The organism is Hymenobacter lucidus, from assembly GCF_020447265.1.
GTDB lineage: Bacteria > Bacteroidota > Bacteroidia > Cytophagales > Hymenobacteraceae > Hymenobacter > Hymenobacter lucidus.
On the sequence record NZ_JAJADR010000002.1, the window covers coordinates 1 to 57,671 of the forward strand.

Here is a 57,671-nt window from a genome sequence, read left to right on the forward strand (position 1 = left end):
TGCACCTGGGCCTCGAACAGACCCACCAGCGTCTGGGTCGTATCGTAGGCGGCGGCCGTGGCGTTGAAGGCCTCCAGCTGCTGCACCTGCTCCAACGCACTCAGATAGGCTACCTCGCCAATAGGCTGGTCGGGTGACTGTAGCACGGCATCGAGGAGCTGCACCAGGTGGTCTCCTAGTTGGGTCACCAGCGGAGCTTCCAGAATATCCGGGTTGTATTCGATACCTACCTCCAGGGCTTCCCCAACCTCGGTGAAGTTGAAGATCAGGTCGAACTTGCTGAACTGGTGCTCACCGCCGGCATAGGCACTGATTTTCACGTCGTCGGGTCGGGCCGCGGCGGTATGCAGCTCGGTGTTCTGCAGAATCAGCATCACGTCGAACAAGGCACTTCGGCTCATGTTACGGGGCAGCTGCAGGGCTTCAATCAGCTCGTCAAACGGGTAAGCCTGGTGCTCGTAGGCGTCCAGTGTAATCTGCCGGGTTTGCGCCAGAAGGTTCCGGAAGGAATCATTGCCGCTGAAGCGGCTGCGCAGGGCCAGCGTGTTGAGGTAAAAACCAATCTGGTTTTCCAGGTCGGCGTGCTCGCGGCCAGCAATAGGCGTACCGATGATGATGTCTTCCTGGCTGGTGTAGCGGTACAGCAAGGCATTCACGGCGGCCAACAGGCCCATAAACAGGGTGCTTCCCTCCTGCTGCGCCAGCGCCCGTATTTTTTGGGTAGTCGCGGCGCTGATCGGCTTGGTGAGCATAGCGCCGTTGTAGGTTTTCACGGCGGGCCGGGGCTTGCTGGCGGGCAGCTCCAGAGTAGGCAGCTCGCCTTGCATCTGCCCGAGCCAGTAGGCTTTGTGCGGCTCAAAAGCGCCCTGACTCAGCAGTTCGCGCTGCCACACTGCGTAGTCTTTGTACTGAATAGGCAACGGCGCCAGCTGCACCGACTCGCCCCGCAGATTGGCCTGAAACACCTGCTTGAGCTCAGTGGTCAGAATTTCCATCGACCAGCCGTCGCTAATAATGTGGTGCATCACGAAAACCAGCACCCACTGCGCATCGGCAATCTGATACACGGCGGCCCGAATCAACGGGCCTGTTACGAGGTCGAAAGGGCGGGTGGCCACTTCCTGCACCAGGCTTTTCAGGTACTCGCCGGACTCATTTTCCTGGCGCAAATCCTGGTACGTTACCTGGAATCCGGCTTCGGCGGCGGGCAGAACATACTGCCGGATTTCGGCCTGCTCATTCTCGCGAAATACAGTTCGCAGAATCTCGTGGCGCTCCAGCAGCGTGCGGAAAGACTGTTCCAGCGCCGGCAGGTCGAATTCTTCGAACAGGTACACGCCCGGCATGTTGTGCGCCGCATTGCCCTGCTCAAACTGGCTGAGCACCCACACGCGCTGCTGCGAGGAAGAAAGCGGGTAGCTGGGCTGCACAGGGGCGGGCAATAAACTTTTGTAGGCACTTTGCACCGTGTCACTGATCATGCGGGCCTGATCTTCCAGTACCGGAAAAGTGAAGAGCTTTTTGAGTTCCACCTTCACCTCAAAGGCTTTGCGGATCTGACTGATCAGGCGCATGGCCTTGAGGCTGTGCCCGCCCAGGTCGAAGAAGTTATCCTTCACACCTATTCTTTCGCGGCCCAGCAATTGTTGCCACAGTTCGATAAGGGTAGCCTCCGTCTCGTTGCGCGGCCCTACGTATTCCTGGGCTCCGGGCGTCCAGCCGCTGTCGGAGGTCGAGAGCTTCTTTTTATCGACTTTGCCATTCGCCGTCAGCGGCAGCTTGCCCAGCACATGATATCGGGCCGGAATCATGTAAGAAGGCAGCTTGCCCAGCAGGTAGCTGTGAATGGCGGCCACAAACTCCCCGGCACTGCTGCCGGCTTCCTGGCTGGCAGAATTGGCCACCAAGAAAGCGTGAATCTGCTTCTCGTCCCCCGATTCGCTGATTTTCAGCACTGCATCGGCTACGTGCGCATGCTCGTGCAGCACAAATTCAATTTCGCTAAGCTCAACGCGCTGGCCTCTTATTTTCAATTGGTTATCCTGTCGGCCCATCAGCTCAATACTGCCATCGGGCAGACGGCGGGCCCGGTCGCCGGTGCGGTAGATGCGCTGCCCGGGTTTCAACGGGTGCGCCACAAACTTATCGGCCGTCAGAGCAGGCTGGTTGAGGTAGCCACGGGCCAGCCCGATACCGCCCGTGCAGATTTCACCCGTCAGAAAATCGGGGCACAGCATGCCATACTCGTCCACAATCAGCAGATCGTAGTTGGGCACAAATTCATCGAAGCGGGTAGCCGTACCGGCCTGGCACACCGCGCCGACCGTATCGATGGCTGTTTCGGTTTGCCCATACACGTTGAACAACGTGTAGCCCTTGGCCACAATGGCGTCCTTCAGCGGCTCGGTCAGCCGGTCGCCGCCGCAGAGCAGGTACTCCAGGAAATCAAGCTTGGGAGTGTCCAGAAAATACTCGGCGAGGACGTCCGGTATTACCTGAATAAAATTGATCTGGTATTTGCGCAGGTAGGCCAGGAAAGTGTCTTTATCCTGGCTTTCTTCCTTGAGCGGGATATACAGCGTGAGGCCATTTATGAGGGCCGAGTAAATTTCCTGGAAAGCAATGTCGATTACGCTCTTTGTGAGCTGCACAATGCGGGTATCGGCGGTAATAGTATACCGCTCATTGTACCAGAACAGCAGGTTCATGATGGCCGCGTGCTCAATCATAATACCCTTGGGCTTGCCGGTAGTACCAGACGAGTAGATGACGTAGGCCAGGTCTGAGGGCCGCGGCCGGGCAAGCTCAAGCTGGCTCGTGGGCAACTCGGCCGTGGCCGGGTTTACCAGCCGGCAGCCGGGCAGGTCAATAGCCGAATCATTTCCATCGGTCAAGATGAGGGTCAGATTTGCATCGGCCACAATATCCCGCACGCGCTCCGCCGGATACTCCTTGTCGATGGGCACATAGGCAGCCCCGGCCCGCAGAATACCTGTAATGGTAGCTACCAGCAGCGCCGAGCGGTCCATCAGCACGCCCACCAAGGCCCCGGTGCCACCGGTTTCAGCGGTTACCAGCGCCGCTATTTTTTCGGATTGCGCCGCCAGCTCCGCATACGTCAGCACGGTTTCGCCATACACCAGCGCGGCTTTTTGCGGCTCATGCGCTACCGCCTGCCCAAACAGGTCTATTACCGTTACATCCTGCGGGTAGCTGCGCGTATTATTCTCAAACCGCGCACTCCACGTTGTTACTTTATGCGGCGGAATACTATCACAGGCCGCCAGGGTTTTGTTCTTATTCTGCGCAATACCCGCTACCACCTGAAGCAAGCTTTCTGCCATATCCTGGAGCATGGCCGTCGGATAGGCAGTAGCCCGGCAGCTTATTCTCACGAAGGTTTCCGCTTCCTCTACTACCTCAAAAAGCAGCTCTTGCTCCGCCAACCAAGGGCCTGGCTCGTGTAGTCGCGAATAGGTAAAGCCAACGCCTTGCAATGGAGCTAAGCTGCCATTGCGGCGCGCGTACTCCCGTTGTAGAGCCGCTTCGTCATACTGCCGGTTTTTGTGGGCCGCATTCAGCGCTTCGTGCACTTGGCCGAGCAGCTCGTGGGTTAGAGTTTCTCCGTTCAGGTGCAGCCGGCAATAGAGCGTGCCGCTCTGCGCAACGTCAGTGCCGGGCAAGGCCAGCGGCGGCAATGCCACCAGCAGCTCATCCTGATAGGAGTATTTCCAGAGTACCGTGGCCAGCCCGCTCAGAAAAAGCTTGAGCACGTTCAGATCTTTGTCGCCGGCTATTTTCCGGATGGCCGCCATATCGGCGGGCCCCACGGGCAGGCTCACCGTGCGTAGCTCGGCAGCAGCCGGCTCGGCCACGCTTGGCAGACGGAGCGCTTTGGCATCCTGGAGATAGTCTACCCAATAATTCACGGCACCGAATTCAATCCTGGACATACTGGCTTAGTTTATTACAATCACTCGGGAACCGTGGTGCTGGCGCAGCACGCGTGATTTGCGGAGGTCGGACGTGATATTCACCCGTTTCAGCCACCGGTCGGTGCCATCGAAGCGCGGCGGAAAGGCTTTGCGGCCGTGCACTACCCGGTAATTATCCAAAAAGACCACGTCGCCCTGCTGCAGCACCAGTTCATAGAGGGATTTTTTGAACTCCAGCGTGATTTGGCGCAACGCTTCCCCGGCCTGCTCATCGCCCGGCACGGCCTGCATAAACGAAGGGTCTATCTTGACGTACGGTGCGGTGGCATCCCCGAATAGCACCGATTGCGGCAGCGTGCTTTTCAGATGCTCGTTCTCGAAATTCTTATCCATCTGAAACAGGTAACGCGGCTCAAACAGGAGCTTCTTCGTTTCCTCATCCAGGTTGATATCCTGTATCGAGCCGATGACGGTGGGAATCTGTTCGATATTGCGCAGGCACATTAAGGCCAGATAATCGGCCCGGAACGGGTGAAAGGCCTCTTCCGTGTGCCAGTCGAGGTCAATCATGCTGCCCGTGCTGAGCTGTTCCTTCTCGTGCGATTTAAGCGGGAGAATATTGTTGATCAGGGCCCCGTCGCGCTGGCAGCTCCAGCCGAAGGCATCCCCGATCTGCGAAATCAGCAGCATCAGCATGAAACCTTCGCGCCGAGCCGAGCCCTCGTCGATTTCCTTGCTGGTCGCGGCTGGCGTTTCCCCGATGCCGGAATCGTCGATATGAAAACCGCGGAGCACCAAGGTTCCATTATGATTTTCCCGATATTTGAATTCACTCAGACTATGCAGAATGCGCTGGGGCAACTGGGCGGCGTAGGCACGCACCCGTAGCAGGAAGGCTTCTTCACAGGGCAAGCTGTACTTCTCCATCAGCATGCGCAGCAGAGCATCTAGCTGCTCGTTCTCCTCCAGGCTCAATTCAAGTATATACATATATTTATATTTTTAAAAATGACTCCTATAGTGAAGCCAGGGACATGGCCCGGAATAAAATACTCCACGGTGCCTTTTCCAGGCTTAGTGCAAAAAGCACCGTGGTTTTGTTACAGAATAGCGCAGCCGGGCGGCAGCAAGCCGACCAACGGTAGCAAAATGGTTGTGACGACCAATAAGAAACAGGGAGTGCCGACCGAACCTACAGGTCCAGGTCGTTAATCAATTCTTCCTCGGAAGGGGCAGAATAGACGAGCGTGCTGGGGGGTGGCGACAGTAAATTAGCTTGCGTGTAGGCTAAGTGCCCAAGTTGTGTAATAGTCATAGCAGGATTAGTAACGATAGCTGCCAGCAGATATTCCAGATGGTCAGCTAAGCGAAGGATAGTGGTATGCTTAAATAATGCGGTATTATAGATAATTTTTGCCTTGATCGTATCATCGGCCTCTTCGAAGTCGAAAGATATATCAAATTCACTTGTCAGGCTCTGACTTTTTTCGTAGCCCGTAATTTTTAATCCAACTAAGTTGTCCGGCGCTTCCACCGGGCCATCGGCCGTATTCTGTAGTACGACCGTCACGTCCATCAATACGTTTCGACTCAGGTCCCGGCGCAGGTTTAGCTCCCCTACCAGTTCGTTGAAAGGATACGCCTGATGCTCATAGGCCCCCAATGTTACGACTTTTATGTTTTCCAACAGCTCCCGGAAGCTATTTTCTCCGCTGAATCTGGTTCGCAGGGGCAGCATATTTAGATAAAAGCCAATCTGGTTTTCCAGCTCGGGGTGCTGCCGGCCGGCAATGGGGCTGCCGATGATGCTATCTTCCTGACGATTGTAATGAAAGAGCAACGTATTGACAGCAGCCAGCAGGCCCATAAACAAGGTAGCACCCTGCTCGCGGCTCACGGCTTTAAATCCTTTGCTCAGCTCGGCGGGTAGCACCTTTTCTATTGTGGCACCTTCGTAAGACTTGTACTCGGGGCGGGGCTTATCGGTGGGGAGCTGTGCTACGGGCAACGGCCCTTCGAACTGCTCCAGCCAGTAGGCGCGGTGCGTTTGAACATCGGCTGCCTGCAACTGCTGCTGCTGCCAGGCGGCAAAATCCTTGTACTGAATGCGCAGCGTGGGCAGCTGGGCCGGTTGATTTTGGGCGTAGGCGCCGTAGAGCTGCAGCAGCTCCCGAATCAGGACCTCCATCGACCAGCCGTCGCTGATGATATGGTGCATCACGTACACGAAGACCCACATCTGCTCTTCTATCTGCACCAGGCTACCGCGCAGCAGCGGGCCAGCTTCCAGATCAAAGGGCTGCTGAAATTCAGCCTGCACCAGCTCCGTTATTTCCGTTTCGTCGGCCCCACGCAGGTCGGGGTAGGTCAGGCAGAAGCCGTGGGCATCAATCGGGTTGATAAACTGCCGGACGTCGCCATCCTCGTCTTCCCGGAATACCGTGCGCAGGATTTCGTGACGCTCCAACAAAGTCTGGAGCGAGCGTTCCAGGGCATCCTGATTGAGAGAACCTTCAAACACGTAGGCGGCCGGCATATTGTAGGTACCGCTGCCTTCTTCGAGCTGCGACGTAATCCAGAGGCGGTACTGCGACGAGGACAGCTGGTAGCTGGGCTGCGGCCCGGCTTGCGGAATAACGCTGAAAGCCGCCGTAGCCGCCCGGCGAATCAGCTGCGCCTGATCTTCCAGAATAGGATTGGCAAACAAGTCTTTTAGCTCCACCTTGGCTTCAAACACCTTATGCACCTGGCTGCTGAGGCGGGTGGCCTTGAGGCTGTGCCCGCCCAGGTCGAAGAAATTATCCTTCATCCCAATGCTTTCCTTGCCCAGTAGCTCTTGCCAAATCAGCTGTAGCTTCTCCTCGGTTTCGTTGCGGGGCGCCACGTACGTTACGCCGCTTTCCAGCCCCAGCCCTTCCGGATCGGGCAGCTTTTTGCGGTCTACCTTCCCGTTTACGGTTAGGGGCAGATGGTCGAGCGACACAAACTGGCTGGGCACCATGTAGGTCGGCAGGGTTTTGCCCAGGTGAGTGCGAATGTCGGAGGTGGTAATGGGCGCGCTGCTTACCAGGTACGCCACCAGCTCATTGTCGCCGCTGCGGTTGATTTTGGCCAGCACGGCGGCCGCCTGCACGGCCGGGTAGCGGCGGATGGCATTTTCGATTTCCCCGAGCTCAATGCGGTAGCCCCGGATTTTGACCTGGTCATCTTTGCGCCCCATAAACTCCACGGTGCCATTAGCCAGCCAGCGGCCCAGGTCGCCGGTGCGGTAGAGCCGCTCGCCTGCCCGGAACGGATCGGCCACAAACTTTTCGGCTGTCAGGGCCGGCTGGTTGAGGTAGCCACGGGCCACGCCAGCCCCGCCAATGCAGATTTCGCCGATAACGCCCACCGGCAACAGGTGCTGCTGCTCGTTGGTGATATAGATGGCCGCATTCTGGTTGGGCGTGCCAATGACCGTACCCCGGAACGAGTGCTCATCCTTCGAATACTGCATGATGGAGACGAAAACCGAAGTTTCGGTGGGGCCATACATCACGTTGATACGGGCGTTGGGAAACAACTCGCGCATGCCTTCCAGCACATGGGTGGGCACCGCGTCGCCGCCGATAAACAGGTCCGTCAGGGCCAGGTAGTCGCCGGCGGAGCTGGTCGTGCGGATGTGGTTTACGACCTGCGAAGCCAGGGCCGGCACTGAGTCGAAGGAATTGACACCCTTGAGCTGCTCAGCCAGCGCCGGAATATCTTTCACCGACGCATCGGGCAGCAGCAGCACGGTGCCGCCGGAGAGACACGGGAAAAACAGCTGAAACAGGGAAATATCGAAGGCGTAGGAGGCCACCGCGGGCAAACTGATGGTTTGCCCGTGCAGGAACCGCGCCCGGCAGCTGCCCAGGAACGAAACGATGTTGCGATGCTCAATCATGACGCCTTTGGGCTTACCTGTGGAGCCCGAAGTGTAGATAATGTAGGCCAGGCTAGTGGACTCGACAAGAGTTGGGGCCAGCGTGCCGGCGTAGCGCCGGATATGGCCCAGGTCAAACTGCTGCTTGTGCTTGACGAGGTTGCCCGAGGTCTGATTCCGGTCGATGCGCATGAGGGCATCGTAGCGGAAATCGGTTAGCTCGTTGGCAATCGTGTAAATCTTATCGGTGTAGCTGATGGCGGCAATGCCGATCTGGTCGGCAATCAGGTCATCGAGGTAAGCCCGGGAAACGAACAGCTCGGCCGACAGGTCGGTTTTGGTGCGGTAGCCCTCGGCGGCGTGCTCCCGGGCAAACTCGGTGAGGCTGCTGATGAGGTCCAGGCGCCGGTCTTCGTCCATGATGTCGCCCAGGAAAAGCAATCCGGTGGGGTTCATCTTGTCGATGACCTTGGTCAGCACCCGACGCAGGTAGTTGTGTCCGTCGAAGCTCTGAATTACGCTGTTGATGATGACCAGATCGAAGCCGCTGTCGTCGAGCTGATCTATTTCGTGGGCCGGCAGGCACGACAGGGTAATGTGGCGGTAGCCTTTCGCATCGACCTCCTGCTGGGTATTGGCCAAAATGGACGACGACAGATCGGTGCCGTGGTAGGCGCCCACGTGGGGCGCAATTTGGAACATAGTGAGGCCCGAGGCGCACCCAATTTCCAGCACTTTCATGCCGGCGTGCAGGTGGGGCTTGAGCTTGAGGAATGCATTTTCGCTGTATTCCTGCATTTCCTCCTCACTCAGGTAGGCGCCGGTGTAGGAGCTCATCCAGCCGCCGCCCGAAATAGCATCGGTGGCGGTGGTGCCCACATGGTCCCACAGGTCTTTGCGCATCAGGTCGTTGCGCAGCAGCCCCCGTTCGTTGTAGAGGTCGGCCGAGTCGATGCAGATCAACGATTTGAGTGGGGTTAGCCGCCACTGCAGCCGGTTGGCAAACTCAATCTGGTCTTTCTCGGTGAGCAGCACCTCAATGCCGGCATCTTCGAGCATAAATAGCAGCCGCTCTTCGGGGTAGTTGCTGTCGAGGGGCACGTAGGCACCGCCGGCTTTGAGAATACCCAGAATGGACACGAGCAAATCGGCGTTGCGGGACTGTAGCACACCTACGCGACTTTCCGGGGCCAGATGGAGACTCTCGGTGAGGAAATTGGCCAGTTGGTCGGACCGCTCGTTGAGCTGCCGATACGTGAAGGAGCCACTTTCATCGACGGCCGCCACCTGATCCGGATACAGCCGGCTTTGCTCGGCGAAAACGTCGTGGAGCGTAGCAGCGGAGCCTTGGAACGAGGCCGGTGCCGTAACGTAGCGCTGCAAAAGCTGCTGCTCCTCGTCGGCGCTTACCATTTTAATAGCCGACAGCAGCGTAGCGGGCTGGCTGAGGGCCTGCTGCAATACGGTCTTGAAATGCTCAACCAGCCGCTGGATAGTGGCCAGATCGTAAATGGCCGAGTAGTATTCCAGGTTGATGGCAATATCATCCTGCTGCTCGGTCACAAACCAGGTCATGTCGAACTTGGCCGTTTCGGGGCCCTTCCAGCGCGAGAGGATGTCGGCCTGCACGCTCTCGAACTCGTTGCCGGCCAGCAGGATGGATTTGTCGGCGGTGGAGGTGGCAAAGTTCTGCACCACCATCGATACGTCGAAAACCGGGTTGCGGGCCGGGTCGCGCTCCACCTTGAGCCAGTCGACCAGGTTTTCGAACTGGATATCCTGATTATCGTAGGCCACCAAACACTGGGAAGCCACTTCCCGGTAGAAATCAACAAACGTTTTGCTGCCCATCGGCTGGTTGCGGATGGCCAGGGTATTGACGAACATACCCACGATACGGTCCAGGTCGGGGTGGCGGCGGCCGGCAATACCGCAGCCCACCACGAGGTCTTCCTGGCCGGTATAGAGGTGTAGCACCACGTTCAGGGCCGCCAGCAAGCTCATTTGGAGCGTACCCTGGTGCTGCTGGCCAAAGCGCCGCACCTGCTGCGTCAGCTCGGGGCCCAGCAAAAACTGGTAGCTGGAGCCTTCGAAGCTGAAGTGCGCGGGCCGGGCCCGGTCCGACGGGAAGTTGAGCTTGGGCAGGCTACCGGCGAATTCGGAAAGCCAATACTCCTTCTGAGCCTCAAACTGGCCGCTTTCCAGCTGCTCGTTCTGCCATTCGGAAAAGTCACGGTATTGCAGCGGCAGCGGCGGCAGCTGCTGGCCCTGATAGAGCTGAAAGAAGTCACTGATCAAGACTTCCTGCGAAGTACCGTCGGAAATGATGTGGTGAATATCGACCACCCAGGCGTAGCCCAGGCCCTGTATGTTAATCAGCGAGGAGCGCAGCAGTGGCGCCTGCGTCAGGTCGAAAGCCCGCAGGTAGGCTTGCAGATAGGCCTCCAGCTCCTCGGGGGCGCACTCGTGCTCATCCAGCACAAAAGGCACCTGGGCATGCACCCGCTGGCTGGCTACGCCCTGCACCTTGATGAAGGAAGTACGTAGGCTGTCGTGCCGCTCGATGAGCTGCGTGAGGGCCGAGACCAGCTTTTTCTTGTCGACGGTGCGGCCCAGGTAGGTTACCAGCGGCATGTTGTAGCTGGTGCTTTCGGGGGCCAGCTCCTGCAGGAAATACACCCGCTTCTGGGCCGACGACAGCGCGTAGTACTCCTTGGCCGGGGCCGGCTGAATGCTGGTGTACGTAGCCTGGTCGGCGGCGCTAATGAGTAAGGCCTGCTGCTCCAGCACGGCGTGGGTGAAGATTTTCTTCAGGTCGAGCTTGACGGCGAAATGCTGACGCACCTGGTTGATGAGGCGCATGGCCTTGAGGCTGTGCCCGCCCAGGTCGAAGAAGTTGTCCTTTACGCCGATTTGCTCCTTGCCCAGTATTTCGGCCCAGATTTCGGCCAGCGCGGCTTCTACTGCGTTGCGCGGCGCCTGGTAGACTACCCCGGCGGCCAGCACTTCGCCCGGCAGCTGGAGCAACTGTTGGCGGTCTACTTTCCCGTTCGACGTCAGAGGTAGGGCCGGCAGCTGCACGTAGGCCTGGGGCAGCATGTAGGCCGGCAGCTGTTCGCTTAGGTAGGCTCGCAGCGGCTCCAGAGCAAGCTCCTGGTGACTGACCACATAGGCCCACAGGCTCTGCTCGCCTGCCACCGTTTTCACCAGCACTACCGCCGAATCTATCTGCGGGTGGCTTTGCAGCACGTTTTCTATTTCACCCAGCTCGATACGGTAGCCGCGCAGCTTTACTTGCTCGTCTTTACGGCCCAGAAATTCCATATTACCCGTAGGCAGCCAGCGGCCCAGGTCGCCGGTGCGGTAGAGCCGGGCGCCGGCTTCGTCGCTGAAGGCGTCGGCCACGAAGCGCTCCGCCGTAAGCGCGGCCTGGTTCAGGTAGCCACGCGCCACGCCGGCACCGCCCACGTACACTTCGCCCGGCACGCCGATACCAACGAGCTGCCGGCGACTATCGAGTACGTAGGCCGTGCTGTTGGCAATAGGCTTGCCGATGGGAATAGCCTGCTCCCAGGTTTCGTCGATGGGGTAGCAGAGCGAGAAGGTGGTATTTTCAGTGGGGCCGTAGCCGTTGATGATGCGCAGACCTGGGTAAGCAGCCCGCACGGCATTGATGTGCTTGGGGGAAAGTTTGTCGCCGCCTACCAACGCATAGTTGAGCTGGCTGAAGATGGCAGGGTCAATATCGACGAGCTGGTTGAACCAGGAAGCGGTAAACCACGCCATAGTGATGCGCTGCTCCACAAGGTACTGCTTCAGCTGAGCGGGGTCCAGGAGCTGCTCCTGGGGCAGCAGATGCAGGGTGCCACCGTTGAGCAGCATACCCCACAGCTCGAACGTGGTGGCATCGAACGACAACGAGCCGGTTTGCAGCAGCTGGTCGTTGGGGCCGAAGGTAATGTAGTTGGTATCTTTTACCAGCCGCACCACATTCCGGTGCTCGACGAGCACGCCTTTGGGCCGGCCCGTGGAGCCGGAAGTGTACATCACATACGCTAGGTCGGTAGCCTGGTGCTGCGGTGCCGGCGGCTGCACCGGATACGCAGTCTGCCGCTGCAGGAAGCGGGTTAGCTCGGCCTCATCCAGCACGAGGGCGCAGCCGCTGTCGGCCAGCATATACTCAACGCGCTCCGCCGGATAGTCAGCATCGATGGGCACGTAGGCGGCACCGGCTTTGAGAATACCCAGCGTGGCAATTGCCCACCACGCGCTTCGCTCCAGCCGCAGGCCCACCAGGGCATTGGGTTTCAGCGCGTATTCGGTACGCAGGTAGTGCGCCAGCTGATTGGCCTGCTCCTCCACCTGCTGGTAAGTCAGCTGCTGATCCTGATACACCAGCGCCACTTGTGTTGGGTGGTGGGCGGCCTGCTCCTCGAAGAGCTCGGTAATGGTTTGGTGCTTCGGATAGGCCGTGGCAGTAGCGTTGAAATCGACCAGCAGCGTCTGCTTTTCCTGCTCACTTAGGTAGTCCAGCTCCAGCACCGGCTGCTCCGGCGCGGCTATGGCAGTCTGGAGCAGTTGCTTGAAATGCTCACCGATACGGATGGCCGTGGCGTGGTCATACAGATCGGTGTTGTACTCTACGCGCAGGTGCAGCTCTCCCTCTTGCTCCACGAAGTTGAAGGTGAGGTCAAACTTGCTGGTGTGGTCTTCCAGCTTGTCGTAGCCCCGGATAGTCAACTCGTCCACCGTCCGTTCAGCTCCCTGCCCTTCGTTGTCCTGCAGCACCACCATCACGTCGAACAAGGCATTGCGACTCCCGTTGCGGGGTAGCTGCAGGCCTTCTACGAGCTCATCGAAGGGAAAATCCTGGTGCTCGTAGGCACCCAGGGTTATGTGCTTCACCTGCCGTACCAACTGCCGGAAACCATCCTCGGCTTCGAACCGGGTACGCAGCGCCAAGGTATTGACGTACAAGCCAATCTGTTGTTCCAGATCGGCATGCTGGCGGCCAGCAATGGGAATTCCGACGATAATATCCCGCTGGTTGGTATAGCGGTAGAGCAGGGCCTTGACGCCGGCCAGCAGCCCCATAAATAGGGTGCTTCCCTCCTGCTCACATACTTTTTTCAGCGGCTCGATAATGGCGGCCCCGAGCGGGGTCGTTACCGCACCGCCCTGGTACGTTTTCAGCACCGGACGAGGCCGGTCGGTGGGCAGCTCCAGCAGCGGCAGGCTGCCTTCGAACTGCTGCAGCCAGTAGGCGCGGTGCTCCTGCATGCCTGGCGCGCCAAGTTGCTGCTGTTGCCAGGCCGCGTATTCTTTGTAGTGAATGCCCAGCGCAGGCAGCGGGTTTTGCTCACCCCGGGTATGGGCGTAGTAGAGGGTCAACAACTCCTGCAGGATGACGTTCATCGACCACCCGTCGCAGATAATGTGGTGCAGTACATAGGTCAGCAGCCACTTATGATCTTCGAGCTGATAGAGCGTAACGCGCAGCAGCGGACCGGCCGCCAAATCAAAGGGCGTGAGGCAATCCTGCTGCACGGCCTGGTTCAACGCCACGGTTTGGGACGGGGCCGCGCGCAGGTCGCGGCGCGTAATGCTGAAGCCGGTTTCTTCGGCCGACAGCACGCTCTGCCGGATATCCCCGTTTTCGTCTTCCCGGAAAACTGTCCGCAGAATTTCGTGGCGCGCCACCAGCGTCTGGAAAGCCGCCTGCAGGCTGGCCTCGTCTACATTGCCTTCGAATACATAGGCGCCCGGAATGTTGTAGGCCACGTTGCCTTCCTGAAACTGGCTGATAACCCACAGGCGCAGCTGGGCCGCCGACAGCGGGTAGAATTCCTGAGTCGGTACGGCCGGAATACCGGCGTAAGCGGCCTCCAGCGACTTTTTCAACAGGCTGATAATATCTTCCTTATGCTGCCGCAGCTGGTCGCGCTCCGCCAGGCCGAGGGTTTTCACGTTGCCGCTCAGCTTGATATTTTCCCCAGAATCGTCGAGGGCAATGCTAATGCCTTTCTGGCGGCAATTCGATAGAATATCTAATACGTCTTTCATGCTTTATATCTGGTACAGCTTGCTAACTATAGGATTATTTCGTCTTCACCCTCGACCACCACTTCACTCCCGGCTTCCATCCACTTCACCATTTCAACATAGTTGGAGAGGTGCTCGATAGTTGGATCAATGAACAGGTTTTTCAGGTCGATTTTCACGCCGTACACCTCGTGGATGCGGGAAATGACGCGGGTTGCTTTCAGGCTATGGCCGCCTAAGTCAAAGAAATTATCCTGAATACCGATGTTGTTGCGCTCCAGCACCTCTTCCCAAATCGTGATGATCTGCTGGTCGATGTCATTGCGGTACGGCACGGGCTCGGCCAGGCTTTGGGCGGCTTCTTCGGGCTTTGGCAGCGCCGTTTTGTCCAGCTTGCCATTTGAGTTGAGCGGGAAAGCCGGCACAGCAATCAAGAAAGCGGGCACCATATAGGCCGGCAGCAACTCCTTCAACTGCTGCCGCAGCCGGGTCGGATTTGTGTCGTCGTCGTGAATGAAATAGGCGGCCAGCTCCACTTCCCCGCCCGAGTTTTTGGTGGGCAGCACCACCGCGTCGGTTACGCCCGGCTGGCTGGCAATGGTTTTTTCGACTTCGGCCAACTCAATACGGTGCCCCCGAATCTTGACCTGGTCATCCTTGCGGCCGATGTACTCGATGTCGCCGGAGGGCAGAATGCGGGCGTAATCGCCCGAGCGGTAGAGTTTGCCGGGACCCGAGGGGTTGTTGATAAAGCGCTGCTCGGTTAGCTCGGGCTTGTTGAGGTAGCCCCGGGCCACGCCGGCTCCACCCACGCACAGCTCCCCGATAACGCCCACCGGCACCTGCTGCAGGTCCTGATCCAGAATGTAGCAGCTCAAGGTCGGAATCGGCAGCCCCACGTTGCTGCGGTTGGCATCTATTTCCTCCAGCGTAATTTCCTTGTAGGTCACGTGCACAGTCGTTTCGGTGATGCCGTACATGTTGACAATGCGGCAGGCCGGGAAAGCCTGGTGCCATTCGCGCAGAATGGCCGGCATCAGTGCCTCGCCCCCGAAGATGAGGTAACGCACCGGCAGTGGCAGCTGGGTTAGCCGGGCCTGGTTCGTTTGTACCAGGCTGCGGAAGGCCGTGGGCGTCTGATTCAGTACCGTGATGCGCTGCTGATGCAGAAAGTCGTAGAAAGCCGTGCTGTCCTGGGCTATTTCCTTGGGCACCATCACTACCGTACCCGCCTTGAGCAGAGCCCCGTACATTTCCCAGACGGAAAAGTCGAAACAGTAGGAATGAAACAGTGACCACCGGTCGTCGGGCGTGAAATCGAACAGATCCTGCTCGTTGAAAAGCAGCCGCGTCACGTTTTCGTGCTCGATCAGCACGCCCTTGGGCAGGCCGGTGGTGCCCGACGTGTAAATCACGTAGGCCAGGTCGTGGGGCTGCACAGCGGCGCAATACGCTGCGCCGGAATAGTCGAGCGAGGTAACGTCGATGAACACTCTATCGGCCCATTGCTCCCGCACGTCGGCCCGGGGCTCGGTGTCATGCAATACAAGGCGGCTGGCACTGTCTTCGAGGATGTAGTTGATGCGGGCCGCCGGATAGTCGGGGTCGACGGGCACGTAGGCGGCGCCGGCCTTCAGCACCGCCAGAATAGCCACTATCATCCATTCGCTGCGGCTGAAATGCAGTACCACGAGGTCCTGGGGCTGTACGCCGTGCTCCTGCACCAGTTGGCGAGCCAATTGTCCGCTACGCATATCCAGGTCGCGGAAGCTGAGCTGCTGCTCGCCGACCACCAGGGCCGTGCGGTCGGGGTAGGCCTGCACGGCCCGGGCGAAGAGGCTCACGATGGTAGCAGTCTGGTCGTAGCGCACCTGGGTCTGGTCGGCCTTGGAGGCCAGCAGCGCCACCTCGCCGGCATCGAGCAGGCTGATGTCCTTCACGGCAATGGCCGGCTGGGCGGCCACCTGCGCAAACAGTCGGCTGAGGTGGGCCGTCAGGCGCTCTACCGTGTCTTTCCGGAACAGGCTGGTGTTGTATTCTACTCCGAGCGCCAAGCCTGCCGGGGTTTCTTCGAACGTAAAGGTCAGATCGTATTTAGCCGTGCCGCTGGGCAGCGGCAGCGGCTCGAACTGCAGACCGGGCAGCACCTGCCACTTGCTGCTGTGGGGCCGCTCGTCGATATTCTGCAGCACCACCATCACGTCGAACAGCGGTGAGCGGGACAGATTCCGCTTCAGGCCCAGGCTTTCGACCAGCAACTCGAAAGGATACGCTTGGAACTCAAATGCCTGCAGAATAGCCTCCCTTTCCTGCCGCAGCAGGACCTCGAAGCTGGCTTCGCCGGCCAGCTGGGTCCGGATGGGCAGCGTGTTGACGTAAAAGCCAATCTGGTCCTGCAGCTGGTGCTGCTCGCGGCCCGCCACAGGCGTACCTACCACGATGTCGTTTTGGTTGGCGTATTTTTTCAGCAGCACTTTCACCCCCGTCATCAGGGTCGTGAACAGCGTGACGCCGGCCTGGGCCGCCACCTGCCGGATGCTGCGGGAAGCAGCGGGCGAAAATTGGAACGAATGCACCGAGCCCTGGTAGGTTTTGAGCTCCGGCCGGTGAAAATCGGTGGGCAGCTCCAAGGTGGGTACCGCATCAGCAAAGGCATTTTGCCAGAAGGCACTGTATTCACCGAGCCGCTCACCGGTGAGCTGGCCGCGCTGCCACACCGCATAATCCTTGTATTGCAGCTCTAGGGGCGGCAGTGCGCCATTTCCACCCGTCACTAGGTTCTGATAAGCTGCCACCACATGCTTGTACAGCACCACCACCGACCATCCGTCGCTGATCAGGTGGTGCATGTGGAACGAGAGCAGCTGCCCGCTGCGGGTAGTGAGCAGGAAGCAGCTGAGCAGCGGGCCTTTGGCAAGGTCGAAGCTCTGCTGCCATTTGCCGTGCAGAAACGCTTCTTCCTCCTTTGGTGTCATGGCCCGGTCAAGCCGGATTTCCTCAATCGAAAACGCAGACGCCGCCGCGGGCAGAATTACCTGCACCGGCTGGCCCTCGCGCTCGTCGAAAACGGTGCGCAGACTTTCGTGGCGCGCTATTACCTGCCGGAATGCTTGTTCGAGCTTGAGCAAATCCAGTTGGCCCCGCACCCGGAAAGCGGCGGGCATATGGTAGGCCGTAGAAGCTTCCTCAAACCCGGTCAGCACCCACAGCCTCTCCTGGGAGAAGGAAATCGGGTAATAGGGCCGAGCTTCCGCCAGCTGAATTACGGCAGTGGCGGCCGGCGCTTTGGCGGCAATGATGCCCGCCTGCGCCTCGATAGTCAGGGACGTAAACACTTCGTTGAGGGTCAGCTTTTTGCCGAATTCCCTCAAAATCAAAGACCGAAGCCGGGTAGCTTTCAGACTGTCGCCGCCCATTTCGAAGAAGTTCTGGGTGATACCCAACGTGGGCGCGTGCAGCACTTCCTGCCAGATGGCCAGCAGGCGGCGTTGCTCCTCGTTGGCGGGCGGCACGATGCTGCTGGCCTCCACTAGGCCGGCTATGGGGTCGGGCAGCTGGGCTTTGTCTACTTTGCCATTGCTGTTCAGCGGAATTTCGTCCAGGGCTACCCAGTAGGCCGGCACCATGTAGGCCGGCAGCCGACTACCCAGATACTCTTTCAGGGCCGCGCTGCTCAGGCTGTCGTCGCCCATCCAGTAGGCCACAATCTGATGCTCACCGGCCATTTCGCGCACCATTACCACGGCCGTAGCCACCTGCGGGTGCAGCTCCAACTGATACTGAATTTCGCCCAGTTCGATGCGGTAGCCGCGCACTTTCACCTGGTCGTCTTTGCGCCCAATAAACTCCACCATGCCATCGGGCAGCCACTTGCCCACGTCGCCGGTGCGGTACATCGTCAGACCGGGCACCCACGGGTTGGCCAGAAACCGCTCGGCGGTCAGCTCAGGCTTGTTGAAGTAGCCTTTGGCCACGGAAAGTCCGCTCAGGTATATTTCGCCCTCCACGCCTTCCGGCACCAGGTTGCGGTATTCATCCAGAATGTAAAGCTGCGTGTAGCCCACGGCCCGGCCTATCGGGATGAACGGATAATCGTCGGCTTCGAAGCGGTAAATGGTGCTGTAGGTCGTATCCTCGGTGGGGCCGTACAGGTTGCGGGTTTCGATGCGGGCAAAGTCCAGCTCGGTTTTGATTCGTTTCGGAATCGGCTCCCCCGCCATGTTGAGGGCCACTACGTTGCGCCAGCTGATTTTCTGGTCGAGCAGGTTGCGCACAACCGACGGTACCGTATTGAGCAGGATTTTCTCGTCCTGGTCCACAAACTCAGGGATTTCCAGAGCCGAGTCCAGCAGGCGGATGGTCTTGCCCTGCAGCAGCGGAAAGAAGAACTCGAACACCGACAGATCGAAGCAGTAGGACGTGGCGGCATACAGCACGTCGAACGGTGTGTGCGCAAATTCCTCGGCCGCCCATTTCAGAAAGGCAATGGTGTTGCGGTGGCATATTTCTACGCCTTTGGGTTTACCCGTCGAGCCGGACGTGTAAATCAAATAGGCCGTTTGCTCCCGCAGATCCTCGCCGGAAGGGGCAGCAGTAGCGGTGGTTTTGGGCAGCTGCCGCAGTTCTTCGAGGTGGATGATACGACCGGTATAGCCTTCGGGCACCATGTCCAGCCCGGTTTCATCTACAATCAACAGGGGCAGTTGGGCATCGGTAATAATATATTCCACCCGTGAAGCCGGGTATTTGGTATCAATTGGGACATAAGCCGCGCCGGCCTTCATGATGCCCAGGATGCTGCTGATAATCCACTCCGAGCGACCCATCAACAGCCCCACAAAGCGCGTGCTGCTGCCCGTTAAAATAGACGACAGGTAAGCCGCAATCTGGTCGGAGCGGCGGGCCAGCTGCGCGTATGATATCGTAGTGTCCTTGGTCAGAATAGCCGGGTGCTGCGCATAGTGCACAAACGACTCGGCCAATAATTCCTGAATGCTGGCTTCCGTTATTTCCCCAATCGGTTGGTTAAAGGCCGTTAAAATCCGGTGCTTTTCGGCCGTTGTGGCCAGCTCAATGGCGCTTAGCGGCTGCTCGGGCGCAGCGAGAACCTGCGAAATAATATGGGTGTAGGCCTCGAAAAACCGGGCTATTCGCGCCTTGCTGAACAGCTTGGCCGAGTACTCAATTTCCAGGTAAAACTTGCCGCCCGGCTCGAAGTCGAAATTAAACGTCAAGTCAAATTTGGATGGCCGGCGCTCCTCACTGCTCTGGCCGGCCGAATACAGATACGTATCGAGCAAACCTATTTCGAACCCTATCTGCTTGTTGGAATCGATGCTGCCGTAGCCGGTGGAGGCGCTCTGCAGCACCATCATCACATCGAACAGCGGACTGCGCCCCGTATCCCGCCGGATGTCCTGATCCTCGATGATTTTATCGAAGGGATAATCCTGAAATTCGAAGGACCGCACGGAATGCTCCGACACTTTTTGCAGAAACTCCAGGAAAGAATATTCGCCACTCAGCTCGGCCCGTAACGGCAGGGTATTGACGTAGAGGCCAACCTGATTTTCAAGGTCGAAATGGTTGCGCCCCGACACCGGCGTACCAATAACGGTGTCTTTCTGACCCGATAATTTGAACAGCAGAATGTGCAGCGCCGAGCGAAAGAACGCGAAGGGCGTAACCTGGTTTTGCTTGCAAAAAGCCAGGATCTGGTCGTACTGCGCCGGCGCCGGATAAAACTTGGACAGGCCGCCATCGAAGGTTTTTATGGCGGGCCGGGCGTAGTCGGCCGGCAAATTCAGGGGCGCCGGGCTGGTCTGAAACTGGCTTTTCCAGAAGCTATGGGCCTCGGTGCCGCGCGCACCATTAATACGCTGCAACAGCCACTGCGTGTAGTCTTTGTACTGAATGCGCAACGGGGCAGCAACCGGCACCGGCCCGTTATTTTTGCCGAGCTCCGCATAATAACGCAGCACCTCTGCTACCATCAGCCCAATCGACCAACCGTCGCTAATAATGTGATGCACCGCGAAGATCAGGGCGTAGCCGGCCTGCGCTGGCAGCCGCAGCAGCTTTACCCGAATGAGCGGGCCCTTTTCCAGGTCGAAAACCCAATTGGCGGCCAGCTCCGCCTCCGATTCGAGGTAGGCTTTTACGTCGGAGGACTCCGACAAATCCTCGTATTCAAGTGCAAAGGGCAGCTCGTCGAGAATTACCTGCCGCAGCTCCCCATCTACCTCCCGAAATACCGTGCGCAAACTCTCGTGCCGCTGCACGCAGGCCTGAAAAGCGCGGTTCAGATTTTCCCGAATAACGGTGCCTTTCAGATGCAGGCTGGTGACGATATTATAGGCCGCCGTGCCACCCTCAAACTGACTGAGTACCCACAGCCGCCGCTGGGCGTTGGAGGCTGGGTAATGCGGCTGCTTCTCAACGCCCAGAATAGGCGCAAACGCCACGGAATCCATCGAGTTTTTCAGAAAAGCAATCAGCTCATTTTTGCCGGCTTTTATGCGCTCAATGAATTCCTGGGTCAGGTTTTTTGTCTCGCCCACCAGCCGCAGTTGGTCGCCTTCCAAGCGCGGCACAACCTGGTTTTTCTTTAGCTCGGTTATAATTTCTAGGCTACTCATATAATAAGGCTCTTTCCGGAATTTTGTCCACTTTTCAGCCACAGCATGCTTTCTATGGCTGTTACCAATCCTAATAATGTATTATCCTGAAATACTTTCGACGCATCCATATTAATGCTCAGGTCGCGGCTGATGGTATTTAGCAGCTCCATTGCGCGTACCGAGTCAATGCCCATTTCGGTCAGCTCCAAATCGTCGCCCGAGCTAGTGACCTGGGGCGTGCCAGTTTTGGCAGCAATTAAATCCAGCAGGTAGCTTTTAATTGTGGCGTAATTACCATTCTCCAGCACGGCCTGGCGCAGCACCATATCGGGCTCCTGCTCCACCCGGCTTTTGGCCAGCCCCCGCTTCGACTCAAGTACCTGAAAGCCCTGCTGGCGGTAGATATCCTGGCACCGCACCCGCTGCAGCTTGCCGCTGGTAGTACGGGGAATACCCAGCACCGTGGTCAGCACGATATCGTAGGCCTGAATGCCAAAGGTGCCGCTCACGGCCTTTTCGATGGCGGCAATAACGGCAGCGCCATCCAGCCCCGGCATGGATGTGCGCCTGACTTCGGCCACAATTACCACTTCATCCTCGGCGCCGGCCGCCGGGGAATAGGCGAAAACGGATACTCCGTTATTTTCGAGTGCCGGATGACTTTGCGCCACGCTTTGCTCGATATCATACGGATATAAATTCTCGCCGCGGAAGATGAGCATTTCCTTTAGCCGGCCGTGCACATACAGCTGCCCTTGGTACAGAAAGCCTAAGTCGCCGGTGCGCAAAAACCGCTGACCCTGCACGTCCACAAAGTATTCTGCGTTATTTTTGGCCCAGTAGCCGCTGCTAACACTGTCGCCGGCAATACAGATTTCGCCCTCTTCCAGCTCCCCACATTCCCGCCCGGTATTCAGGGCTAGAACTCGCAGGGCCATTCCCTCGGCTACCTGCCCGGAGCTGACCACGGCTTTGGCCGACAAGTCGTTTTTATCAGCGAGCAGGATACCGTTTTTTTCCTTCTTTATAAATAACGGCTCCGGTTCCTGAGTGGCTTTACTACCGGCTACGAGCAGAGTAGCTTCGGCCAGCCCGTAGCACGGATAAAAAGCCGCGCTGCTAAACCCGGCCGCAGCAAAAGTGGAGCAGAAGCGTTGAATAGTGTCTACTCGTACCGGTTCGGCCCCGTTGTAAGCTACTTTCCAGGATGAGAGGTCGAGGCGGGCTATTTCTTCCGGAGGAATTTTGCTGACGCAATGGTCGTAGGCAAAATTAGGCCCGCCACTGTGCGTAGCCTTGTATTTGGCAATGCCTTTGAGCCAGCGCAACGGCATTTGGATAAAATGGTAGGGCGACATCAACACGCAAGTGCACCCCACATAAATGGTGTGCAGAATATTGCCGATTAGGCCCATATCGTGGTGAAACGGCAGCCAGGAAAAAATCACCGACTGCTCATCACACCCAAACGTGTTTTTAATTAGCAGTTGGTTGTGCATCAGATTTGCACTGGTCACCACCACGCCTTTGGGCTTACCAGTCGAGCCCGAAGTATATTGCAGAAAGGCTACAGCACCGGCCTCGCCCGCGGGCACCGGCGGCTGAATCGTTGACGCAACCACGGAATCGGTAGTAATGAGCACGATGGCCTGGGCGTTGATAAATTCCGGCAGGCCCTGTCTGATCTGGGCTTCCAGTTGCGCGCCCGTCAGAATTGCACTGGCTTGCGCGTCCTGCATCAGGTTTGTAAAGCGGGCCAGCTGCTTGCTGCCTTTTGCCAGAAATACAGGCACAGCAGTAACGCCCGCATACTGGCAGGCCAGGAAAGAAACCGTGAATTCAACCGCATCCTGGTAAACCAGCAGGGCTCTTTTTCCTTGCGGGTGCCGGTTGAGTAAGTCGGAACCGAGCTGCTGAACCCGGGTAAATAGCTGGGAGAAGCTAACAACCCTTTCCTGCCCCTCTCCATCTTCTAGAAAGACGAAAGCTGGCTTGTCCGGAAAATCAATTGAATGTGTTGCTAAGCAGTTAATTATATTCCACTCTAGTTTCATAATGGTTACTTAATATAGATATCCGGCCTGCCAAGAGCTACTGCTGCATACCAGCAGGTAATAGAATTATTCATTGCAAATTCTCGGCTTAATAAAGCGGCCCATTCAGCCGCTATTATTACACTTTATTATCTGGCTAATTTGCTCTTCATTAAAGCCCTAATGCCCAGCAACTGACTCTGCAGCGCGCTGTTTAACGTATAATTTCAGCCGCAGCAAGCATGGTATCTACGTGAGTATATATCAGCTATTAGCCAACTGTACAGGGCGCCTTATTATTTGTGGCTGGAAGACGACAGAATACTACGCATTGTATAACTATTTCAACTACTGCCTGTAGTACTAGTAATTATCCTACTCCAAAGGATACGAGTCGTTGCCGAGCGCTTTGCTTAGCTCTTACGGGGTATGGCGTAGTACGGTGTTCTTGGGGGGTATATTTCTAAGATATTAGTCTATAAGTAACATAAAACCAGGATATCAGGTTATAAACACTGTATTTCAACGGGCATTCTTTATCTTATATAGCTCTCCAAAAGTACTTGGATTTTCTTACCAAACAAATAATTCGCACTTAACCCCATATTGCTTTTGCCCAGATTGGGCCAAGTTGCTGAATCATTGGCAATCGTTGCTCTACCGCTAGTAACCACCGTGTGACTACCCCGCCCGGTTTACTTCTTCCAGGTTGGTATTGCGCCGCTTGGTTTCCACCTTGCCACCTTTGCTGAAGTTATAGCGCAGTGTCAGGCCCACGCTGCGGAAGCGGAAGTACTGGTTGAACTCATTCACGTTGCCATTGATGTTGGTGCTGAACCGGTACCGGTAGCCTTTAAAGAGGTCATTCACGTTCATGCTCACGTCGAGCTTTTCCTGTAGAAAGCTCCGTTTCAGGGCCAGGCCCACCCAGTGCATGGGTTTAATCTGGTAGAGCCCCGATGCCGTGGGGCCCAGATACCGCGCCTCAATTTCCAGCCGTACTTTCGAGGGCAATAGCAACGTGTGGTTGGATTGCAGCATGTAGTAGAGCTGCTCGTTGGTCAAAAAGCCGTTGGTGGCGTTGGTGCTGAACTTGCGGTATGATACCACCGCGGTATTCTGGGTATCCCACCATTTAGCCAGCTTGTAGGGTGCTACGGCCGTTAGGCCCAGGATGTGGCCGGTATCGAGGTTATCGGTGGTATACTTAGTGGTGGCCGCTTCCACATCCAGAATAGGCACTTCCGAAATAACGGCGGTCTGGTAGTCGTAGTTGAAAGCCAGGCTGTAAACCTTGCGCAGGGTATGCGTCAGGCGGAAGGCCTGCGTGTACTGCGGCCGCAGATACGGGTTACCCTCCTCGTAGGTGTATGGGTCGCGGTAGAAGCGGAACGGGTTTAGGCTACCGTAGTTCGGGCGGTTCAGGCGCCGGCTGTAGCTAAAGCCAAGCTCGTAGTCCTTCGTGATTTGCTGCTGGGCAAACACGCTCGGAAACAGGTTCAGGTACCGGCGCCGGGTGGCCTGCCCCGTGGTGTAGGATTCGCCCAGCGAATGGGTGTTTTCCAGGCGCAGGCCGGCTTGCAGCTTGAGTTGCTCGGTAGCCTTGCCACTCCAGTTCAGATACGCGGCCTGAATATTTTCGCGGTAGATAAAGTAGTTCGTGCGCAGTGGGTCGAGCACCAGGACCCCGTTGTTGAAATAAAATCGGGAGTCATTATCGGCCGTTACCTGGCTCACTTTCACGCCGGCTTCTAGCTTGTGGCCGGCGGCCAGCGGCCGGGTAAAATCAACTTTGCCCGCGTAGATGCTCAGCTCCGAGCCGGTGTTGGTATACTCCACGTTCCGGGTGAGCTGGTCAGTACTGAGGTCGGTGAAGAGGTTGTAGAAGTCAGCCTGTCCTTGGTTGTCAATCCGGACCAGGTCCAGGTCGGCGGTGAGCGTGGTGCCGGCCGTGTCGAGCTGGCCGTTGTAGTGGAGGTTGCCGGTGAAATTCCGGTATGTGGTGCGACTGAAATTATCCGCGTCGATGTAGCGGCTCGGCTCCTGCGGCGACGAGCCCAGGTAGGTATCGGTTAGGAAGTCCGATTCGCCTTTGCGGAAGGTATAGCCGGCCATAAACCCCACACTGTGACGCTTGCTCAGGTTGTAGTCGGCGCCCAGGCGTACTACCGGAGGGCTCTTGGAAACGAAATTGCCGGTAGCCTGCTGCTCGAAATACGTGGTGCGCTGCTCGGCATAAAACACCCGCGTAAAGGTGGCGTCGCGGCCACCCACTCGGCGGGAAGCGTCGAGGGTGAGGAAGCCGCTCCACTTTTCCTGTTTGGCATTCAGGCTGGCGCCGTAGGTGTGCCCCAACTGCTGAAAGTTGTAATTGCTGCTGGCGTATACGCTCCCGTTGAGTCCCCGCTGGGTGTTCTGCTTTAAGTTGAGGTTGAGAATGCCCGAGGTGCCTTCCGCATCATATTTGGCCGGGGGATTGGTAATAATTTCGATGTTTTTCAGATTGGCCGCCGGCATGCCTTCCAGCATACTGCGCAGCTCCCGGGCCGACAGGTACGTCAGCCGGCCATCGAGCATCACCGTCACCCCACTTTTGCCGTTGAGCTGAATGTTGCCGTCCTGGTCCACAAACACGCCCGGCGACTTCACCAGCACGTCGAAGGCCGTGTTGCCGGCCGCCATGGCCGTGCCTTCTACCGTCACCACCATCCGGTCGGCCTCCTGCACAATAGTTGGCCGCAGCCCTACCACGTTTACTTCCGCCAATTGCTTGGCATCGACCTGCAGCGTGAGTACGCCAAAATCATGGCCGGGCGTCGTGGGGCTGAGCTCAAACGCGGTTTCCTTCGGCAGGTAGCCCACCGCGCTCAGGCGCAACCGGTACGTGCCCGCCGTGGGAGCCTGAAGCTGAAACCGACCATTTGCGTCGGCCACCGTGCCCGTCACGCTGGTCGTGGCCGGCGCTTTCAGCACGGCCACGGTGGTAAACCCCACTACCGCGCCTTTTTCGTCTTTAATCGTGCCGGTAAGCAACGACCCCTGTTGCGCCCGGCCTGGGTAGGCCAGCAACAAAACCCAACCAAAGAGCAGAAGAAAGGAAAAGTGTTTCATGGGAGAGGCAGCTAAAAGAGCGGAAATAGGGCAGATCTGGTGGCTGGACTTACCAGCAGCGGCACCAGTCAAACGCGGACACCGACGTTAGTAAAAAAGGTTACCGGGCGGTGCTAAAAAAGTCGCCTCCCCGCCACCCGCATCGACGGACCAGGGCCAATGGCCTGGAACACGATTTACCTTTGCACTGGGTAGTGTATAGCGCAATAGAAACCAAAACCCGGGGAAGGATGCAGGCGGTTAAGCGCATCATTTCCACCGGTATTGAGAGACGCGCCGGCTGCGCAACATGGGCACCGGCATTACCTCTACTTTGGCCACTTTCTCCTCAGCAAGACCCAGCGCTGCCCAAGTAGGCTACGGCCCGGTCAGGAGCTCATTAGCCCTTTCATTTCGTATCCGGCCGGGCCGCGGGGAAGCCATGCGCCTAATAAAACCGGCCAAACGCTTCTACCGACCGGATTTTGATGGCACCTTTGAGGTCCATTTTTCAAGGGCAGCACGGGATGAACGCAACGGAATCAGAAGAAAGAGAATATCTGGAGGAGATTAAGGAGAAACTCACGCTCGCCGTCAAGCGCGTGGATGACGCCGTCAGGCAGTTTTCCGACGAGCTCCGGCAGAAAAAGGAGTATATCCACGAGCACCAGTCCGGCATGGATGACGCCGATATGGTGGCCGCCGGCCAGTCCATCAACCGCATGGCATTTACGGGCGAAGCTGCCGTATCCCGGAAACGCAAGCTGCTCAAGCTGGCGCAGTCCCCCTATTTTGGCCGTATCGATTTCGTCACGCCCAATAAAGTAGTATCACCGATTTACATCGGCGTGCATTCGTTCTTGGACGAGCGGCAGCGCCAAAACCTCATCTACGACTGGCGGGCTCCCATTTCCTCCATGTTTTACGACTTTGAGCTGGGGGAAGCCTCCTACTCCACTCCTTCCGGTACCATTCGGGGCAGCATCGGGCTAAAGCGGCAGTACAAAATCCGGGACGGTCACCTGGAGTTCATGATTGAAAACGGCGTCAACATTCACGACGACGTGCTGCAGCGAGAGCTGGCCAAATCGTCCGACGACAAGATGAAGAACATCGTCGCGACCATTCAGCGCGACCAGAACGCGGTGATTCGCAATGAAACCGCGCCGGTGATGGTCATTCAGGGCGTGGCCGGCTCCGGCAAAACGTCGATTGCCCTGCATCGGATTGCGTTCCTGCTGTATCGCTACCGGGAAACTATCGCTGCCAAGGATATTCTCATTATTTCGCCCAACAAGGTCTTCGCCGATTACATCTCGAACGTTTTGCCCGAGCTGGGGGAAGAGCACCTGCCCGAGATGGGCATGGAAGAGCTGGCCGCCGACCTGCTCGAAAACCGCTACCCGTTTCAGACCTTTTTCGAGCAGGTATCGGCCTTGCTGGAGCACCACAACCCGGCCTTTATCGAGCGTATTCAGTTCAAATCCTCGTTTGAATTCCTGAGCAAGCTAAACCAATACTTGCTCCATATCGAGAATAACTACCTCACTATTACCGATCTGCGGGTTGGCAAAACCGTTGTTGCCGCCGCGGTTATTCAGCAGAAGTTCAGGACCTACCACCGGGTTCCGCTGCTGAAACGCTTTGCCCTGGTTGCCAATGACGTCAGGGCCTACGTGCGGGATGCTGCCGGCCGCAAGCTGACCGGGCAGGAAAAAGCGACCATCGGGGAAGCCATTCCGCGCATGCTCAAGCTCCACAATGTGCTGGACCTCTACCGGGATTTTTACGGCTGGATCGGCCGGCCCGAGCTGCTGAAGCTCGACCACCGCCTAACCCTGGAATACGCGGATGTATTTGCCCTAATTTACCTGCGGCTCCGCCTAGAGGGTATCACGGCCTATGAGCAGGTCAAGCACCTACTCATAGACGAAATGCAGGATTACACCCCGGTGCAGTACGCCGTGCTGTCGCGCCTGTTTTTGTGCCGCAAAACCATCCTGGGCGATGTGAGCCAGACAGTGAACCCCTACAGTGCTTCCTCGGCCGAAACCATTGAGCGGGTATTTCCGCAGGCCGATATAGTCCGGCTCTACCGCAGCTACCGCTCCACGGTTGAGATTACCGCCTTTGCGCAGCGGATTACGCCCAATCCCGACATTATTCCGCTGGAGCGGCACGGCCCGGAGCCCGTTGTAGCGCGCTTTGGCAGTAAAAGCGAGGAGCTGGCAGCTGTCCGGGAACTGATGACGGCCTTTAAAAGCTCGGCAAATCATTCCCTGGGAATCATCTGCAAAACCCAGCGGCAGGCTACTGAGGCCTATGAGGCGCTGCAGGCGCCCGGCGTGCATTTGCTCACGGCCGAGTCCACGACCTTCAAGGAAGGCATCATCATCACCACTGCCCATCTGGCGAAGGGCCTGGAATTTGATGAGGTCATTGTGCCCTTTGCTTCCGCCCGCACCTACAAAACGGAGGTCGATAAGAGCATGCTTTATGTTGCCTGTACCCGGGCCATGCACCAGCTCACGCTCACGTATGCCGGGGAGCTTACCGCCTTCTTATCAGCCTGAGGCATACGGGGCCGGCTCAGTGTAAAAAGTCATTTTTCCAGCGTCACATTTCGTTCATTGTCCTCGGGCTGCAAATCAATCAGCAGCCGGTTTGGGTCGAGGCCAGCCTGACTAGGCTGCCGGGGTACCGTAACGGTAATAGTTTGCTTGCCGGAGCGGATGCGGTGCCGGCGCAGGTACAGCGGCGTGCCGGCCGGCTGCCCCGGCACGCGGGGCGCCATAACACCGACGTCGACCCAGTCGTGCATGGGTATTTCGTGCTTGATGCCGGCGCTGTCCAGCACCACCTTGTGGGCCTTTATCCGGAGCGTTACCTGCCATTGGCCAGCCTTGGTTGGGGTGGCCGTAGCTTGCTCGGTTTTGAGTTCCCAGTAGGTATTGACCTCAACCAAATCGTGGAGCAGATACTGCAGGGAATCCGGGGTTTCGGCTTGCAGCTCGCGGTACAGGTCCAGGGTGGTGGCCAGGGGCGCGGCCGGCAGCCGGTGCCGCTCCAGCAGGCGGCGCAGCGCCCGGTTGACCCGCGCCTCGCCGATGTACTCGCTCAGGGCATACAACGCAAAAGGCCCGCGCCGGTAAGCCAGGTACGGGTCGAGGCCCCGCAGCAGCGGCTCTCCCCGGCGAATGGCCGGGTACGGATGCGGCTGGTGCATGAAGCTCAGTAACCGTCGGCGCTGCTCCGGCCCCCGGCTGTGCTCCACCGCCTTTATTCCATAGTACCAGGCCAAACTCTCAGACATTACCGGGGCTCCTTCTACCCGGGCATAAGGCACCGTCCACTGGTGGGCCATTTCGTGGGCCACTACCGCGTAGGGCAGGTCCAGGCTACCTTCTTCTTCCTTGGGTTGCCACAACGTGAAGCCCTCCGGGTGCGTGATGCTGCTGGCTTCGGCGTGCAGACCCGTGCCATTGCCGGCCACCTCGATGATGTTGAGGTAGCTATGCCGGTAAGGACCAAATTGCCGGGTGTAGTAAGCCAGCGAGGCTTTGATACTGCGAACCATGCGGCTCAGGTGCGCCGTGTGGGCCGGGTGATGAAAGATATGAATAGCGACGCGGCACCCCGCTCCGGCCGACGAATCCTGCCACTGGGCTTCGTGTACGGCGTAGGCAGCCGAGAAAAAAGCCCACTCGCCTCCAATGAAGCCATCGGACACGTAGTGAAAATAGCGGCGGCCACCGGCGGCCCAGGTCCGGCGCAGCGCCCCGGGGGCTATTGCCACCTGATTTTGGGCCGTGCCCACCACCGCATCAAACGATACTCCAGCACCACGGGGCTGCCGTACGGCCACGTCGTAGACAGAGGGCATAAGTGGGCGCGGGGCCAGGCCGTGCGTGCGCCGGTCGCCGGTGCTGCTCAGCTCCCGGCTTGGTTGGTAGCCGATTGTGGGCAGCCAGCTGTTGGAAAAGGAAGTTCCATTGGCTACTACTGAAGTACCGGCTCCACTCTCACGGAAGCCACGGGACTCGACGTGGGCCCGGAAGATGAGCTGCAGCGAGTCGCCGGGCTGCAGCGGCTGTGGCAGAGTGTAGATGTGGTGGCCCAGCGCGGCGTCGGTGAGCACGCGGGTAGCCGGCCGGTCAAACCGCAGGTCAACTCTGGCTTCGCTGTCGGGGTCGGTGGCCAGGTGAATGGAGTCGATGGCCACGGCCGTGCGGTTCACGAGGCAGTAGGTGCCCCGCACCGCCACGGCGCGCCGCTCGGGGTAGATTTCGACGCGCAGCTTCACGTCCGTCAGTTGGGGTTGCGGGGTGGCCGCGTAGCGGGCGTAGCGCTGCTCGTAGGTTGCCTGCCGCTGCTTTAGCTGGGCGGCGGTGCGGTAAGGGTGCAGCACATTGGTATTGTAAAAGATAAACCCGCCCAGGATAAGAATACCGCTCAGCGCCACTGCGGCTACCACGGCCGTGGTACGCTTGAAGCGCCTCCGCGCCACCTGCAGCCGGGCGCCGGGGCCCTGCTCCCGGCCGCGCACCCAGAACAGGCGGGCTACCACAGCCAGCAGCAGGGCCCAGGCAACCCAGTAGAGCTTAAACCACAGCCACGGCCCAAGAGCAGGACCGAAGCCGCGCATATCGGAGTAAGACCAGCCCGGGCCGGCACCGTAAATGAGCAGGTTGTGCTCGATGCCAAATAAGCTGGCCAGGGCAATGAAAACGAAGGCCAGAATAGCCACCAGATGGCCAACGTACTTTTGGTCTACCACTACGTGCACAGCCAGGGCAAGCAGGGCAAAGAGCAGGTAGTCGGTCAGCTGTAACCCGAATAGCACTTTCAAATAGAGTCCGGGCTCCACGTGGTAATAGCCCTGGATAGCCTGCGCGGCCATTCCGGCCGTGGCCAGCAACCCCAGAAACAAAACCAGCAGCAGAGCCAGGGCCAGGAACTTGCCCAGCAAGGGCGCCCATTCCGAGCCGGGTAGGGCACTGGAAATCTCACCCAGCCGCGCATCCCGCTCCCGCCACACCAGCTCCCCGGCAAAATACACGATGAGGAAGGGAATAATGACCCAGCGGCTGAGCTCATCGGCCAGCGAGCCAGTGAGCTCAGCCAGCACGAGCGCCGTAGTGGGCACCAGCGCCACGCCGTTGACCTGCATTTGATCGAGCACCACGGGCACACTCAGCAAGGGAATGCCAACCAGCAGCACCAGTCCGGCCCAGCTCGTGGCCAGGGCCCGGAACGAGTCCCAGGCCACAGCCAGTATCTGCTGGGCGTGAGTAGCCATACCAAACGGACGGGAGCCCCAGGCACCAGCAAGGGTCAGGTTCGGCGCCACACTGTGGTTATTGTTTTTGCGCGGTGCAGCCATTGCCCCACCGTCAGTAGCGCTCTGCTGAGCTTCTCGCCGCCGAGCGAAAAACTGCCTGACGCGCTTCCACCCACCCCGATCGGGGCGGTGGGCGAAACGAAAGCCCCGGTACGTGAGGGCAAGCGCCAGCAACGCCAGACCGAGCCACAGCAGGCGGTTGGAAAGGATGGCACCTTCCAGGGCCAGCAGGCGTCGGTTCTGCTCGATTGGGGTCCACGAATGGGCCATATCTTCGACGACAAAGCGGATGCCGATAGGGTCCAGAAGCGTACCCAGACTGCTCTTGAACAGCAGCAGCGAGGCGACGAAGAACCCCATAAAAACCAGCAGAAAGCTGCCGAAATAGCCGGCCATGGGCCGCCCGCTGCGCAAGGCCAATCCGAACTGAATGGCGGTGGCGACCAAGGCATTGGGCAGGGAAATAAAGGCGTAGGCGGTCAGAAAGGCCGCCGGCCGGAACGGACCCAGCAAGGCGGCATCCACGCCGGGCAAATAAATACTCAGCAGGATACCCGCCTGCACGGCCAGCAGCAGCAGCGCGTTAAGGGCAAAGGCCGCCAGGAAGCGTCCGGCCAGGTAGCTGCCCTTGCTCACCGGGGTGGTATAGGTTAGCGGGTGCATACCCGTGGCCACATCCCGCGCGGCAGCCTCGCCGGCAATGGCGGCGGCCATCACCAGCCAGATTAGGGAGCCAAAAACGGTGGTTTTGGCAACGGCAAACGGCGAGTTGACAAAAAAGTCGGCGTACAGCATCTCGGACAATGAGCCGTCCCGGCCCATCAGGAAATCGAGGGCGAGCAGGATAACGACAAACAGCCAGGGCCAGGGCCGACGTATCTGGTAGGCAAACTCAAAGCGGAAAATCGTCCAGAGCTTCATATCCGTGCCGCTTGCTCCGGTTGCGCAACTGCGGGCCCGTAATGGCCGGCCATGGTGCTGAAATACACATCCTCCAGATCGGCCTCCACCGCTTCAAATCCGGGGTCGGGCGCCTGCTCACTGTAGACGTGTACGAGCGTGCGCCCACTCAGCAGCCTAGTGGAAATGACGCGGTGTTCCTGCTCCAGCCGGGGTAAAGCAGTCTTATCTATCAGGCGGCGCCAGATGCGGCCCTGCAGGTCGGCCACGGCCCGGAGTGGCTCGGCTTCAAGCAGTATTTGTCCCTGGTTGATAATGGCCATGCGGGTACACAGCTCGGCTACGTCCTGCACAATGTGGGTGGAGAGCAGCACCACGCTATTCTCGCCCAACTCGCTGAGCAGATTCAAGAAACGCACCCGCTCGGCTGGATCCAGCCCCGCCGTGGGTTCGTCTACAATCAGCAGCCGGGGCTGGCCCAGCAGCGCCACGGCTACCCCAAAGCGCTGGCGCATGCCCCCGGAAAAGCCGCCCAATTGCTGCCGGCGCACGTCCCACAGGTTGGTTTGCCGAAGCAGCCCTTCCACGACCTGCTGGCGGGCACGCCGGCCGGTGATGCCCTTCAGGATGGCAAAGTAATTCAGCATATCCTCGGCCCTGGCCTTAGGATACACCCCGAACTCCTGCGGCAGGTAGCCCAGAGTCTGGCGCACGGCATCCGGCTGCTGGAGCACGTCGAGTTCCCCGAGCTGAATGCTGCCGCTGTCTGGCTCCTGTAGGGTGGCCAGGGTGCGCATGAGCGTAGACTTGCCGGCACCGTTGGGCCCGAGCAGGCCGTACATGCCCGCCGGAACGGTAAGGGTAATGTCCTTCAGGGCCTGCACGCCGTTGGCATAGCGCTTGGAGACGTGGCGAATCCGTAATTCCATTCCGGTTCAGGTAGTGAGTAAGAGAGAAATAGAAGGTTGCGCCAGCGTAGCGCCCCAAAACTGCGGCAGGATTGCTGAGCCACCGCCGGCACGGGCCAGCACCCAGCACTTGGGTTCAGAATGCGGCTTTGCCTGGTATTTGCAGGCTGCTACTGACCGGAGCAGTTGTTACTTAAAGCTGAATAGCAGCGGAAACAGAAAGGTTACGATACTGGTCCAGAAGCAATACACGGGCAGGAAAGTGGCAATAGCCTTGCCGACGTAGGCGGTGTCGGCCTGGCGGAATAGCACGCGGAAGAGCTGCGCCGTTACCAGCAACAGGTGCAGCAGCATCAGCACATTGCCGCCCAAAACAGCCGCCCGGTTGGACGTAATTCCCCATTCGGCAATTCGGAACACGATGGCCGACAGAGCAATGCTGTTTACCACAATGGTCACGGCCGACAGCAGCAAAAGCACCCACAGCTCCGCCCGGCTTTTGGTAGCCTGGGACGTTTCGGCAATGGAAAAGAAAATGATGGCCATTACGCCAATCAGCAACCCATTGAAGAGCAGCAGAAACTCCCGGTCGTTGTAGGGGTCTTTGCCGGAATATACCATGGCTGCCAGGTAAATAATCAGCATGACTAATACCAGGGGGCTGAAGATTTTGGCAATGACCGGCGACACTCTGCCTACCAGCTGCGGATTAGTTTGAGTGAGGAAGGTAGCCGCAATGGGGGCGGCGGGCAGCCCAAACGTCACCACATAGTCGACGTAGAATTTTTCAATCCGGAACCCAATCAGGGAAAACAGCCCGATGGTAAGCCCGGTCATGATGCCGCCCGCCAGCAGAATCAGCGCGGTCATGACGACCAAGTCGCCGTTGTAGCGCAAAAAGTCCAGCCGCTTGTCCACGTTGTTGCGCGCCTCGCCCACGAAAGCAAAGCCTAGTATCGACCACAGAAATAAGAGCAGATGCAGGCACGCTAAAATCAAGGTGTCGCTGTTCTCGGCCAGCGGCAGCGAATTGATGTACACCGCTCCCAGCAGAATTGCCCCAACGACAAGCGCTGTTTTGCCTTTGTCCAGGTTATTCTTCCAGGCAAAAAAGGCGGTCAGCATCGGGAACAGGATGAAGCCTATGTTGCGCGGATAGAAGACGTTTTCGTCCAGTGCCAGCAACATTGGCAGCTTAGCAATGCCGCCCGCCAGCAGCGAAGCCAGCAGCACAAACAGCAAGTCTTTGCCGCTGCCCCAGGAAATATCCTGGCCGGCAAAGCTGAGCCGCTCCTTCCAATACCCGGCCAGTACCTGGTTTCCCAGCTCGGGGTACAACGCATTGAACGCGCGCTTAAACGTGCGCTTGTCGGCCTGGTACAACCGCTCCAGTTGCCGGGGGTCGTTGAGATGGGCTAAGATTTCGTCTTTCATCGCGCAGAGAAGTAAAGAAGAAGGATGAATGGGCTTGCCAAAGGCCAGTATGGTGCAGTTGGTGTACCTCAGCGGGCGGGCTCGGCAGCAGCCGAAGCCCGCCCGGCGAAGCATTGGCAAGGTAAATAAAAGAACTTTGAGTTTCAAAGTTAAGACACCCGATTATTCTCCTGCCTTGCCCTTTTGGGCAAACAAGCTGCTTTCTGCTCTCAATTCTCAAGGGGTGAAAGGCCGTAATATTGCCCGATTGACACCTTTAATAGTGAATGGCCAAGCATAGGTAACAGCGGAAAATATAGTATCCAGAGATGCTACCACCGGCCCTTACTGGGGTACCGCTTCCCAGATTTGGGGGCGGCAGCTACAGCGTAGCGGTCCGCCAAGACCGTCCACTGAAGCGGACGGTCTTGGCGGACCGCTACGAGTTTTGCGCCTGACTTGCAGCAACAGACCCGCACCAACGGCGGGATGCGGCTTTATTTTCACAGCAGGGTAATGCGTTTTACCACCCTGCCGGCAGGTGTATCGATAACTGCTACGTAAACGCCGGCCCGGCAGTGCGTTAATGGTATGGTTAGCTCGTCTGAGGTTGCCGAGGATACCACTTCCGTGGCCACCAGACCACCGATGGTGTTGTAAATGCGCACCTGCTGAACGACAAAGTCGGCCTGCCGCCAGCTGATGGTCACTTTGTCGTGCGTGGGGTTTGGATACACCGCAACCGCCTCGTTTAGCGGCAGGGCACTTACGCTGAACACTTCTCCCGACTGCCCTCGGCCGCCGGCACCCGCCGCCGTCAGGGTGCCCGTGCTGGCCCCCCGGGGCACGACTACTTCCGCGCTGGTAGCAGTAGCTCGTACAACGCGGGCAGTAAGCCCTCCAAACAGAATGGTGTCATTCAGGCCTTCTTCCCGGAAGTTGCGCCCAATGATGGTAACGGCTGTACCAACGGGGCCGTGCGCCGGGCTAAAGCTGGTAATAACCGGCGCCGGAATAACTACCAGGCTCGTCGCCGTAGTGGTCTGGCCGCCGGGCGTTTGCACCTGAACGGGCCCGGTTTGCGCGGCCGTGGGCACCTTCACCACCAGGCGGGTGGCCGACGCCTGAAGCACTTGCCCAACTTGCCCGCCCCCAAACGTAACTACATTCCGCGCAAGTGCGTCGGCAAAGTGCGTCCCGGTCAAGGCTACGGTAGCGCCGGTATGGGCCCGCCCCGGCAGGGTGCTGCTGATGGTAGGCGGATACCAGACCATAAAGGACTGCGCGCTTTCCACCTGTCCGCCCAAGGTTCGTATTCTGATTTTGCCGAGAGTGGCGCCCGTAGGCACTTCTACCTGCAGGCCGCTGGTGGTAGCCTGAAGTACCCGGGCCGGAATTCCGTTGAAGGTGACGGTGTCCTGCGCCGTTAAAGCTGAGAAGTGGGTACCGGTCAAGGTCACGGCGGCACCCGGCTGCCCCTCTCCCGGCGTCACGCTGGTGAGCGTAGGCGGTTGAAACACGGTGAAGCTACTGCTGCGCGTCCCGCCGTCGGTTGTCGTCAGCGTAAGCGTGCCGGTGGTGGCGCCGGCCGGTACCCGCACCGTGAGGGTGGTAGCGGTAGCACTTTGCACGGACGCCGCTACGCCGTTGAACATGACACGGTTGCTCGTGGGAGTTGGGGAAAATTTGCTGCCCGTGAGCGTAACCAGAGTTCCGAAACGGCCTTGAGCTGGTGCGAGGGCAGTAATGGTGGGCGAGGCCAACACCTCCGGGTAACTGAGGGCTACGGCCGGCACCACGTTCAGCGGCATGTCATAGATGCGGTTGGTGGTAGTGTCGGTCCGGACGGGCTCGTTGTAATCAAAGTAAATGTCGGCGAAGTTGTCGATGCGGGTACGGGCGGGCAAGGCCGCTTTGGGCTTGATGCTAAACTGCACAAAGCCATTGCTGCCCGCCGGGTTGCTGGCACTGTCGGGCAGCATGATGTTGGGGAACGTGAAGGTGACAATCGGGCGCTGCCGACCGGAAATGGTCATCCGATAGGGATGCGACACCGCGCCAACCTGCAGCGTACGGAGGTCGAGGTCGGCAGAAAGCGTATCGACCACAGCCACCTGGTAGGCCACGTCGTTGCCCGTATTCTGGAAGCGAATCTGATACCGCAGCGCCTCTGTGGTGGGCGTATAGTGCTGGGCAGTGCGCCCCTGCGGCACCACCCGCTTGTCGTTGGGGTCGTACGAGTCGAGAATTGGCTGGCAGTCTTCCGCTACCTCTGGTTCCGGGTCGCCGGGCGACATGGATTCCATAGCCGTGCTGGGCAGGCTGTTGGTACGCAAGGCGGCCAGTTCTACGGTAGCACTCGCCATCGGACCGTACGGATGATTGGCCGGCTGGTCGGCTTCTACCCGCACTACCGGCCCGGCAGCAGTCCAGCGCAACACTACACTGTCGCCCGCGGCCAGGGAAATATTGCGCATCATCGCCAATTCGGCATCCTGAAAAATACGCAGCCCCAGGCTATCCGTAGTGGCCCCGCTACCCTGGTTGCGTACCACGAAGCGCACCTGGCTGCTGCCCGTTACCTGTCCCCTAACGGCCATAGATGCCCGGTTCCAGCCCGAAGGTACTGGGTAGGTATTCACGGGCCGGATCCAGGCGCGGGTGCATACGGTCAGGCCACGCAGAGCCGGATTGCCGCACACCACCGAGTCTTGGATGGTGATAGTGCCGCGCTGGTTGGGCTGCAGTGCCCCCACCCGAAATACGTAATTGCCCGCCGCATCCAGGGTGTGCGGCATATCGGCCCGCACGAAGATGACTTCCGGGGGCAGGGCTACCGTCACAGTAGCATTTGGCACGGCGGCAAAGCCGGTGTTGGCGTAGCTGACGGCCGTAGTATTCTGGAAGCAGCGCCGCCGCCGGTTCGAAGCCACGCTTACCGTCAGATGCGGCGCGGTGCTGACCTGATTCCCAAAATCGGGGCCACTTGCCGCGTTGCCGTACGAGTGGAAAGAAACCGCGGCCGGGCCGGCGCACAACTCCTCTATTACCCGGCCGGTCTGGGGCGGGGGCAGCAGTTGCTGCACGGTATAGGCCCCGGTATCCAGAGCTAACGAGTAGTTGCCGTTGTCGTCGGTAAGAGCGTAAGCGCTACCCGGCTCGGCCACTACCACCATGTTCGGCATGGCTGGCTCGTTGGATTGCTGCACGCAGTCGTTGTTCAGATCATTGAATACTTTGCCAGTAAGCAGGTTTTCGGGGGGGCGGTTGGTAGGGCTGTAAAACCGCAGCACATCATGGGCCCACCGGGCAGTCGTCAGCCGGGTGCCGCTTTGATTGACGGTAATGACCGAAGGGCTAGCCCCCACTACCAGTTTCACCTGCCGGGTACTATTGCCCTCAAACATGGTGACGTAATTGTCCTTACCAACGCTGGCGTACACGTTGCCGGCTCCATCTACGGCCAGGCCCGCATCCCCGGGCGACAACGAAGGGGAACCCTGAAACGAAGGAGGAAACATCGAGAGAAACTCGCGGACAACCTGCCCGGCAGGGTTGAACTTTTGCACGCGGCTACCCGCGCCGTCCGATACATAGATGTTGCCGCGGTAATCCAGCACCACCCCGCGCGGCGCGTAGAACTGGCCGGGACCGGGCCCACTGCCACTTCCCCCCGCCCCAATCATCTGCACCATCTGCCCTTGCGCATTGTATTTGCGGACTGCGCTGTAATAATCGAGCACGTACACGTTACCGCCGGCATCCACGGCCAGGTCGGTGGGCCAGTAGCCGTTGGAGTTGGTCTGGGGGTTGGGCAGCGCAATTTTACTGATAAAGCGGCCCTGCGGGTCAAACTTCTGCACGCGGGGTGGGTAGCCCTGGCCTTCTAGCCCATACACGTTGCCGTACAAGTCGACGGCAAAGCTGGTGAGCATCCCGAATTGCCCATCACCCTGCCCAGCGGTACCAAAGGTGGCTACTTGCTGGCCGGCGGGGTTAATCTTGACAATGCGGGGCTGTTTCTGGTCGAGATAATAGATGTTACCGGCCTCGTCCTGCCGCATTCGGCCGCCGAATACACTTTCGTTGCCCCATTTTCCCAGCTGAGCGCCAGTAGAACTCAGCTTGCGAATGGTACTGATGCTTTGCTCCCGGTCGGAGGCATCCAGGGCGTACACGTAGCCGGTGCCATCGAGGGCCAGAGCCGCGTGCGTGCCGTTGAATGAGCCGCTACCACTGCCAAAAGCCCCTAAATGCACCCCTTGGGCATCGTAGCGCTGCACGGCAGTCAGCCGCGAGCTGACGACGTAGAGGTTACCCGCCGCGTCGATTTCAAGCCCTATCGTCTGGTCATTTACCGACCCCGTGAAGCGCAATGATACGGTACTGAGCAGTTGCCCGGCCGCGTTCAGCTTGACGGCAGTATAGTTCTTGTTTAACACGTACACGCTGCCATCGGGAGCGACTTTTACATCCGACGGCTGCACCAGGGCCTGAGTTCCGCCGGGGGCATACACCCACTGCACCTGCCCGCTGGCATTCAGCTTTTGCAGGCGGTTGTTGCCGGTATCGGCCACGTAAATGTTACCGGCCGCGTCTACAGTTATTCCCTCGGGCTGCTGAAACTGCCCCACCGCCGTGCCGGCCTGGCCGATTTGCGTGAGCGAATCACCGGCGGGGCTGTACTTGCGCACAAACGACTGCGCCCGGTTTACGACAAAGACGTTGCTCTGCCCATCCAGGGCCAGGGCACGGTAGTCGGGGGTGCGCGTAGCCGAACGGAGCGGAATGGTTTGCTGGTAGCGCCCCGTGGCATCGAGCTTCACCAACCCCACCCGGTCCAGCACGTGTACAACGCCGGCTGAGCTCACCTGAATGTCCTGCGGGAAGTCTACCGGCGTGCCAAGCATACGCTCGAGGCGGAAGTTGCGGAGCTGGGCACTAGCCGTAGTAAACGTCGCCAGCACACAGGATAGAAGTAAAAGTTTTCTCATAGAAGGCTTTCAATAGCGTATAAGGGCACACGTTGCACCGGGTAGCAGCCGGCTCTGACGGCCCCGTTGTTGACCCCGCTGGCAAATTTAGGTGAATAGCGTTACCAGACGCTACGCCAGGCCCGACGAACTTCTACTTCACAGCGGGTTACACCCGGCTGCACATTTAGTGTCAACTCAAAGGCCGGGATGGGAAAATGCGGGCCTTCGGACTTCTGTGCCCGTGAAAGGTGCTGCCCAAGGAAAGTAACTGGAGCTTCTCCTCGACCCGATGCCCAGAATCGAGGCGAACGTGCAGCCGGTAGCGCTGATTTAAGCGCAAGTGCCCGCCGGGGCCAGCCGCAAATTTGAGACGTACCGGAAACAGTAGCGCCAGCAAACAACCTACTCTGTCCCTGTCCCGAAGCATTCGTACATCTTGGTACGTCTTTACTTTCCTGCCATTGACAAGGCCTGATAATAGCAAACAGCACACCCTTGTAAACAAGGTGCTTTTCAGTTAAAAATCACTAAATATTGCAGACATACCTTTGAACTCAGGGTGTTTATGACTACAATTGCAATAACACAGGCAATTACCCCCTTTAACAAAAGGCGTATTGTCAGAATAGCATCATTTTTAATTTAGTTTATCTGATGCTTCCCGCTCTTTCTGCCCCACCCACTTTTTAGCCTGTCTGATGATGTCCTCCTAACCCCGTTGGTCGTATGGTACCGCAGCCCGTTCCTACCGTCGTTGTCATTGGCAATGGCATGGTTGGCTATAAGTTTTGCGAGAAGCTCCTCGCCAAAACCCCGGCCTTCAATCTGGTTGTTTTCGGCGAAGAGCCCCGCGTGGCCTACGACCGGGTCCATCTGAGCGAATACTTCGCGGGCAAGACGGCCGACGACCTGCTGATGGCTCCCCTGCAGTGGTACCACGACCAGCACATCACCCTGCATCTGGGCGACGCGGTACAAGAAATTGACCGGGTCAGCCAAACGGTACACGCCCGCAGCGGCTTAGTGCAGCCCTACGATTATCTGGTGCTGGCCACCGGCTCCTCGGCCTTCGTACCCGACATTCCCGGCGTGGAAAAAGCTGGCGTCATGGTGTACCGCACCATCGAGGACCTGGAGGAAATCAAGGCTTACGCGGCTACCGCCAAGCGGGGCGCCGTGCTCGGGGGCGGCTTGTTGGGACTGGAGGCGGCCAAAGCCCTGCTTGATCTGGGCGTGCCCGAAACCCACGTTATTGAGTTTGCCCCCCGCCTGATGCCCCGGCAGATTGACGCGGCCGGCAGCCAGATGCTGCAAACCAAGCTCGAAGCCCTCGGTCTGACTATTCACCTGAGTAAGGCCACCGCCAGCATCGGCGGCGAGGATAAAATAAACGCGCTGCACTTCGGCGACGGCTCCGTGCTGGAGGTCGACATGCTGGTAATATCAGCCGGCATCCGGCCCCGCGACGAGTTGGCCAAACTGGCCGGCCTGGAAGTAGGTCTGCGCGGCGGCATCGTGGTCAATGATGAAATGCAAACCAGCGACCCGCGCATTTTTGCCATCGGGGAGTGCGCCCTGCACGGGGGCATGATCTACGGTCTGGTGGCTCCCGGCTACGATATGGCCGAGGTTGTTGCCAGCCAGCTGACCCAGGGGGCCCGCGCCTTTACGGGCTACGACATGAGCAGTAAGCTCAAGCTTATCGGCGTGGACGTGGCCAGCTTCGGCGACCCATTCATTGCCGAGCCCCACAGTCGCTCTATCGTGTTTGAGGATGCCCATAGCGGTGTGTATAAGCGCATCAACATCAGCCCCGACGGCAAATACCTGTTGGGCGGCGTGCTCATCGGCGACGCGGAGGCTTATAACCTGCTGCTGCAGACCGTCAACAACAAAATCGTGCTGCCGCCCCACCCCGAAGACCTGATTTTGGGAGCCCGCGGGGGCGAAGCCAATGAAGGTGCGGGCGTGCTGAGCTTACCCGATGAGGCCCTGGTTTGCTCCTGCGAGGCCGTTACCAAAGGCGCTATCTGCGGGGCCGTCACCGAGCTGGGCGTCACGACGGTGGAGGGCATGAAGAAGTGCAACAAAGCCGGCACCGGTTGCGGGGGCTGCGTACCCATAGTCAAGGACTTGATTCAGGGTACGCTCAAGGCCCAGGGCGCTTACATCAAGAACGTACTGTGCGAGCATTTCGACTACTCCCGCCAGGAGCTGTTCGACCTGCTCAAAATCAACGACATCCGCACCTACGACGCGGCGCTGGACCACTTCGGCAAGGGCGACGGGTGCGAAACCTGCAAGCCCGCCATCGGCAGTATCCTGTCGGGCCTATGGAATGATCTGATTATCAAGCAAAACACCATTCAGGATACCAACGACCGGTATTTGGCCAACATCCAGAAGGGCGGCTCTTACTCAGTGGTACCGCGCATTGCGGCCGGCGAAGTAACGCCCGAGCAGCTCATGGTCATCGGGCACGTGGCCCAGAAGTACGGGCTCTACACCAAGATTACCGGCGGGCAGCGCATCGACATGTTCGGGGCCCACGTGAGCGACTTGCCCGATATCTGGGAGGAGCTCATCAACGCCGGCTTCGAGAGCGGACACGCCTACGGCAAGTCGTTGCGGACGGTGAAGAGCTGCGTGGGCAGCACCTGGTGCCGGTTTGGGCTGCACGACAGCGTGTCGTTGGCCATCGAAATCGAGAACCGCTACAAGGGCATCCGCTCCCCCCACAAGCTCAAAAGCGGGGTGAGCGGCTGCGTGCGGGAGTGCGCCGAGGCCCAGGCCAAGGACTTCGGCATCATTGCCACCGAGAAAGGCTGGAACCTGTACGTGTGCGGCAACGGCGGCGCCAAGCCCCAGCACGCCCAGCTCTTGGCTACCGACGTGGACAAGGAAACCCTGGTGCGCTACCTCGACCGGTTCCTGATGTTCTACATCAAAACCGCCGACCCACTGATGCGCACCGCTACCTGGCTCAACAAGCTGGAGGGCGGCCTGGCCTACCTCAAAAACGTGGTCATCAACGACAGTCTGGGCATCTGCGCCGAGCTGGAAGCGGAAATGGCCCTGCTCATTCAGAACTACCACTGCGAGTGGCGCGAGGTGGTCGAAAACCCCGAGCTGCGCCGGCAGTTCACCCACTTCGTGAATGCGCCCACGCTTAAAGACCCCTCGATTGAGTTTGAGCCAGTGCGGGGCCAGAAGATTGTGAAAGCATGGTAAAGCGTCCAAAAAGCATTTTCCAAGACCTGAGCCGTAGCTGCCCTAGCCTGGGGCAGCATGGAATACCAACGAGCAAAACGGGCGCGGTGGGTGGTGTTGCAGCACTGCTCATTCGCCGCCCAAATTCTTTTCAACAGACCCAGAAACGATGGAAACTGTTATTGACGTAGCGTGGGTGGCCGTGTGCCAGGCCGCCGACATTCCGGTCGACGGCGGGGCCTGCGCCCTGGTGGAAGGCGAGCAGATTGCCATTTTCAACTTTGCCCGCCGCGGCGAGTGGTACGCCACCCAGAACCTGTGCCCGCACAAGCAGCAGATGGCCCTGGCCCGGGGCATGATTGGCAGCACCGGCGAGGCCTGTGAGCCCAAAGTTGCCTGTCCGTTTCACAAGCGCACCTTTTCCCTGCTCACGGGTGAGTGCCTGAACGGCGACGAGTGCAGCATCCGGACCTACCCGATTAAGGTCGAAAATGGCCTGGTGTTCATTGGCCTGGAAGCTGGGTAAGACAACTGCTACTGAATTCATTGCCTACTCACCGCTAACCACTTAGTATGCCCGAGAACTGTACTGCGAATAGACTTTCTTGGGTAGCGTTGGTGGTGGCGCTGCTGCCCGGCCCGGTGGCGGTGGGGCAAGTGGTGGTGTCGGCGGAAATCCGGCCGCGGACCGAGCTGCGCGACGGGTTCCGGACGGTGAACACGCCCCGCGAAAAGCCGGCTTTCTTCGTCGAGCAACGCTCCCGCCTCAACCTGGATTATGGCCGTGAGAAGGTAAGCGTGCGGCTGTCGGTGCAGGACGTGCGCATCTGGGGCAGCACCAGCCAGGTGTATAAATCAGACCCCAACCTGTTCAACGTGTTCGAAGCCTACGGGCAGTACCGGTTAAGCTCCCGGTTGGCCGTGCGGGTGGGGCGGCAGGTGCTCGACTACGACAACGCCCGGTTTCTGGGTGGGCTCGACTGGGCCCAGCAGGGTCGCAGCCACGACGCACTGAAGCTCCTGTATGCCGATAGCTCAGGCTTCGCCGTGCACGGCGGGGCGGGATTCAACCAGTCGTTTTCCCCGGAGCCCGCCAAGCTCTCCGACACCTACTACGGTGGCGTGGACAACTACAAATCAATGGAGTACCTGTGGCTGCACAAAGACTGGACCCGCGGCAAGCTTTCGGCCCTGTTTTTCAACGACGGCCGGCAGCGTCCCGATTCGACCACCTATTACCGGCAAACCTACGGCCTGAGTGGCGAGGCTACCGCCGGCCGGGCCACCCTGACGGCGGAAGCGTACTACCAAACCGGCTACGATGCCACCGGCCGGGCCGTGCAGGCCTACCTGGCGGCAGGCAGCGTGACGCTGGCTACCAAGTTCACTCCGCTCACCCTGGGCCTGGATTATCTGTCGGGCTCTGATGCTACCGACTCCCGCAACCAGGCTTTTGTGCCGCTCTACGGCACCAACCACGCCTTTTACGGCCACATGGACTACTTCTACGTGGGCAACAACCACGGGCAGAATGGCCGGACGGCCGGCTTGGTGGACTTCTACTTGAAAACCAATTTCAAGCTGGCGTCCAAAACCAGTCTGCTGGCACATCTGCACCACTTCGAGGCGGCCGCCGCGGTGTATGCGCCGGGTACGACGGAGCAGGCACTGAGCAGCCGGCTCGGCGAGGAGCTGGATGTGCAGCTCAGTACCAACGTGAGTCCGGACTTTAACCTCAAGCTGGGCTATTCGCACTTGCTGGCCACGGCCTCGCTCGATGCGCTGAAAGGGCGCGCCGGGCAGCCGCACAACCAGTGGGCCTGGGCCATGCTCACCTTCAAGCCCGTCCTGTTCAAAAACTAAGCGCGCCTCCCGCGCTACTACGCGCTGTCAACTTCACCTCCAAACCCCGTCGACATGGAAGAATCACTGAGTGCCCGGCCGCTGGATAAGCTCGCTATTTTCTCCGGGAAAGGCGTGCAGATGCGCACGTTTCACCTGACCTGGCTCACATTTTTCTTCTGCTTTTTCGGCTGGTTTGGCATTGCGCCCCTCATGCCCCTGGTGCGCGACCAGCTCCACCTCGACAAAGGCCAGATCGGCAACATTGTCATTGCCTCGGTGTCGGCTACGATTCTGGCCCGCTTGGTTATCGGCAAGCTCTGCGACACGCTCGGGCCGCGGCTGACCTACACCCTGCTGCTCGTAGTGGGCGCCCTACCGGTGATGCTTATCGGGTTGAGCAACAGCTACCAAAGCTTCCTGCTGTTTCGCCTCGCCATCGGCATCATTGGGGCGTCTTTCGTCATTACCCAGTTTCATACCTCGATGATGTTTGCGCCCAACGTGGTGGGCACGGCCAACGCCGTAGCTGGCGGCTGGGGCAACCTCGGCGGCGGTATTGCCAATATGGTAATGCCCCTGGTGGCCGCTGCTTTCGTGTCGCTGGGGTACGTGGACAAAGCTAATTCCTGGCGCCCGGCTATGGTGGTGCCCGGCATTGTTCTGCTCGTAATGGCCTGGCTCTACTACAAATACACCCAGGATACGCCTCGCGGCAACTACGCCAATATTCCGCGCGAGTCGGCGGTGAAGCCTAAAGGCACATTCCTGCTGGCTTTGCGCGACTCCCGGACTTGGGTGCTGGCCCTAGCCTACGGCGCCTGCTTCGGCATCGAAATCACCATCGACAACGTGGCCGCCGTCTACTTTGTCGACCATTTTGGGGCCACGCTGGTTATGGCCGGGCTGCTGGCCGGCATCTTCGGGTTCATGAACATCTTCGCCCGCGGCCTGGGCGGCTGGGTAAGCGACCAGGCCGGGCGAGCCTACGGTATGCAGGGCAAATGGCTGCTGCTGAGCGGGCTGCTGGTGCTCGAAGGTGTGGGCATTGCCTTGTTTGCCTTAGCCCCGAGTTTGCCGCTGGCCATTGCCGCCATGCTGGGGTTTGCCCTGTTTTTGAAAATGGCTAACGGCTGCACCTATTCCATTGTGCCCTTTGTGAACAAGCAGGCCCTGGGCAGCGTGAGCGGCGTGGTGGGCGCGGGCGGCAACCTGGGTGCCATGCTGGTCGGGTTCCTGTTCAAATCGGCCTCCATTAGCTACAGCACAGCTTTCCTGTACATCGGTATCGGGGTGGCGGCCGTGGGCGGCCTGGTGCTGCTCGTGCGCCTGGTGCGCCGGGAAATAGGGGAAGCGGCACCCGAAACTACTGCCGAAGCCCCGCTGACGCTGGCCGGCGCGTAGGCCAACGGTTTTTCTGACTCACTCCCCGGTAGCTATGGCCCTGACTTCCCCCGCCGTCCCTTCCACTTGTTGCTACTGCGGCGTCGGCTGCGGGGTACTAGTCAGGCCGGAAAAGAACGGCGACGTGACCGTGACGGGCAACCCCGACTACCCCGTGAACCGCGGGGCGCTGTGCAGCAAGGGCCTGAATCTGCAGTACACCGTTAATGACCGGACTGACCGGCTGCTGTTTCCGCAGATGCGCTACAGCAAAAGTCGCCCGCGGCAGCGCGTGAGCTGGGACGAAGCCCTGGAGCGCACGGCCGCCGTGTTCAAAACCTTCATTGAGCAGTACGGCCCCGATTCGGTGGCTTTCTACGCCTCCGGGCAGTGCCTGACCGAAGAGTATTACGTCATCAACAAGCTGATGAAGGGCTTCATCGGCTCGAATAACCTCGACACCAATTCCCGCCTGTGCATGAGCAGCGCGGTGGTGGGCTACAAAATGGCTCTGGGCGAAGACAGCGTGCCGGTGTGCTACGACGACATCGAGCTGGCCGACTGCCTGCTGGTCACCGGGGCCAACCCAGCCTGGTGTCACCCTATTCTGTGGCGCCGGGTGGAAGCTCACAAAGCAGCCAATCCGGCCACCAAAATCATCGTCGTGGACCCGCGCGTGACGGACACCTGCGCCCTGGCCGACGTGCATTTGCAGCTCATCCCCGGCACCGACGTAGTACTGCACCAGGCCCTGGCCCGGGTGCTGCTCGAAAATGGCGACCTGGATATGACCTTTATCGAGCAGCACGCCGAGGGTTTTGAAGCTTACCGCGCCATCATCCTGGAACGCACCGTGGCCGAGTCGGCCCGGCTGTGCGGGGTGGCCGAGGCCGATATTCGGTTGGCGGCCGGCTACATCGGCTCGGCCCAAGCGTTTCTGTCGATGTGGACCATGGGCCTGAACCAGAGCGCTGTGGGCGTCGACAAAAACCTGAGCTTGCTGAACCTGCACCTGCTAACGGGCCAGATCGGCAAACCCGGCGCGGGGCCACTGTCTCTCACTGGCCAGCCCAACGCCATGGGCGGGCGGGAAGTCGGTGGCTTGAGCAACCTGCTGCCCGCTCACCGCAACCTGGCCGACCCCGCGCACCGGGCCGAAGTGCAGCAGTTCTGGGGCAGTGGGCCACTTTCCGAGAAGCCCGGCTTCACGGCCACCGAAATGTTTGAAGCCCTGGAAGACGGCCGGCTCAAGGCCATCTGGATTATTTGCACCAACCCCCTAACCAGCCTGCCCAACGTGCGCCAGGCCGAGGCAGCCCTGGCCAAAGCCAGGTTCGTGGTGGTGCAGGACATCAGCTCCAAGCCCGAAACCCTAGCCTACGCCGACGTCATCCTGCCCGCCGCGGCCTGGGCCGAGAAGGAAGGCACCATGACTAACTCTGAGCGGCGCATCAGCTACCTGCCCCGGGTAGTGGCCGCGCCCGGCGAAGCCCTACCCGATGCCGAAATTATCTGCCGCTTCGCCCAAAAGATGGGTTTTGCCGGCTTCGACTTCCCGACAACCGAGGCTATTTACCAGGAACACACCCGTCTGACGGCCGGCACTACGCTGGACATTTCGGGCCTGACCTACGAGGTGCTGCGCCAGCGCGGCTCGGTACAGTGGCCCTACCAAGCTGGCGCCGCCACCACCGGTACACCCCGCTTGTTCACCGACCGACAGTTTTACACGCCCTCGGGCCGGGCCCGGATTCACCCGGTGGCCGTGGCCGGGCGCAGTGAAATGCCCGACGAGGATTTCCCCTTTATCCTGACTACTGGCCGCATCCGGGACCAGTGGCACACAATGACCAAGACGGGCAAAGTCAGTAAGCTGCGCCAGCATATTCCCCAGGCTTTCATCGAGCTGAACCCGCAGGATGCGGCGGCGCTGCAGGTGGCCGAGGGCGACTTGGTGACGGTCAGCTCGCGGCGGGGTGAGGTACGGGTGGCCGCGCGGCTGAGTGCGGGCATCCGGCCGGGTGTGGTGTTTTTGCCCATGCACTGGGGCAAGCTGCTAGGCTCCGACCTGCACCGCGCCAACAACGTGACTTCCGGCGCCGTGGACCCCGTTTCCAAGGAGCCCGACTTCAAGTTCTGCGCCGTGCAGCTGACTAAATACTGCAAGCCCCGGCAGCGCATCGTGGTGGTAGGCGCCGGCGCCGGCGCCTTTGGCTTCGTGCAGGCCTACCGGGAGCTGAACCAGGACGACAGTATCACCATTTTCAGCAAGGAAAATTCTCCGTTCTACAACCGCGTGATGCTGCCCGACTACATCAGCGGCCACCAGCACTGGGAGCAGCTGGTAAAAATGCGCGACGACGAGGAGCCGGACTACCATATCGAGCTGCGCCGGGGTGTGAGCGTGGAAGAAGTGAATCGGGTCGAGAAGTACGTGGTGGACTCCCGCGGGCAGCGCACCGACTACGACGTGCTGCTGCTGGCTACCGGCAGCCGGGCGGCCGTGCCGCGCAATGTGCCCGCCCTGCCCGGTATCTTCACCATGCGCAGCCGCCCCGACGCGGATTCGTTTAAGTCCCACCTACCCGCCCAAAATGCCCACGTCGTGATTGTGGGTGGCGGACTGCTGGGGTTGGAAATGGCGGCGTCGTTGCGCGAAACTGGCGTGCGGGTGTCCATCATTCAGCGCATTTCCCGCTTTCTGGACCGGCAGCTCGATGCTCTGGGTAGCCAGTTGCTGCAGGAAGAAATGGTGGACCAGGGCTGCGAACTGTACTTCAACGACGAGGTGGAACTGTTCTATGGCCGCACGCGCCTAACCGGTGTGGGCCTGAAAAGCGGCCGGCGCCTCGACTGCGACGCGCTGCTGCTGGCCATTGGCACGGTGCCCAACCTGGAGCTGGCCCGGGAGTGCGGCCTGGAGTGCCGCCGCGGCGTGGTGGTAAACGAGCGGCTGCAAACCTCCGACCCGAGCGTGTTTGCCCTGGGCGAAATTGCCGAGTTCGAAGGCACGCTCTACGGCATCACGGCTGCGGCCGAGCAGCAGGCTGCCGTGGTGGCCCGCTACCTGAGCGGCGACGTAGGCAGCCTTTACCGGGGCAGCACCTTTATGAACATCATCAAGATTCACGGCTTTGATTTGTGCAGCATTGGCCTGCCCGAGTGCCCCGCCGGAGATGACAGCTACGAGGAAATCACCTTTATCGACAAGGCCCGGCGCTACTATAAAAAATGTATTGTGCACCACGACCGGCTGGTGGGCGCCATTCTCATCGGCGACAAAACCGAGTTTCAGGAGTTCCGGGCGCTGATTGAGGGCAAAACCGAGCTTAACGACAAACGCCTGCAGCTGCTGCGCAGTGGCCGCCCTGCGCCATTGGTGCTGGGCAAGCTGGTGTGCAGCTGTAACAACGTGGGCCAGGACAATCTGCGCCAGGCCATTGGGGCTGGCTGCGAAACGCTAAAGGAGCTGTGCGCCACCACCGGCGCGGGCACCGGCTGCGGCTCCTGCCGGCCCGAGGTGCAACAAATTCTGGCCGCCGAGCTGGCCGCTCTGGTGCCCGCCACTACTTGAATCGCCCAACTTCCATGACCTCACCCGATTCCTCCTCTTCTCTGGTAGCCGTAAACCTGCCCGGCGGCATCGTGCCGGCTGGCGACCTGCTGGCCGTGTTGGCAGCGGCCGAGGCCGCCGGCATCGAGCAGGTACAGTTGGGGCACCGCCAGCAGCTGCTGCTCACCGTGGAACCAACCCGGCGCCGTGCCCTGCTGCAGGCACTGGCCGCGGCTGGGGTGCTGGCCGAGCCCGACCCGGAAGCCCATCCCAACATCGTGAGTTCCTACGTGGGTGAGGATGTATTCTACAATGCGGCCTGGCTGCGGGAAGGCGTGTACAAGGACATCCTGGATTTGTTCGACTACCGGCCCCGGCTGAAAATAAACCTGGTTGACAGCCGGCAGACGTTCGTGCCATTTTTTACCGGCCACCTGAATTTCATTGCCGCCGAAACCAGCAACTACTGGCACTTGCACGTGCGCTTTCCCCGCTCCGGTCACCTTTACGCCTGGCCACACCTGGTGTATTCCGAGGACGTGCCGGTGCTGAGTGCGGCCCTAGAGCGGGTTCTGCTAGCCGCGGCCGGGCAGTTTGCCACCGACCTGGCTACGGCCGGCGCGCGGCTCTACGCCCAAGTCAGCCCGGCCCAGCCGCTGGGGCCACGGGTAACCGCCGGGCCGCTGGCGCTGCCACCCTTTATGCTGCCGTACTACGAGGGTTTCAACCGCAGCGGGCAACACTTGTGGCTGGGTATTTACCGGCGCAATGAGCAGTTTTCGGTGGCTTTCCTGCAGGATCTGGGCCGCGTGTGCTTGCTCACGCGCGTGGGCCAGCTCTGCACCACCCCCTGGAAGTCGTTGATTATAAAAGGAATTACTCCGACCAACAGGCCGCAGTGGGACGCCGTGCTCTGCCGCCACCGCATCAATGTGCGGCACGCGGCCAACGAGCTAAACTGGCAAATCGAGGATAATTGCCCTCCCGGCCTGGCCCTCAAGCATGAACTGGTGCGCTACCTCCACGAGGAAGACGTGCGCACCTACCAGCTCTGCTTTGCCATCAAAACCCGGCCCCAAACCGGCCTTTTCGGCTCCATCATTATCCGCACCCAACCGGGGCGAAACGGAGCCGAGCAGTACGAAATCCTGCACACCCGCGACTTCAACCCCAATTCCCGCGACTTTGTGCTGTTCCGCCAACAAGTGCGCCCCGATATGCTGGGCTGGTATCTGGCTGAGCTTTGCCACCAGTTCTACGCCCAGCTCGGGTCCGAAACCCGGCCGGAAACTGCGGCAGCCGCGCTGCCTCCGGCTGAAAACCCGCTGCCAGCTGCTGAGCCCCTACCGCGTTGCCGCCGTTGCCTAACGGTTTACGACCCGGTGTATGGGGACGCCAGCCAAGGCGTGGCGCCGGGCACGCCCTGGGCCGCCCTGCCCGACTACCACTGCCCGACCTGTGAAGCGCCGGCAGCAGCGTTTGAGCTCTGGGAAGAGCCAGTAGCCGCAGAGTTGAGCTTCGTTGGCGCGGCGACGTAAACAGTTCGGCTTACAGCCTTTTCCCTTTGATTTTTTACCAATCCTTTATCCATGCTTCCCCCACCCATTGTCAATCCTCTTTTTCCAGTATTTCTCAAGCTGGAGCAGCTGCGGGTGCTGCTCGTGGGCGGCGGTAATGTGGGCCTGGAAAAGCTCACCGCTATAGTGCGCAGCAGCCCGGCCACAGCCGTCACAGTCGTTAGCATCACCTTTCTGCCCGCGCTGCGGGAGCTGGCCGCACGCTTCCCAACGGTGCAGCTGCGCGAAGAGCCCTACACCGATGCCCTGCTCGACGAAGCCGACATCGTGTTTGCCGCCACCGACGACCCGGCCCTGCACGCCCGCATTAAACAAGCCGCCCGGAGCCGCCGCCTGCTGGTAAACGTGGCTGACACGCCCCCGCTGTGCGACTTTTACTTGTCATCGGTGGTGCAGAAAGGGGCGCTGAAAATTGCGGTTTCCACCAATGGCCAGTCGCCCACGGTGGCCAAGCGGGTGCGGGCCGTGCTGGAAGAAGCCCTGCCCGACGAGCTCGACGCGGTGCTGCAGAAGATGCCCGCCATCCGGCAGCAGCTCGCCGGCGACTTTGCCACCAAGGTCCGCACCCTAAACGAAGTAACGGCCGGACTGGCCGGCGGCCCCAGCTTCGAAGTACCAGCCACGCGCCGCTGGCGCCGCCTGGCCCTGGGCGCCTTGCTGGCCGCCGGGGCCCTGGCCGCCGTGCAGGTGCAGGCCCTGCTTTCTTCTCCTGCCCTCAAAGATCAACCCCTTGAGTAGCAGGCAGGAAAAACCCATTGGCGTGGTGCCGGAGCTATACGTGGTGGGAGCCGGCCCCGGCGACCCGGAGCTGCTCACGCTCAAGGCTTACCGCATACTGCAAACCGCCGCCGTCATTCTCTACGACAACCTGGCCAATCAGGAGCTGCTGGCTCTGGCCCCGGCCGGCTGTGAGTGCCTGTATGTGGGCAAAAAGCCCTACGGCGACTACACGCCCCAGGAAACCATTCACGAGTTGATTCTGGAAAAAACCCGGGCTCGGGGCCGCGTCATCCGCCTCAAGGGCGGTGACCCATTCATCTTCGGGCGCGGCTTCGAAGAAATCCTGTTTGCCCGGGCCCACGGCATTGCGACGCACTACATTCCGGGCATTTCAAGCATGCAGGCCCTGGGCTCCGAAGACATTCCCCTCACCCACCGCATCGTGAGTGAAGGTGTTTGGATGGTCACGGGCACCAAAAAGGACGGCTCCTTGTCGGTAGACCTACGCCTGGCCATGCAGAGCAACTCCACCGTGGTGATTTATATGGGCCTGAAAAAAGCCGCCGAAATTGCCGCCGCCTACTGCGAAATGGGCAAAGGCGACACACCGGCCGCCGTAGTACAACATCTTACCTTGCCGCAGCGCAAGCTAGCCGTTGGGCCGGTGCGCCACTTGCCGGCGCTGGTAGCCAGCCAGCAGATTACCTATCCGGCCCTGATTGTTATCGGGGGGGTGGTAGGCCTGGGCCATACCGTGCCGATGGCAGGCTCAGCTTAGGCCAACGCTTTGGCCACCAGAGCTTGTGCCTCTGCCGGCAAGGCAAGCTCCAGGGCCAGGGCATGGCCCTGCGGAGTCATTTTGCGCCAGGTTTTCTGCACAATGTCAATAACTTTCTCTTCGGGGTGCTGCCGGGCAAAATCCAGAAAGTAGTATTCCAGAAATACCAGGCAAACCACATCTTCTAGCAGCTGCACCTCTGTGTCGTGCGCAAGCTGTTGCTTTTGCACTAGGGCCTGCACCCGGGTAATGGTAGCTTCGTCGTAGCCCACTTCGGTTAAAAGCCGACCGGCCACTTCGGCGTGGTATTTCTTGAGCGTATTGCGCCACTGGTGGTAGCCCGCGCGGTCCATCGGAAAGTCGTGGCGCGGAATGGCCCAGCGACAGAGGTGCTGGCCGCGGGCCGCCAGCTGCAGGGTTTCGGGGGCTTCGGGGGCTACGCGGGCCAGGCAGGCACTCATGCGGTGGCTGTAGAGCAGCTCCTTGGGCCAATGGCGGCCGGCGGTATCCGTTTCTTGGTTGGGGTCCTGGGCATTGGCGGCGTCAAACTTTTCCAAGGCAGCCTGAAAGCGGTTCGGTAATGAATCCATACAAGGAAAAGTAAGCAATGCGTATCAGAACCCGATAAAGAGTCTGGGAAGCAAAAGAACAGGCTGAGCCAGGAATAACCAACCAAGCCCGATGAATGACCTAAGCAGGCAGGCAGTACACACATAATTCACTGGCTATAAGGCATAAAAAAAGGACGCCGATACGACGTCCCCTTTTCCACAACCAAAACACCTAAAAAACTATTCTTTCGAAATTCATTTAGCAATTCGTGTGCCAGGATCCATTTATTTTCTGCCAACAAGCAACCTTTTTAGGTTTTTCGCCAACAAGCTAAATTTTGAGACGATTTAGTCTCAATGGCGCCGCAATGCTATAGTGCTTCCGTAAGGGTAGGTGTAGGTTGCTGATATCATTTACAGAGCGTGCAGGCCAAAGGTGGCCTTTACTGTTTCAGGATGCGGGTGATGGTTTTGGCGCCTCCAACTTCGAGCGTCACCAGGTATACGCCGGCGTTCAGCTGCGGCACATTCAACTGGGTACGGTTGGCACCCGAGCGGATTTGAATCGGAGCATTTAACACAGTGCGCCCTACCAGATCAGCAATCTGTACGGTGCCGGTGCCCATAGAGCGGGCATCGAAAGTCAGTGTAAAGGCATCCTGGAAAGGATTCGGATACGCGGCAAACGTTTCGGCTTTAACGATGGAGGAAGTGCTCAGCACGAAGCTCAGGTCCTTGGCGCCACGCAGCACCTGCCCCCGAATTTCGCCACCGGGAAACTGCGCCGTATGCAGATTCACATACATACTGTCGCGGCGGAACTGCAGGGAGCGGCGGGCCGTGAAGGGCCGGGCGGCGTTAGGAGCACCGTTGCCGGTAGCCTGCCAGTAGCCTTCTGCATTGCTGGGGGCGGTAGTGTTGTCGAAGAACGGGGTAAGCTCGAATACAACCGGGCCTGCCTGCGTAATGAGGCCGGTATGGAAGTGCCCAGCCTGGGCCGGACCCGTAAGGCCACCCCACGACAGCATAAAGTGCGCGTTGCTCTGGTCACGGTCGATGGATACCAGGCCGGAGCCGTAACCGGGCGAGCTGACGGGAGTTGGCTTTTCCTGATTTCCGCCCATAGCGAAAGTGTAGCCCTCACGCGCCAGCCGGTATACCTGGCCCCGAATTTCGCCGTTGGGCCGGGCGGCCGTAGCCAGTTGCAGGTTGATGTTGCCCGCCAGTAAGTTGCGGCTCAGCGCCCCGTTACCAGCATTCAGACCGGTAAACAGCACTCCCAGAAAGTCATTCTGAATCAGGCTAACCAGTTCGTTGGTAGCCTGCAAAGCGGGCGTATTGGCCTGCCCTACCGGCGAAGAATACAGCAAAGCCGACGTTACGGGCCCAGTCAGGCCTGAGTAAGTGGCAAACACGAACATGGAATCGAGCGTGGGGCTGAGCCGGAGCACGGCAATGCCTTTGGCCGGCGAAAAACGTCCCCCAATTACCTGGGCGCTGTCAAGGCGGGCATCGAAGTTGATATAAGCCCGGTCCTGGAAGACCCGGCCGCGAATTTCGCCCCCGGCATTGGCCGCCGTTACTACGTTGACATACAGCGTACCGGCTTCAAAAGCGGTAAGTAGCGTTGGCGTCACTGCAATTTCGCCGCTGATAACGTTCGGGTTGTTGGGGTCACGGAAAGAAGTCAGGCTCAGCACGGAGGTGCCGGCCGTAGTAGCCGTGGCATTGCGCAGCTCGAAAGCGGTAGCAGCGCCGCTCAGGCCTCGCACAACGGTTTGAAACTTGATTTTGGTTTTATCCTGCGACAGGGAAAATACACCGAAGCCCGAAGCCGTAGTCGTAACGGCGGGCACGGCAGTAGCACCGCCCAACTGCGTGATGTAGGCATAGTCTTTCTCCAGCTCAATCTGGCCCCGGATTTCCCCATTTGGATTGGCTGCCGTGTGCACGTTGATGTAATAGCCACCGAGCAGGTATTTGCGCCGTTTGGCCACGTCGAAGTTAGCTCCGGTCAGGAAGCCCTGCATGCGGTTGCCTCTCAGCATCGGCTCCAAGCTGGTAACGATAGGCCCGGCAATGCCCCGCGCCCCCAGGTGTACGTGTGCCCCGGTGATAGGGCCGCTCAGGCCGGTAAAGGAGGCCGTAATGAAGAGCGTATCCCGCGTAGGGTTAATCGTGAAGCTGGCCACGCCTTTGGCCGAAGTCGTAACGGCCGGTACTTCCTGAGCACCTTCCAACTTGGCCGACAGCAGCAGATGTGCCCGCAGGTGGTCGGCTCGTACTATGCCCGAGGCAAGCAGCAGTAAGCCGGTTAAAAAAAGGGTAACGTGTTTACGCATGATAAAGGGGTTAAGGTGAATGAAAAAGGCCTGGTGTGAAGATACCTCTTCAGCTATTCGTGTTACCAACTGATTAGGTTGCTTCTCAAGCTAACAGAAACGGAGAAAATGGGTTATATTATTTTTTGGATACTTTGTCTTATCCAAGTGCGGCCCGCTAAGTTATTGATTAAAGCGGCCCATTGGTCGTACCTTGCGGGCTTTTCCCTCCTACTCTCCTCTCCTATGGAAGCTCCCCGCGACGAATTCATGCGCGAAGCCATTCGCCTTTCAATTGAAAAAATGCAAGCCGGCCACGGTGGTCCGTTCGGTGCCGTGGTGGTCAAAGACGGCCGCATCATTGCCCACGGCTTCAACCAGGTGACCAGCACCAACGACCCCACCTGCCACGCCGAGGTCGATGCCATTCGCAAGGCCTGCGCCGCCCTGGGCACCTTCCAGCTCGACGACTGCGACCTATATACCAGCTGTGAGCCTTGCCCCATGTGCCTGGGCGCTATTTATTGGGCCCGGCCGCGCCGCGTGTTCTACGGCAACACCAAGCAGGACGCCGCCTCCATCGGCTTCGACGACCAGTTTATCTACGAAGAGCTGGACCGCCCCATGACCGAGCGTCAGCTGCCGATGACCCAGCTACTGCGCGACGAGGCGCTGGCCGGTTTCCGGGCCTGGGAAAGCAAGGAAGGCAAAACTGAATATTAAGCTTCTCGCAGTATATTTTTCCTCACAAAAGGCCTCCCCGGGGGCCTTTTGCTATATTCAGGGCTATGAAACACTCCTTTTTGATTGCTGCCGCGAGTTTGCTGCTGGCCGCCTGCGCTACCACGCCCGAAGAGCAGAAGGCCATTGCGGCCGTGGAGCAATACGTGCAAAAGCAGGTGGGCAGCAGCGTAAAGCCCATTCACTCGGAAGCCCACAGCGGCCACCAGGAAGACGCCGAGGGCCGCAACCGCAGCGGCTACACCGTGGAATATACGTTCGAGCTGGAGCGTAGCCCCGGCAACAAGGAGGAAGTAACGGCCGTGTATTTTGCCGACTCGGCTGGCAACGTAATGCCCTCCACGAAGTAGGCGGAGCAGCTCGACTTGGAAAATCACTATTTATTACCCTAACAGTGCGAAACTATTCGCGACGCTAAAATATTATCTAACCAGCATTTATGGGCTTTGAAAAGCCTTGCTGGTTGCTATAGTCACAATTGTAGCGTCGCTTTTGAAACAGCTATCCACTACCCTATTTCTTTTATTCTTCCTGCTTCACAGCGCCGCGGCCCAAACCGGCAGCTGGTACCCGCCGGGGGCCGACCTGTCGTACCCACGCACGTTGCTAAAGGCCGCCGCTATTCCGCAGGTGCAGGCGGCGCTGCTCCGGCCCGCAACCCAGGCCCTGTACGCCGGCCTCTATCAGAGCGTCGAAGCCGCGCCTGCTGCCGACAATACCTCTGCCGATGGCCGCCGGGCCCGGGCCACTTTTGCCAAAAACGCGGCTTTCGTGGTGCTGCTGGAGCGTAAATCGGCTGACGGCGCACTTAGTCCTTTGCCCACCGAGGAAAAAGCGGCCCTGATTGCCACTACCAAAACGCTACTCGAAAGTATCAACACCAACGTAGAAGTGTTTGCCACACTGAGCAATCCGTCCTCCTACAACGAGTGGCAGTGGCGTTCCAAAGAACTGATTGACTATCTGATAGCCTACGACCTGCTGCGCGGTGCCGGCGAAACCGACAACTCCCTGGCCCTGGGCAAGCGCCGGCTGCAGGAGTTTGCCGGCCACCTCGATTCGCAATCGGTGAAGCCGTTTAAGCCGGTTTCGTTTCTGAGCTATGAGTTTTACAAGCAGGTCAAGAACAACCACACGCTGATGACGGCCGCCGCACTGGGTATGGCGGCCGTGGTGCTCAACGACGTGGGCAGCGCCACTTACGTCAGCCGACGGCCCACTTCCTGGATCAACCACGGCCTGTTCAATATCGACAACGTACTGTGGCAGGACGCCCAGCGGCAGTCGGACCCGACGGCCGTGGCGGGCTATGCCGAAGGGCCCTACTATTTCAAATACGCGTTTCTGAACTGTCTGCCGTTTTTCCGGGCAATGGGCAATTTCCTACCCGATACCACCTTGAATTACAACTTCGGCGGGACCACGCGCGGCATCCGCAACCCCTATTTCGACCCGCGCTATGACCAGCTTTACGACTGGATTACGGCCATTCTGCTACCCGACGGCCGCCTGCCCGCCCTCGAAGATTCCTATGTGGACATGGCCATGCCCGAGTTGGCCCTCACTGGCAAAAGCCGCTACGTGAAGCCACTGTATTTACGCAACTTGTCGAGCCGGCAGCTCAACTCCCTCTCGGCCCAGCTGCGCGACGCCACGGTGGACATGCGGGCTGCATACCTGGCGGCCAACCTACTGCCTACCGCTACCACCCTGCCCGCACTGACGGCTCTGCCTCAGAGCGGCAACCTGATTTTCCGCTCCGGCAACGACTCCCTGGCCAGCTACCTGCACGTGTACGGCAAAAGCGGCACGGCCCATACCAACTCGGGCGGC

At 59.3% G+C, this 57,671-nt stretch carries 24 protein-coding genes and 2 pseudogenes (1 of these 26 running past the window's edge); 12 read left to right on the forward strand and 14 right to left on the reverse strand.

All coding sequences use genetic code 11. The annotated features are described in order from the left end of the window. From LGH74_RS06895 to LGH74_RS06920, 8 genes and pseudogenes are all read right to left on the reverse strand, one after another. Nucleotides 1-3,953: non-ribosomal peptide synthetase (locus LGH74_RS06895; protein ID WP_226173798.1), on the reverse strand; the 3,953-nt coding region annotated here is incomplete at its 3' end. A gap of 6 nt (nucleotides 3,954-3,959) precedes the next feature. Next, nucleotides 3,960-4,925 carry a TauD/TfdA family dioxygenase gene (locus LGH74_RS06900; protein ID WP_226173800.1) on the reverse strand — a complete coding sequence of 322 codons (966 nt, stop codon included), beginning with the start codon at nucleotides 4,923-4,925 and terminating at the stop codon, nucleotides 3,960-3,962. Nucleotides 4,926-5,127: 202 nt separating this feature from the next. Next, entirely contained in the window at nucleotides 5,128-6,918 is a 1,791-nt protein-coding gene (locus tag LGH74_RS25185; RefSeq protein WP_431357445.1) for a condensation domain-containing protein, read from the reverse strand. Next, nucleotides 6,892-7,926, reverse strand: a pseudogene (locus tag LGH74_RS25190) (amino acid adenylation domain-containing protein); the annotation flags it as partial. The pseudogene LGH74_RS25190 and the gene LGH74_RS25185, both read right to left, overlap by 27 nt. Nucleotides 7,927-8,268: 342 nt before the next feature. Then, nucleotides 8,269-13,902: pseudogene (locus LGH74_RS25195) on the reverse strand (amino acid adenylation domain-containing protein); the annotation flags it as partial. A gap of 26 nt (nucleotides 13,903-13,928) precedes the next feature. Next, nucleotides 13,929-20,519, reverse strand: coding sequence for a non-ribosomal peptide synthetase (locus LGH74_RS06910; RefSeq protein ID WP_226173804.1), 6,591 nt, complete (start codon nucleotides 20,517-20,519; stop codon nucleotides 13,929-13,931). Further along, nucleotides 20,516-22,555: an AMP-binding protein gene (locus LGH74_RS06915; RefSeq protein ID WP_226173806.1), complete on the reverse strand. Its 2,040-nt coding sequence runs from the start codon at nucleotides 22,553-22,555 to the stop codon at nucleotides 20,516-20,518. The genes LGH74_RS06910 and LGH74_RS06915 overlap by 4 nt, the downstream gene beginning before the upstream one ends. A gap of 660 nt (nucleotides 22,556-23,215) precedes the next feature. Further along, the gene (locus LGH74_RS06920; RefSeq protein ID WP_226173808.1) at nucleotides 23,216-25,645 is read right to left on the reverse strand and encodes an outer membrane beta-barrel family protein; all 2,430 of its coding nucleotides are present in this window, start codon (nucleotides 25,643-25,645) and stop codon (nucleotides 23,216-23,218) included. A 506-nt stretch (nucleotides 25,646-26,151) separates the two neighbouring features. Here LGH74_RS06920 and LGH74_RS06925 point away from each other — a divergent pair. Further along, the gene (locus LGH74_RS06925) at nucleotides 26,152-28,197 is read left to right on the forward strand and encodes a HelD family protein (RefSeq protein WP_226173810.1); all 2,046 of its coding nucleotides are present in this window, start codon (nucleotides 26,152-26,154) and stop codon (nucleotides 28,195-28,197) included. A 29-nt stretch (nucleotides 28,198-28,226) separates the two neighbouring features. Here the strand turns inward: LGH74_RS06925 and LGH74_RS06930 are convergent, their stop codons facing one another. From LGH74_RS06930 to LGH74_RS06945, 4 genes are all read right to left on the reverse strand, one after another. Then, complete coding sequence (locus LGH74_RS06930) at nucleotides 28,227-31,886, reverse strand: ABC transporter permease/M1 family aminopeptidase (RefSeq protein WP_226173812.1); 3,660 nt, start codon at nucleotides 31,884-31,886, stop codon at nucleotides 28,227-28,229. Further along, nucleotides 31,883-32,794: an ABC transporter ATP-binding protein gene (locus LGH74_RS06935; protein WP_226173814.1), complete on the reverse strand. Its 912-nt coding sequence runs from the start codon at nucleotides 32,792-32,794 to the stop codon at nucleotides 31,883-31,885. Before LGH74_RS06935 ends, LGH74_RS06930 begins: the two co-directional genes overlap by 4 nt. Before the next feature lie 168 nt (nucleotides 32,795-32,962). Then, the gene (locus LGH74_RS06940) at nucleotides 32,963-34,207 is read right to left on the reverse strand and encodes a hypothetical protein (RefSeq protein WP_226173815.1); all 1,245 of its coding nucleotides are present in this window, start codon (nucleotides 34,205-34,207) and stop codon (nucleotides 32,963-32,965) included. A gap of 482 nt (nucleotides 34,208-34,689) precedes the next feature. Further along, nucleotides 34,690-39,180, reverse strand: a complete 4,491-nt coding sequence (locus tag LGH74_RS06945) for a DUF7619 domain-containing protein (protein WP_226173817.1) — start codon at nucleotides 39,178-39,180, stop codon at nucleotides 34,690-34,692. 708 nt (nucleotides 39,181-39,888) lie between these two features. Here LGH74_RS06945 and nirB point away from each other — a divergent pair. From nirB to cobA, 8 genes are all read left to right on the forward strand, one after another. Further along, nucleotides 39,889-42,393: a nitrite reductase large subunit NirB gene (gene nirB, locus LGH74_RS06950; RefSeq protein WP_226173819.1), complete on the forward strand. Its 2,505-nt coding sequence runs from the start codon at nucleotides 39,889-39,891 to the stop codon at nucleotides 42,391-42,393. 148 nt (nucleotides 42,394-42,541) lie between these two features. Further along, nucleotides 42,542-42,898 (forward strand): nitrite reductase small subunit NirD, encoded by a 357-nt coding sequence (nirD, locus tag LGH74_RS06955; RefSeq protein WP_226173821.1) that lies wholly within the window; start codon nucleotides 42,542-42,544, stop codon nucleotides 42,896-42,898. A 47-nt stretch (nucleotides 42,899-42,945) separates the two neighbouring features. After that, nucleotides 42,946-44,235 carry an alginate export family protein gene (locus tag LGH74_RS06960; RefSeq protein WP_226173823.1) on the forward strand — a complete coding sequence of 430 codons (1,290 nt, stop codon included), beginning with the start codon at nucleotides 42,946-42,948 and terminating at the stop codon, nucleotides 44,233-44,235. 54 nt (nucleotides 44,236-44,289) lie between these two features. After that, nucleotides 44,290-45,618, forward strand: coding sequence for an MFS transporter (locus LGH74_RS06965; RefSeq protein ID WP_226173825.1), 1,329 nt, complete (start codon nucleotides 44,290-44,292; stop codon nucleotides 45,616-45,618). 34 nt (nucleotides 45,619-45,652) lie between these two features. Further along, nucleotides 45,653-49,171 (forward strand): nitrate reductase, encoded by a 3,519-nt coding sequence (locus tag LGH74_RS06970; protein ID WP_226173827.1) that lies wholly within the window; start codon nucleotides 45,653-45,655, stop codon nucleotides 49,169-49,171. Nucleotides 49,172-49,185: 14 nt separating this feature from the next. Next, a complete protein-coding gene (locus LGH74_RS06975; protein ID WP_226173829.1) occupies nucleotides 49,186-50,688 on the forward strand; it encodes a rubredoxin in 1,503 nt (500 codons plus the stop codon). A 51-nt stretch (nucleotides 50,689-50,739) separates the two neighbouring features. Next, complete coding sequence (locus LGH74_RS06980; RefSeq protein WP_348532987.1) at nucleotides 50,740-51,465, forward strand: precorrin-2 dehydrogenase/sirohydrochlorin ferrochelatase family protein; 726 nt, start codon at nucleotides 50,740-50,742, stop codon at nucleotides 51,463-51,465. Beyond that, complete coding sequence (cobA, locus tag LGH74_RS06985) at nucleotides 51,458-52,225, forward strand: uroporphyrinogen-III C-methyltransferase (protein ID WP_226173830.1); 768 nt, start codon at nucleotides 51,458-51,460, stop codon at nucleotides 52,223-52,225. Before LGH74_RS06980 ends, cobA begins: the two co-directional genes overlap by 8 nt. Here cobA and LGH74_RS06990 read toward each other — a convergent pair. Both LGH74_RS06990 and LGH74_RS06995 read right to left on the reverse strand, forming a co-directional pair. Next, the gene (locus LGH74_RS06990) at nucleotides 52,222-52,815 is read right to left on the reverse strand and encodes a DUF4202 domain-containing protein (RefSeq protein WP_226173832.1); all 594 of its coding nucleotides are present in this window, start codon (nucleotides 52,813-52,815) and stop codon (nucleotides 52,222-52,224) included. The genes cobA and LGH74_RS06990 overlap by 4 nt on opposite strands. A 404-nt stretch (nucleotides 52,816-53,219) precedes the next feature. Next, a complete protein-coding gene (locus tag LGH74_RS06995) occupies nucleotides 53,220-55,118 on the reverse strand; it encodes a CHRD domain-containing protein (protein WP_226173834.1) in 1,899 nt (632 codons plus the stop codon). A 225-nt stretch (nucleotides 55,119-55,343) separates the two neighbouring features. Between LGH74_RS06995 and LGH74_RS07000 the strand changes: the two genes are divergently transcribed. From LGH74_RS07000 to LGH74_RS07010, 3 genes are all read left to right on the forward strand, one after another. After that, nucleotides 55,344-55,820 carry a nucleoside deaminase gene (locus tag LGH74_RS07000; RefSeq protein WP_226173836.1) on the forward strand — a complete coding sequence of 159 codons (477 nt, stop codon included), beginning with the start codon at nucleotides 55,344-55,346 and terminating at the stop codon, nucleotides 55,818-55,820. Nucleotides 55,821-55,885: 65 nt separating this feature from the next. Further along, entirely contained in the window at nucleotides 55,886-56,188 is a 303-nt protein-coding gene (locus LGH74_RS07005) for a hypothetical protein (protein WP_226173843.1), read from the forward strand. A 142-nt stretch (nucleotides 56,189-56,330) separates the two neighbouring features. Beyond that, nucleotides 56,331-57,671, forward strand: partial view of a heparinase II/III domain-containing protein gene (locus LGH74_RS07010; RefSeq protein WP_226173846.1) — the 5' portion only. Its footprint extends 1,641 nt past the window's final position; 1,341 of the gene's 2,982 nt are visible here — the first part of the coding sequence; it begins with the start codon at nucleotides 56,331-56,333; its stop codon lies beyond the right edge, outside the window.

What these genes read in the sequence shown, in the direction of transcription:
- LGH74_RS06900 (WP_226173800.1), bottom strand. Translation starts at nt 4,925, where the DNA reads ATGTATATACTTGAATTGAGCCTGGAGGAGAACGAGCAGCTAGATGCT.
- LGH74_RS06910 (WP_226173804.1), bottom strand. Translation starts at nt 20,519, where the DNA reads ATGAGTAGCCTAGAAATTATAACCGAGCTAAAGAAAAACCAGGTTGTG.
- LGH74_RS06915 (WP_226173806.1), bottom strand. Translation starts at nt 22,555, where the DNA reads ATGAAACTAGAGTGGAATATAATTAACTGCTTAGCAACACATTCAATT.
- LGH74_RS06920 (WP_226173808.1), bottom strand. Translation starts at nt 25,645, where the DNA reads ATGAAACACTTTTCCTTTCTTCTGCTCTTTGGTTGGGTTTTGTTGCTG.
- LGH74_RS06925 (WP_226173810.1), top strand. Translation starts at nt 26,152, where the DNA reads ATGAACGCAACGGAATCAGAAGAAAGAGAATATCTGGAGGAGATTAAG.
- LGH74_RS06930 (WP_226173812.1), bottom strand. Translation starts at nt 31,886, where the DNA reads ATGAAGCTCTGGACGATTTTCCGCTTTGAGTTTGCCTACCAGATACGT.
- LGH74_RS06935 (WP_226173814.1), bottom strand. Translation starts at nt 32,794, where the DNA reads ATGGAATTACGGATTCGCCACGTCTCCAAGCGCTATGCCAACGGCGTG.
- LGH74_RS06940 (WP_226173815.1), bottom strand. Translation starts at nt 34,207, where the DNA reads ATGAAAGACGAAATCTTAGCCCATCTCAACGACCCCCGGCAACTGGAG.
- LGH74_RS06945 (WP_226173817.1), bottom strand. Translation starts at nt 39,180, where the DNA reads ATGAGAAAACTTTTACTTCTATCCTGTGTGCTGGCGACGTTTACTACG.
- nirB (WP_226173819.1), top strand. Translation starts at nt 39,889, where the DNA reads ATGGTACCGCAGCCCGTTCCTACCGTCGTTGTCATTGGCAATGGCATG.
- nirD (WP_226173821.1), top strand. Translation starts at nt 42,542, where the DNA reads ATGGAAACTGTTATTGACGTAGCGTGGGTGGCCGTGTGCCAGGCCGCC.
- LGH74_RS06960 (WP_226173823.1), top strand. Translation starts at nt 42,946, where the DNA reads ATGCCCGAGAACTGTACTGCGAATAGACTTTCTTGGGTAGCGTTGGTG.
- LGH74_RS06965 (WP_226173825.1), top strand. Translation starts at nt 44,290, where the DNA reads ATGGAAGAATCACTGAGTGCCCGGCCGCTGGATAAGCTCGCTATTTTC.
- LGH74_RS06970 (WP_226173827.1), top strand. Translation starts at nt 45,653, where the DNA reads ATGGCCCTGACTTCCCCCGCCGTCCCTTCCACTTGTTGCTACTGCGGC.
- LGH74_RS06975 (WP_226173829.1), top strand. Translation starts at nt 49,186, where the DNA reads ATGACCTCACCCGATTCCTCCTCTTCTCTGGTAGCCGTAAACCTGCCC.
- LGH74_RS06980 (WP_348532987.1), top strand. Translation starts at nt 50,740, where the DNA reads ATGCTTCCCCCACCCATTGTCAATCCTCTTTTTCCAGTATTTCTCAAG.
- LGH74_RS06990 (WP_226173832.1), bottom strand. Translation starts at nt 52,815, where the DNA reads ATGGATTCATTACCGAACCGCTTTCAGGCTGCCTTGGAAAAGTTTGAC.
- LGH74_RS06995 (WP_226173834.1), bottom strand. Translation starts at nt 55,118, where the DNA reads ATGCGTAAACACGTTACCCTTTTTTTAACCGGCTTACTGCTGCTTGCC.
- LGH74_RS07000 (WP_226173836.1), top strand. Translation starts at nt 55,344, where the DNA reads ATGGAAGCTCCCCGCGACGAATTCATGCGCGAAGCCATTCGCCTTTCA.
- LGH74_RS07005 (WP_226173843.1), top strand. Translation starts at nt 55,886, where the DNA reads ATGAAACACTCCTTTTTGATTGCTGCCGCGAGTTTGCTGCTGGCCGCC.